This window comes from Psychrobacillus antarcticus, assembly GCF_029533155.1.
GTDB lineage: Bacteria > Bacillota > Bacilli > Bacillales_A > Planococcaceae > Psychrobacillus > Psychrobacillus antarcticus.
Map to the genome: position 1 here is coordinate 57,672 of NZ_JAIZDB010000016.1, position 46,105 is coordinate 103,776.

Annotated in this window: 61 protein-coding genes; 7 read left to right on the top strand and 54 right to left on the bottom strand. The window is 35.6% G+C overall.

Annotation, left to right across the window (positions count from 1 at the left end; all coding sequences use genetic code 11):
• Positions 1–84 precede the first annotated feature (84 nt).
• Together LDK52_RS10030 and LDK52_RS10035 are read left to right on the top strand one after the other, a co-directional pair.
• On the top strand, positions 85–297 hold the full coding sequence (locus tag LDK52_RS10030) for a helix-turn-helix domain-containing protein (RefSeq protein ID WP_277585824.1): 213 nt from the start codon (positions 85–87) through the stop codon (positions 295–297).
• A gap of 74 nt (positions 298–371) precedes the next feature.
• Positions 372–818, top strand: coding sequence for a hypothetical protein (locus LDK52_RS10035; RefSeq protein ID WP_277585825.1), 447 nt, complete (start codon positions 372–374; stop codon positions 816–818).
• 246 nt (positions 819–1,064) lie between these two features.
• On the opposite strand, the gene LDK52_RS10040 is transcribed toward LDK52_RS10035, so the two are convergent.
• From LDK52_RS10040 to LDK52_RS10260, 45 genes are all read right to left on the bottom strand, one after another.
• Positions 1,065–1,433 (bottom strand): YolD-like family protein, encoded by a 369-nt coding sequence (locus tag LDK52_RS10040; protein ID WP_277585826.1) that lies wholly within the window; start codon positions 1,431–1,433, stop codon positions 1,065–1,067.
• A complete protein-coding gene (locus LDK52_RS10045; RefSeq protein ID WP_277585827.1) occupies positions 1,430–1,651 on the bottom strand; it encodes a transcriptional regulator in 222 nt (73 codons plus the stop codon). Before LDK52_RS10045 ends, LDK52_RS10040 begins: the two co-directional genes overlap by 4 nt.
• 148 nt (positions 1,652–1,799) lie before the next feature.
• Positions 1,800–2,039, bottom strand: a complete 240-nt coding sequence (locus tag LDK52_RS10050) for a hypothetical protein (protein ID WP_277585828.1) — start codon at positions 2,037–2,039, stop codon at positions 1,800–1,802.
• Between the two features lie 449 nt (positions 2,040–2,488).
• Positions 2,489–3,229: an N-acetylmuramoyl-L-alanine amidase gene (locus LDK52_RS10055; RefSeq protein ID WP_277585829.1), complete on the bottom strand. Its 741-nt coding sequence runs from the start codon at positions 3,227–3,229 to the stop codon at positions 2,489–2,491.
• A 4-nt stretch (positions 3,230–3,233) separates the two neighbouring features.
• Complete coding sequence (locus LDK52_RS10060) at positions 3,234–3,692, bottom strand: phage holin family protein (RefSeq protein WP_277585830.1); 459 nt, start codon at positions 3,690–3,692, stop codon at positions 3,234–3,236.
• A gap of 56 nt (positions 3,693–3,748) precedes the next feature.
• A complete protein-coding gene (locus LDK52_RS10065; RefSeq protein ID WP_277585831.1) occupies positions 3,749–4,105 on the bottom strand; it encodes a hypothetical protein in 357 nt (118 codons plus the stop codon).
• Positions 4,106–4,117: 12 nt separating this feature from the next.
• Complete coding sequence (locus tag LDK52_RS10070; protein WP_277585832.1) at positions 4,118–5,827, bottom strand: phage tail protein; 1,710 nt, start codon at positions 5,825–5,827, stop codon at positions 4,118–4,120.
• 40 nt (positions 5,828–5,867) lie between these two features.
• The gene (locus LDK52_RS10075; RefSeq protein ID WP_277585833.1) at positions 5,868–6,689 is read right to left on the bottom strand and encodes a S1 family peptidase; all 822 of its coding nucleotides are present in this window, start codon (positions 6,687–6,689) and stop codon (positions 5,868–5,870) included.
• Between the two features lie 110 nt (positions 6,690–6,799).
• Positions 6,800–6,952: a hypothetical protein gene (locus LDK52_RS10080; protein WP_277585834.1), complete on the bottom strand. Its 153-nt coding sequence runs from the start codon at positions 6,950–6,952 to the stop codon at positions 6,800–6,802.
• A 47-nt stretch (positions 6,953–6,999) separates the two neighbouring features.
• Positions 7,000–7,158, bottom strand: coding sequence for a hypothetical protein (locus tag LDK52_RS10085; RefSeq protein ID WP_277585835.1), 159 nt, complete (start codon positions 7,156–7,158; stop codon positions 7,000–7,002).
• Positions 7,158–10,025 (bottom strand): hypothetical protein, encoded by a 2,868-nt coding sequence (locus tag LDK52_RS10090; RefSeq protein ID WP_277585836.1) that lies wholly within the window; start codon positions 10,023–10,025, stop codon positions 7,158–7,160. The genes LDK52_RS10085 and LDK52_RS10090 overlap by 1 nt, the downstream gene beginning before the upstream one ends.
• 15 nt (positions 10,026–10,040) lie before the next feature.
• The gene (locus LDK52_RS10095) at positions 10,041–10,856 is read right to left on the bottom strand and encodes a phage tail domain-containing protein (protein WP_277585837.1); all 816 of its coding nucleotides are present in this window, start codon (positions 10,854–10,856) and stop codon (positions 10,041–10,043) included.
• The gene (locus LDK52_RS10100; protein WP_277585838.1) at positions 10,853–15,502 is read right to left on the bottom strand and encodes a phage tail tape measure protein; all 4,650 of its coding nucleotides are present in this window, start codon (positions 15,500–15,502) and stop codon (positions 10,853–10,855) included. The genes LDK52_RS10095 and LDK52_RS10100 overlap by 4 nt, the downstream gene beginning before the upstream one ends.
• A gap of 207 nt (positions 15,503–15,709) precedes the next feature.
• On the bottom strand, positions 15,710–16,036 hold the full coding sequence (gpG, locus tag LDK52_RS10105; protein ID WP_277585839.1) for a phage tail assembly chaperone G: 327 nt from the start codon (positions 16,034–16,036) through the stop codon (positions 15,710–15,712).
• Positions 16,037–16,097: 61 nt separating this feature from the next.
• Positions 16,098–16,667 carry a major tail protein gene (locus LDK52_RS10110; protein WP_277585840.1) on the bottom strand — a complete coding sequence of 190 codons (570 nt, stop codon included), beginning with the start codon at positions 16,665–16,667 and terminating at the stop codon, positions 16,098–16,100.
• A 24-nt stretch (positions 16,668–16,691) separates the two neighbouring features.
• On the bottom strand, positions 16,692–17,039 hold the full coding sequence (locus tag LDK52_RS10115; RefSeq protein ID WP_277585841.1) for a hypothetical protein: 348 nt from the start codon (positions 17,037–17,039) through the stop codon (positions 16,692–16,694).
• Positions 17,036–17,440: an HK97-gp10 family putative phage morphogenesis protein gene (locus tag LDK52_RS10120; RefSeq protein WP_277585842.1), complete on the bottom strand. Its 405-nt coding sequence runs from the start codon at positions 17,438–17,440 to the stop codon at positions 17,036–17,038. The genes LDK52_RS10115 and LDK52_RS10120 overlap by 4 nt, the downstream gene beginning before the upstream one ends.
• A complete protein-coding gene (locus LDK52_RS10125) occupies positions 17,441–17,782 on the bottom strand; it encodes a phage head closure protein (protein ID WP_277585843.1) in 342 nt (113 codons plus the stop codon). It lies immediately after the preceding gene.
• Positions 17,769–18,086 carry a hypothetical protein gene (locus LDK52_RS10130; RefSeq protein WP_277585844.1) on the bottom strand — a complete coding sequence of 106 codons (318 nt, stop codon included), beginning with the start codon at positions 18,084–18,086 and terminating at the stop codon, positions 17,769–17,771. The genes LDK52_RS10125 and LDK52_RS10130 overlap by 14 nt, the downstream gene beginning before the upstream one ends.
• 5 nt (positions 18,087–18,091) lie before the next feature.
• On the bottom strand, positions 18,092–18,430 hold the full coding sequence (locus LDK52_RS10135) for a Rho termination protein (RefSeq protein ID WP_277585845.1): 339 nt from the start codon (positions 18,428–18,430) through the stop codon (positions 18,092–18,094).
• A gap of 21 nt (positions 18,431–18,451) precedes the next feature.
• On the bottom strand, positions 18,452–19,609 hold the full coding sequence (locus tag LDK52_RS10140; protein ID WP_277585846.1) for a phage major capsid protein: 1,158 nt from the start codon (positions 19,607–19,609) through the stop codon (positions 18,452–18,454).
• A gap of 26 nt (positions 19,610–19,635) precedes the next feature.
• Positions 19,636–20,373 carry a head maturation protease, ClpP-related gene (locus tag LDK52_RS10145; RefSeq protein ID WP_277585883.1) on the bottom strand — a complete coding sequence of 246 codons (738 nt, stop codon included), beginning with the start codon at positions 20,371–20,373 and terminating at the stop codon, positions 19,636–19,638.
• On the bottom strand, positions 20,354–21,460 hold the full coding sequence (locus LDK52_RS10150; RefSeq protein ID WP_277585884.1) for a phage portal protein: 1,107 nt from the start codon (positions 21,458–21,460) through the stop codon (positions 20,354–20,356). The genes LDK52_RS10145 and LDK52_RS10150 overlap by 20 nt, the downstream gene beginning before the upstream one ends.
• A gap of 63 nt (positions 21,461–21,523) precedes the next feature.
• The gene (locus tag LDK52_RS10155; RefSeq protein WP_277585847.1) at positions 21,524–23,203 is read right to left on the bottom strand and encodes a terminase TerL endonuclease subunit; all 1,680 of its coding nucleotides are present in this window, start codon (positions 23,201–23,203) and stop codon (positions 21,524–21,526) included.
• Positions 23,196–23,531, bottom strand: a complete 336-nt coding sequence (locus LDK52_RS10160; protein ID WP_277585848.1) for a P27 family phage terminase small subunit — start codon at positions 23,529–23,531, stop codon at positions 23,196–23,198. Before LDK52_RS10160 ends, LDK52_RS10155 begins: the two co-directional genes overlap by 8 nt.
• A gap of 150 nt (positions 23,532–23,681) precedes the next feature.
• Entirely contained in the window at positions 23,682–24,017 is a 336-nt protein-coding gene (locus tag LDK52_RS10165) for an HNH endonuclease (RefSeq protein WP_277585849.1), read from the bottom strand.
• 2 nt (positions 24,018–24,019) lie between these two features.
• Positions 24,020–24,166: a hypothetical protein gene (locus LDK52_RS10170; protein ID WP_277585850.1), complete on the bottom strand. Its 147-nt coding sequence runs from the start codon at positions 24,164–24,166 to the stop codon at positions 24,020–24,022.
• Positions 24,167–24,224: 58 nt separating this feature from the next.
• On the bottom strand, positions 24,225–24,374 hold the full coding sequence (locus LDK52_RS10175) for a hypothetical protein (protein ID WP_277585851.1): 150 nt from the start codon (positions 24,372–24,374) through the stop codon (positions 24,225–24,227).
• A 119-nt stretch (positions 24,375–24,493) separates the two neighbouring features.
• The gene (locus LDK52_RS10180) at positions 24,494–25,243 is read right to left on the bottom strand and encodes a hypothetical protein (RefSeq protein WP_277585852.1); all 750 of its coding nucleotides are present in this window, start codon (positions 25,241–25,243) and stop codon (positions 24,494–24,496) included.
• 42 nt (positions 25,244–25,285) lie between these two features.
• A complete protein-coding gene (locus LDK52_RS10185; protein ID WP_277585853.1) occupies positions 25,286–25,534 on the bottom strand; it encodes a hypothetical protein in 249 nt (82 codons plus the stop codon).
• Positions 25,535–26,027: 493 nt separating this feature from the next.
• The gene (locus LDK52_RS10190) at positions 26,028–26,429 is read right to left on the bottom strand and encodes a hypothetical protein (protein ID WP_277585854.1); all 402 of its coding nucleotides are present in this window, start codon (positions 26,427–26,429) and stop codon (positions 26,028–26,030) included.
• 54 nt (positions 26,430–26,483) lie between these two features.
• A complete protein-coding gene (locus LDK52_RS10195; RefSeq protein ID WP_320415360.1) occupies positions 26,484–27,023 on the bottom strand; it encodes a hypothetical protein in 540 nt (179 codons plus the stop codon).
• A gap of 24 nt (positions 27,024–27,047) precedes the next feature.
• Complete coding sequence (locus LDK52_RS10200; RefSeq protein ID WP_277585855.1) at positions 27,048–27,581, bottom strand: RuvC family protein; 534 nt, start codon at positions 27,579–27,581, stop codon at positions 27,048–27,050.
• A 178-nt stretch (positions 27,582–27,759) separates the two neighbouring features.
• Positions 27,760–28,131 carry a hypothetical protein gene (locus LDK52_RS10205; RefSeq protein WP_277585856.1) on the bottom strand — a complete coding sequence of 124 codons (372 nt, stop codon included), beginning with the start codon at positions 28,129–28,131 and terminating at the stop codon, positions 27,760–27,762.
• A 331-nt stretch (positions 28,132–28,462) separates the two neighbouring features.
• Positions 28,463–29,746, bottom strand: coding sequence for a replicative DNA helicase (locus LDK52_RS10210; protein WP_277585857.1), 1,284 nt, complete (start codon positions 29,744–29,746; stop codon positions 28,463–28,465).
• On the bottom strand, positions 29,724–30,500 hold the full coding sequence (locus LDK52_RS10215) for a replication protein (RefSeq protein WP_277585858.1): 777 nt from the start codon (positions 30,498–30,500) through the stop codon (positions 29,724–29,726). Before LDK52_RS10215 ends, LDK52_RS10210 begins: the two co-directional genes overlap by 23 nt.
• Positions 30,501–30,516: 16 nt before the next feature.
• On the bottom strand, positions 30,517–30,756 hold the full coding sequence (locus tag LDK52_RS10220; RefSeq protein WP_277585859.1) for a hypothetical protein: 240 nt from the start codon (positions 30,754–30,756) through the stop codon (positions 30,517–30,519).
• Positions 30,757–31,509 carry an MBL fold metallo-hydrolase gene (locus tag LDK52_RS10225; protein WP_277585860.1) on the bottom strand — a complete coding sequence of 251 codons (753 nt, stop codon included), beginning with the start codon at positions 31,507–31,509 and terminating at the stop codon, positions 30,757–30,759. It abuts the gene before it with no gap.
• On the bottom strand, positions 31,506–31,895 hold the full coding sequence (locus LDK52_RS10230; protein WP_277585861.1) for a YopX family protein: 390 nt from the start codon (positions 31,893–31,895) through the stop codon (positions 31,506–31,508). The genes LDK52_RS10225 and LDK52_RS10230 overlap by 4 nt, the downstream gene beginning before the upstream one ends.
• Entirely contained in the window at positions 31,896–32,084 is a 189-nt protein-coding gene (locus LDK52_RS10235) for a DUF6877 family protein (RefSeq protein ID WP_277585862.1), read from the bottom strand.
• A gap of 32 nt (positions 32,085–32,116) precedes the next feature.
• Positions 32,117–33,004: a RecT family recombinase gene (locus LDK52_RS10240; protein ID WP_277585863.1), complete on the bottom strand. Its 888-nt coding sequence runs from the start codon at positions 33,002–33,004 to the stop codon at positions 32,117–32,119.
• Entirely contained in the window at positions 33,005–34,519 is a 1,515-nt protein-coding gene (locus LDK52_RS10245; protein WP_277585864.1) for an ATPase, read from the bottom strand. It lies immediately after the preceding gene.
• Positions 34,520–34,560: 41 nt separating this feature from the next.
• A complete protein-coding gene (locus LDK52_RS10250) occupies positions 34,561–34,845 on the bottom strand; it encodes a hypothetical protein (protein WP_277585865.1) in 285 nt (94 codons plus the stop codon).
• Between the two features lie 31 nt (positions 34,846–34,876).
• Complete coding sequence (locus tag LDK52_RS10255; RefSeq protein ID WP_277585866.1) at positions 34,877–35,059, bottom strand: hypothetical protein; 183 nt, start codon at positions 35,057–35,059, stop codon at positions 34,877–34,879.
• 301 nt (positions 35,060–35,360) lie between these two features.
• A complete protein-coding gene (locus LDK52_RS10260; RefSeq protein WP_277585867.1) occupies positions 35,361–36,047 on the bottom strand; it encodes a Rha family transcriptional regulator in 687 nt (228 codons plus the stop codon).
• A 60-nt stretch (positions 36,048–36,107) separates the two neighbouring features.
• On the opposite strand from LDK52_RS10260, the gene LDK52_RS10265 reads away from it, so the two are divergent.
• Complete coding sequence (locus tag LDK52_RS10265) at positions 36,108–36,356, top strand: hypothetical protein (RefSeq protein ID WP_277585868.1); 249 nt, start codon at positions 36,108–36,110, stop codon at positions 36,354–36,356.
• On the opposite strand, the gene LDK52_RS10270 is transcribed toward LDK52_RS10265, so the two are convergent.
• From LDK52_RS10270 to LDK52_RS10285, 4 genes are all read right to left on the bottom strand, one after another.
• Complete coding sequence (locus tag LDK52_RS10270; RefSeq protein WP_277585869.1) at positions 36,337–36,537, bottom strand: hypothetical protein; 201 nt, start codon at positions 36,535–36,537, stop codon at positions 36,337–36,339. The two genes, LDK52_RS10265 and LDK52_RS10270, sit on opposite strands and share 20 nt — an antisense overlap.
• A gap of 35 nt (positions 36,538–36,572) precedes the next feature.
• Entirely contained in the window at positions 36,573–36,845 is a 273-nt protein-coding gene (locus LDK52_RS10275) for a hypothetical protein (protein WP_277585870.1), read from the bottom strand.
• A 97-nt stretch (positions 36,846–36,942) separates the two neighbouring features.
• The gene (locus LDK52_RS10280; protein WP_277585871.1) at positions 36,943–37,119 is read right to left on the bottom strand and encodes a helix-turn-helix domain-containing protein; all 177 of its coding nucleotides are present in this window, start codon (positions 37,117–37,119) and stop codon (positions 36,943–36,945) included.
• Between the two features lie 18 nt (positions 37,120–37,137).
• Positions 37,138–37,320 (bottom strand): helix-turn-helix domain-containing protein, encoded by a 183-nt coding sequence (locus LDK52_RS10285; RefSeq protein WP_277585872.1) that lies wholly within the window; start codon positions 37,318–37,320, stop codon positions 37,138–37,140.
• Positions 37,321–37,653: 333 nt separating this feature from the next.
• On the opposite strand from LDK52_RS10285, the gene LDK52_RS10290 reads away from it, so the two are divergent.
• From LDK52_RS10290 to LDK52_RS10300, 3 genes are all read left to right on the top strand, one after another.
• Entirely contained in the window at positions 37,654–38,082 is a 429-nt protein-coding gene (locus LDK52_RS10290; RefSeq protein WP_277585873.1) for a helix-turn-helix domain-containing protein, read from the top strand.
• A gap of 15 nt (positions 38,083–38,097) precedes the next feature.
• Positions 38,098–38,547, top strand: coding sequence for an ImmA/IrrE family metallo-endopeptidase (locus tag LDK52_RS10295; protein WP_277585874.1), 450 nt, complete (start codon positions 38,098–38,100; stop codon positions 38,545–38,547).
• Between the two features lie 99 nt (positions 38,548–38,646).
• On the top strand, positions 38,647–39,828 hold the full coding sequence (locus LDK52_RS10300; RefSeq protein ID WP_277585875.1) for a site-specific integrase: 1,182 nt from the start codon (positions 38,647–38,649) through the stop codon (positions 39,826–39,828).
• Between the two features lie 221 nt (positions 39,829–40,049).
• On the opposite strand, the gene LDK52_RS10305 is transcribed toward LDK52_RS10300, so the two are convergent.
• Both LDK52_RS10305 and pdxR read right to left on the bottom strand, forming a co-directional pair.
• A complete protein-coding gene (locus LDK52_RS10305; protein WP_277585876.1) occupies positions 40,050–40,766 on the bottom strand; it encodes a site-specific integrase in 717 nt (238 codons plus the stop codon).
• 51 nt (positions 40,767–40,817) lie between these two features.
• Positions 40,818–42,248, bottom strand: coding sequence for a MocR-like pyridoxine biosynthesis transcription factor PdxR (gene pdxR / locus LDK52_RS10310; protein WP_277585877.1), 1,431 nt, complete (start codon positions 42,246–42,248; stop codon positions 40,818–40,820).
• A 675-nt stretch (positions 42,249–42,923) separates the two neighbouring features.
• On the opposite strand from pdxR, the gene LDK52_RS10315 reads away from it, so the two are divergent.
• Positions 42,924–43,373, top strand: a complete 450-nt coding sequence (locus LDK52_RS10315) for a YfmQ family protein (RefSeq protein WP_277585878.1) — start codon at positions 42,924–42,926, stop codon at positions 43,371–43,373.
• A 604-nt stretch (positions 43,374–43,977) separates the two neighbouring features.
• Here LDK52_RS10315 and LDK52_RS10320 read toward each other — a convergent pair.
• The 3 genes from LDK52_RS10320 to istA form a co-directional block, all read right to left on the bottom strand.
• Positions 43,978–44,127, bottom strand: coding sequence for a hypothetical protein (locus LDK52_RS10320; RefSeq protein WP_277585879.1), 150 nt, complete (start codon positions 44,125–44,127; stop codon positions 43,978–43,980).
• An 80-nt stretch (positions 44,128–44,207) separates the two neighbouring features.
• Positions 44,208–44,933, bottom strand: coding sequence for an IS21-like element helper ATPase IstB (istB, locus tag LDK52_RS10325; protein WP_277585880.1), 726 nt, complete (start codon positions 44,931–44,933; stop codon positions 44,208–44,210).
• On the bottom strand, positions 44,933–46,105 hold a 1,173-nt coding region (istA, locus tag LDK52_RS10330), incomplete at its 5' end, for an IS21 family transposase (protein ID WP_277585881.1). The genes istA and istB, both read right to left, overlap by 1 nt.

Consider the following 46,105-nt stretch of genomic DNA (forward strand, 5'->3'; position numbering starts at 1 on the left):
ATAACTTTTTAGTTATTTTTATATCCACTTGCGGTTTAATCATGTATAATATGGTTATTAATATAACTTAAAGGAGGTATGAAGATGAATCAAATGGGGGAAAAGATACGGATTGCCTTGATTAAGAAGGGCATTACTCTTACACAACTAGCTGAGCTAATGAACGTTTCACAACCGAATTTGTCAAAGAAATTGAAGCGGAATAATTTTAATGAAGAAGAACTACATAAAATCGCTGAATTGTTGGATATGAAATACGAAGCTTATTTTGTGATAAAAGATGGTACGAGAATTTAATTGGCTGCTTTCATATATACAACCCTCTTATTTATGTTTATCATTATGGTAAATATATGCAAGGGGGTTTTTGTTTGAAGAAATTAATATTGCTATTGGTTTTATTTTTATCTGCATGCTCTGGAAGTGATGATATAGAAGTTGTGAAAGTGGAAAATGAAGTCGATTATACAAGAGATATCTATCTAATAGAAACAGCGAATGACGTAAGTGAAATACGGTCCCTACACGATAAATTATTAGTTCACCTTGCAGAAGAAGAGGAACCTGTTAACGTTGCTATTAAATTAATGGATATGAGTATTGCAGCTTCTGATAATTCATATAAAATAATTGGTACTGGATCAATCGAATTTGATTTAATTAAAGCAGATTTAAAAGCAATACAATCATATGTGGATGAAAAGTATAAATTGTTTTCAGAACAAAAGGAATTAGATAGATTGGCTTTGAATGAAACAATTACAAAACTTTCAAGTCTGATTGATAAGCTTGAAACAAATTTTGAATCGGTTAAATAAAAATAAACCACCTTCCATTTTACTGGTTGGTGGTTTTCCTATTCTCGGTATGAGTAAAGTAACTTATCGTATTAGGTAATAACGATATTTCTCCAACTCTTACAGTCTGATTAATCACTACAGGTTTATGATCACTATCAAATTTTGCTTTTCGACCATCGGAAAAACTTATAGTTACGATGTATTTTTTCATGTACTCACCCCTTTAAGATATCTATTCGAGAGAGGCAAGGAAAGTCCTTCTTATTAATCCATAATTGTCACATCTACTATTTCGTCTAACTTTAACTGGAGTAAAGTAAATGGATCTTCTAGTTCAATCACTCTTCTTCTTAGGTCCACGCTTTCTACAATACCTCTATTATAGATAAACGCTCCATCCCTCCACAACTTTACTTTAGTGTCAGCTTTGCTTTTAATGGCCATATCAAGAGTGTTGTTTATTTCATCGTAATCCCATTCATCTAGATCTGGTCTCGGTTCTCTTTTAATTTCTTTGCCGTATTCTCTTAGCATAGAAACATGTTCAGTAAGCATCATAGCAACCCATTTCTTATTTCCTCGGTCTTGTAATTTGGATAAATCAAAAACTGGTTCGTAAAATTCGTCGTTCATACAACTTCACGCTCCCTATGTATAATGGGAACAAATGCGAGTACATTTTCAATAATGAAAGTACGTTTAGCATTCCGCTTAAAGCAAAACACACGAAAAGTATCACCTTGAATATTTAAGACTTCCACTCGTCTTTGGCTTATATTACCCTCGGAATCCATATACATTAACTCAACTAGTTGATTACGTTCCATACATTTCATTAAATTTATACGCACACTTGTTCCCTCCTTCTTTTGTTTAGTATACGAACAATCGTTCTATTTTACAACTAGAAATTTTTGGACAATAAAAAAACGACCTCTTAATTAAGAGTAGATCGCTAATTGGATATCTAAGTTTAAAATAATATTCCTCTTCTTCGCCTTATGTCAATGCTTGTTCTTGTCCCTGTTTTTCCTTCTCTATTTTAACTAGGGTTGAACCTTGTTCATACAGTTCTTCTAATGGTATTCCTCTCGTTTTAGCGGCACCTTCAATTAGTTTAATTTCAGAATGCATAGCATCTGATAAAATACCTTTATCTATATTTAAATTTATATAATAATAAAAACCTGCCAACATTTCCGATGGCAATTCATCGTAAAGAGATCCTTTTAACTCCAACTTTAGCACCCCTTTTTAATTTCAATTACTTTGCTTTATTTCGACATTATTGTTGAATATCCTTTAAAGTAAAAAAGCCCCACTCGAATTAATGAGCAGGACTGTAGTATTATTTACTATTAATTTTAGCGAGCATTGCTTTAGATGGTGTTTCATACTTAACGAATCCATCCATCTTGGTAATCCACATGCCACCACCAACATAATATTGACCACCTTGATCTTCACGGTTCTTGCCAAAGGTAAAGATTACTAATATTAGCTTTTAATTTTTGGACAAATAAAAAAAAGCCCCACTTCTTCAACAGTGGGGCTACAATCTATTTAAAATAAGATTGTATGAGAAATTACAAAGGGAGATCTTTGGTTTCTCGTAAAAACTATATTACCACACATAAATTTAAATTAAGTTAGTAATATTATCCATATTAATAATTTTATAATTGATACTATTTTAATTTATTCTTTAATTCTTCTATCTCTTTAGCTAGAGGCAATAAAGCATTCCAAACATAGTATTGATTTACTTCACGAAATGGATTCTTACCATCTGTAATCCCTAATTTCATTGCTTCTTGACGTACTTTTTCTTGTGCAGCATTTAATGTTGGTTCATTCGTCACTCCTGCCACCTCTTTCTTTTTCAATCCGAAATGATTTGCCAAGCCTAATACAATACCTTCTGCTTGTGCTCTTAATCGGCTCTCATCTCTCAGGGCTACGATATCTATTCGACTGTCCATGAAAGCACCTTCAGTTAAGATCGCTGGCATATTTGTATTCTTCAGCACATAGAAGTCCGCCTCTTTAATGCCTCTGTCTTTTAATTTAAAGCTACGTATCAAGTTTGGATGAACAGATTCTGCTAATTTCTTTGACTGTAAGCTGCCAGGGAAATGGTATGTCTCTGTTCCACCATGAGTGCCCCATTTGCCATCACTTGCATTTTGGTGAACCGATACATAAGCACCTGCTTTCCAATTGTTCGCTTGGTTGACTCGGGCAGCTAGTGGCGTATCTGTTCTACCTGTATAATCATCCACACGAATAGTTTCAGCGTCTACATAGTCCCTTAATAAAGTAATGATATATCGAACCACCATATCATTAAACGACCACTCTCGCTCATCATCAGGTGTACGTTTGCCGGGTGTATTGATGCCATGCCCTGCATCTAATGCGATTTTCACCACATCACTCACCATCTTTCAACTGTTTATCTACTTTAGAGCCTATCAATTCTTCATTTATTTCCTTCACAATACTAGCTTGAGTGGATTTATTTGTTTCAATAACCTTTAACTTTTCAGCTAAATTTGTGGGAACCAATACACCTAGTTCCGCCATATTTTCAAATATCGATAAACCTTCATTTGCGATATAGAAGAGTACCGTCGCAAAGGTCAATGTACCGCCTAAATTTAATACCTGGTCAATGATATTTGCAGTAATAATAACAATCAATACAAGTAGTTTGCGAGCATATCCAAACAAACTTTTACGACTCCAAAGGTTACCTTTATCAATTGCCTTAACAATTCCTGTGATGATATCCAAAGCCATTAAAATTAATAATAAATGTAAAAACTTAACCCCACCAAATAAATACATATGTGCTACTTCCAATGATTCCAAATTAATAAATCCTCCCATTTTTTCATCTCCTTAGTTTTTGATAAAACAAAAAGAACGCTCCTATTGGAACGCTCTTACGTTGTTGATTTCTCTATTGCCATCATATAATCAAACTTATTAATAATCACATCTCCAAGTAATGCAAATAGATTTTGTTGGTTGTTTATTTTCGCTGAGTATTCAGCTGCATTAAATGCTCCATCATATGATTCAACTTTTGAACCGTTCATTAAATAGATGGTGACATTCGGTGTTACCTCTTCTGGATGAGAAGTAGCGATATAAGATATTGCAGCTTTATTAATAGGTATATTTCCTATTGTAATGGCGTTAATAGCTTGATTATTTATTTGGGTAACAAACTCTTCTAAGTTTCCTATTGAACCATCTGCAGTTATGTTTTCTCCATTTTTTAAGTTTATAGTTAACAAATAATTTCCTCCTTATTTAGCGACAAACTTACCATTTGCCCATGCTTTAATATCATTTTCTAGCTGTGCGATTCTAGTTCCTACATAGTTTTCTGTAGCTATTGATGCATTATTGATGTAAGCAGGCACTTGGATATCGACAACTCCACCAGTCACACGAAATCCTGCTTGTGCAACTAAGTTGGAATTAGGAACATAAACGCCCATAGCACCACTAGCTGATAATCCCATCGAACCGTTAGATCCTATTCGAAGTCCGGCAGCATCGATGGACTGAATTAAATGAGAACCTGCAACGGCAGTCATAGTAAGTGTTGAACCTGTCCCACGACCTACTACAAATGCAGAACTATAAACGTTACTGCCATCTACAATTGTTGCACCTGGTGTTTTTAAATTTGTTACTGTAACCAATCCTTGAAAAGCTAAATTCTGAGCCATCAAGGAAATTGCATAAGGATCTTGTGTAATTAATGATGATATAGTTTGACCGTTAAAGTCATATACACTTACCTTTTGCTGAATCTGTCCTGCTTGAATATTTATAGAGGATTCAGTACCGCTCACACGTGTTCCTAGATTGCTAACCGATAAATTTATATTGTCGGCTTTTACATTAATAGCTGCCATTTCTTGAGTGATTCTATTATTGACCGATATACTAACGTTGTCTGCTTTTAATTCTAACGTGGCAATTGAAGCATTTACTTCTTCCACAGATAAATGAATAAGCTCATTAGTTTGTGTGAATTTACTTCGATATTCTTTTCTATTCTCATCGATTTCAACTTTTTGAGAAACTAATAAATCAGCATTTTTACGAGGTAATGTTGTTCCTAATATGACAGATGAAGTTACTAGTTTATTTCCTCTTATAATTGTTTTTTTGGATAACACTCTAGTTTGATATTCAATCCCCATTACTTCATCAATTAACCATACTCGTTCACCTAACTCTTTATTAGTAAGCTCTACTGCATCCAATTCAAAATAGGCTTCTGGATAATCGACAAGTTCACTTTTCAATCTCTCTAGCATTGTGGAGGACTCGGTAATTTCATCATCAGTAATTGGGTCAGCTACAATTACTCCATATTTTCCAGCATGGGGAGAAGTATAAGTAACAACTAACCCATTCGCACCATGACCAGTAATTTGTGTACGCATTTTACTCCAGTCAACACTCTCTGCTAACGATTTAATATTATGCCCTCTTCTATATTGAGCATCGTTATCAGGTCCAATCTTTGGAGCAAAATGAACATGTTTATTCGGCATGATTTTCATTTCACATTCAAATGCAGAACATAGAGCATCTTTCAATACAATTACGTTATTTTCTCCGAAGTTTGGGATTAGGCGACTACCTGGTACTTCATTAGTAAATGTCCATCCAGTACCTTGGAAAATGAATGAAGCAAATTCATTAAGCGTATGAGTACCACCGTATATTGCTTCTTGTCGTGTTCCTACTAAATCGTAGAAAGTTGAAGCAGCAGTAACATCTTTTCGATTGTTATTTTTCTTTAACTGAGCTAATCGAAAATCATAGCCATCCACAGTAAAGATAGGTCTTTCATCAATAAGAATATGACCTGGATTATTTAGTACAGAAAAAGAAGCAAACTTCACCACTAGGGTTCCGTTCACTTCTTCGTCCATTTCAAAGCCTTGTATTTGATTAAGCATTTCTGTTTGGTTATTTTGTGTGACCGTTAACACATAACATCACCTACTTTCATTCCATAAGAAAAAGCACAACTCAGATGAGTGTGCTTTTCTGTACTTTGTTTAAATAAGAGTCTATAGTCTCTAATACTGTCGAAGATTTATATACTACACCTAAATCAAGCATCTGTTTTACTTCTGTGTATAGTGACGAATGGTTTGTAGGAATATCTTTTAATAGAATCTGTCCATGTTCAGTTCTATGATAAACGCGCGCTACTATACCTAAGAATAATACTTTTTGCCCAGTATAATTTTGACCGGTTCTGCCTGTATACGAACCGTTAGCATATGAGAAAACAGGACTTCCACTAGATCCAGGGAAAACTGAAGCATCAATTAAAAATACTTTATCACCCATAAAATCAACATGAAAGGGAGTTGCTGTAATACCTTTACGAACAATAGGAAGGTTGTTCACGGAATCCCATAAACCACTTGGGTAACCAATAAATATAATATCTTCTATAGCATCTATATGTTCTGTTATTTGCTCTGTATTCGGAATCATAGTTTCCAATATAAGACGTGAGTAGTTTGGCTCTAAACCAGATTCGCTTATTTTATTAAAATGACCTGATACATTTGATATTGCCACATCAATGTTAGGGTTTGGATGACCAAAAAAGTCCTTTTCAGAAAAATTAATTTGAATGTCCTTTTTAGAAATATCAGTATCATTTGAGTTTTTGTTCTTTACTAAAACAAAGCCGTCTACAATTCCATTTATTACATGCTTATTAGTGACGAGAAATAATTTAGAAGAAGTTTCTTTCTCATGTATAACGAAAAACCCAGTTCCAACTGTTGTTTCTCCATTAGATAACTTACCTTCTATTCGTACTGTACAGTCCAATAGATTTTCAGTAATTGACAGAATATTAATCCCTCTCTCTACAATAATTGTAATTAGTAATTACTCAATATTCGACATAAGAAAAAGAAATCCTTCTAATCTATTAATTATTATTCAGCAGTCGGAGGAACATAATCTCCAGCTAGAAATCCTACTCCACTATCCCTCAAGTGCTCATATACACCAGGTTTCAAACTATTTGGTACCTCATTAAATTCTGTTTTCCCTAAAATAACACGTTGCGCTAATAATAAAGCCATCATATCTTCATCTCCTATTAGTTTAATTAGTATTTTTGTGAATAATTTTCTCATGGCATAACTGTCATAATAATTTCAGTGAGCACTTCTTCTTGGAAATCTGCTCTATCTGAATTAGCTTGGGCTTGGGCTTTTAGTAGAATATTTTCTTTTTCCAATTCAACAATACGCTTTTCATCTTTGGTTGGAATTGATAGTTTTCTTTCCATCAAGCTCTACCTCCCAAAATTCTAGTGACTGCATCAGATTCTCCACCATTTATAGTTGCACGACTTAACTCTAGTCTTAATTTAGTAGGGCTAACTTCTGTAGTTTGCTTAGTGAATTCATACTCATTATCAAGCAATTCCGAATCCATTGCCGCACCGTTTAACTTAGCTTGTACCGCTAGTGCGCCTTCTTTTTGTACATATGCACCCACATAATCAGTCGGGGGTAAATCGTATACTGCGGTTGCTGTTAGTGACGGTTCTCCGGTTACGTTTGTCCATGTTCCGTAGAAACCTACCTTTGTGTACGAATAAAAGATAAATAACGGAATTGTGAATGCCACTGTTAAATCGAAAAGTGCTGAAGGATAATACGCTCCGTCCATACTCGAAACAGTTTGAATGCTCCCCCATGCATTATTCGTATTTTTTGACATACTGATACCGTTATTAGAAGCTCCCTGTCCTCCAAATAAAATGTATATGTTATTATCCTTATCTGCGGTTATAGAAGGAAATGCCCTACTGTAAGTGTTACCACTCGTTAATTTTTGCATTGCAGACCAAGTTACCCCACCGTCATCTGAGTAGGACACTCGAATGTTAGTTTTAGCGACATCTACACTATCCTTACCTTCCCAAGCCACCCAAATACGACCATTCGCCAATCCGTTTACGCTTTTCGGTACGAATATTGCTGATGGTGAGGATTGTGTGTAGGATGTGCCGTTATAAACATCTTTCACAGTCAATCCAATTGAACCAATCCATGTGTTACTAGCGTCTTTATAAGACACCACTATTCTAAAGTTTGCACTATTGTAGAATTCCGATATTATAACAGGCTTGTTACTGCTATTTACCACTATTGAAGGGTTTACTAAGTTAGTACCCGTAGTATTCAAAGTAGTAATCTGTTCCGCCGCACCCCACGTAACACTACCATCTGCGCTAATCGTTCCTTTTGCGTAACGAATATTGAAACTGTTCGGATAGGTTGCGTTTTTACTCGCCCATGAAGCGTGTAGTTCTGTTCCTTGTTCGTTGATTGCTAGGGATACGTTGCCTAATGCGGTTTGATTGTTGTCAATGGTAGTGTCTGTCTTAGCTCCACTATTTACATTAATTGTAGTAACCTTAACTGCCCAATACCCACTCTGTTTAGATGCATTTAATAACGCCACATGAGTGGGATTAATTGGAATTATAGTTGCGTTAGAGGTGTTTGGTATCTCTAACACGCTTGCGATATTCGTCCAACTACTGCCGTTGTTGATACTTTTGTATAAGAGGTGGTCATCGTTAGCAGATTTATTAGTAACGACAGTTACCAAAGTACCATCGGTCATTCTAACTAATCTACGCCCACTGTTTCCACTCGTATCATACGCACTTGCTACAACGGTAGCATCCGTCACCGTTACAGGAGTACTAACTTCATTTATCATCAACATCTTGCCATCACGAATTTTAATGTTTGTACTCTCCATTTGATTAAACGTCATACCGAAGCGATTACCATTCATATCGTCAGCGAAAGTTACTCCACCTTCTATACGGTCAGAAGCTTCTTGTTGAAGTTTGAGATATGCAACGTCACGATACAATCCGTTTACGTTTGTAGCAATCCCAGCTGTATTGTTCCTAATATCGTCTAACGTAGTTTGTAAATCTACTACTTGCGAAATAGGGTGGGCATGTGGTGAAGGAGTAAATTCCTCCGGTACATCTGTTAGACCTAAATAAGACGTTGTACCTGTGTCACCTTTAGCACCTTGAATTAAAGACCAAGCATAATCAGAAGCTACATTACTTTTGGTTGGAGTTGCTTTGTTATAGGCGATACCGATGTATTTCTTACCTGTTGGAGCATCAGACATTCCCGTACCAGTATCAGTGTCGGCGTATTTAATCCATGTATAAAAGGTTGCTCCGTCTTTCCCAGCAACTCCTGGTTCACCTGGTTCACCTGGTTCCCCTTTACCAAAAGCGATTCCTTCAGACCATCCACTTGCTCCTTGACGGAAATACAATTCTCCGACATCTGTAGCTAAATAAGCGAATCCCTCTATTTCTGAATCGTAGTTAGCACGCTCTGAAAATAACCCTTGAGCATTAACGGTAAAGCTCTCGCCACGATCTCCTTTAACACCTTTTTGTACAAGTAACCTCCACCATGCATTTTCTTTTGATGGAAGAACAGGAAGGGGATTATTTTGTGTGTTCTGTAAAGCCATAAATGAAGAACCATTGTCCTCCACAATATTGTTCTTCTTATATGCATTAGATAAGACAAATGCTCCTACAGAACGCATATTTTCAGCATTAGTTGTTGCTACAATCGATGCAGTAGTTGCTTGCTCTGAATTCTCAGTAGCTGTTATAGCTTTTTGTGTTTCAGTAACTGCATTCTGTGTAGCTTGCACAACTTCTATTTTCATCTGACCTAGATTAGATGATTCTTGTTGAGCAAGAGCTGCGGCTTCATTTGCTAATACTGCTTTTTCGTTGGCATAATCGCCCTTCTCATTAGCATAAGTTCCTTGTGCATTAGCGTAATCACCTTGCTCTTTTGCATAGTCACCTTCTCCTTCTGCATATTCTGCTTTAGAAGTTGCCAATGTTGCAGCAGTATTTGTATTAATAACCGCTTGTTCCATCTGACTAATGAGCGCCAATATTTCTTCTACTTTTAACGCATTAATTTGTGATTGTAAGTCTGCGATTTTCAATAAAAACTCTTGTCGCATTTCATCAGTTAAATTGGATGCGCTAGTGACTAGGCTTTCTAATTTACTAAAGTTGAAGTTCAAATCGTTTCGATGACCACGATCTAAATTAATACCTATCGTTCGCATTTGTACCATGAGTTTGCTCCTTTCTTATAGATAATAAAATCTAAAATCAAATGTAATTAAAAAGGAACCACTCGCACCTGTTATAGTGAAGTCGTTCCAATCTGGTAATAGCGATATTAATTTTTTATTTGTTTGGCCAAAGATTGAAGCACCATTTTTAAGAGACCTCACACCATCTAATGTAATTGTGTCATTTACTGTGGAGGAACCGTTATATTGCCAAACATCACCAGTTGTATTGTTCGTTATTTTGAGATTAGTGGACGGTCCTTTAAATATTATTTTTAAGTCCCTTTTACGTGGATCTACTGGAACATCACCTGCGTTAAATATTTTAAAGGAAGAAGTTTGATGAACATACTTTGGTTCTTCCGTTTCTAAACCTTGTCCAGTCTGCCATTTTTCAATGTCGAAAGTAAGTTCATCTAATGTAGTACCGACTGATTCAGATAATCCACTAGAACAAAATAAGGGGATATCGACTTTAGATACTCTTCGACTTACTCTTTCTGGTTCCCAATCCTCAAAGTGAACTCTCCATCGTTTACCGGATAAGAACGATTCTCCAACATACATTTCCTCGCCAGTACCTAATAATCGAAATAAATCATCTCTTAATAGTAAAGAGTCTTTGTAATCTTTTCCTTTACTCATAAATTCAGCAACTAATTGACGTGGATTTAACTGCTTATCTAAAATGATTGTTCGACCATCATCTAGTGATTCTTTTATTGTGGTATATGACGGACCTGGTATATGGAGTTTGAGACCAAACAAGCCGATTGACTCCATATTGATTTTATTGCCATTTGCATCATATAGATTTAATCGACTTATCATCCTAGTCTCACCCCTCTCAACATAGCTGAAATGTTTGAATCATTGTATTGCATACCATTGATATATCCGACTTGATTTCGAGCGACTTCTTGACCGTCCAAATGGCTAATTACGTTGATAACTATTGGTCTATCATTCTTTGGAAGGACACCGGATCTATTATTTCTATTAACAGAAGCACCGTAACTTTGGTCGTCCACAGATGGAGTAGCAAACTGCGCTAATTTAGATGCAGTATTCTCAACCATTGCATTCATTTGTTCCATACCGATAATTAATCCTTCTCCGATATGTTTACCAATTCCCATTGTGACACGTGAAGGAGATTTAACTTGTAACGCTGATTTCATTGCAGCTTGAATGCTATTCGCAATGGATCTAGATTTTGCAATTAGTGCAGGTTCCATTGATGCAAGTCCTTCAAGTAGTCCTTTACCTGCATTCACACCAATTTGTTTAAGCGATAGCAATTCATCGTTAGAAGCTTTCGTAATAGACTTGATTTTATTAACCCACTCAACACGTAGCTTTTCTAATTCTGTATTAGCTGTGTTGCGAAGTTCAGTAATTCTTTCTTCTGTATCCTTTTTCATCCCAGACAATTCTTTCTCAGCTTGCGTTCGAGCAAGAGCAGTCTTATCTTTGTATAGATTAGAATAAATAGTTAGATGTTCATCTGTTAAAGAATTAAGCGCTAAGAGTTCTGGTAATGCTCTAGGACCCATTTCACGAAGTTCTTCAATTAATCCTGAGTCAACTCTTTTACCTGCAAACTTGTCCATTTCTGTTTGCCATGTTCTAAATCCTTCAACTTGGCTATTTAAATTCATTAGTAAATCGGAGCCTGACTTTTCAACTACATACGTAAACTCTTCAAATAATCCAGAAAATGAACGTAACGAATTTGCTCTGCTATCCACCATGGAGTTGTATTTATCTAGCAAATCTTGAACGGAGTTATTGTAATCATCATTAATTGATTTCATTTTGTCTGTATATTCTTTGTTTGTAGAAAGAATTTCGTTATCAATAGCCTTTAATGCTTTCTGATAAGACTTCTGTACTTCTACTTTTTCTTTGGTACCTTTTTTAAACGAGGAGATAGATGATTCCCAAATCTTCACTTCATCAATTAATGAAAGTTGCTCTGTTTGTTTCTTTTCTTCCACAAATAATTTAAGCGCATCTAGTCTTTCTTTACCTGTTTTCGAATTAATTTTAGTAACATCAGATGCCGCCCTTTCATTAATCTTTTTAACTTTTGTTGATGAATCTTGTTCTAAGCGTTGTATTTTTAAAATTTCTGCAGAAGTGAGTTTACGTTTTTTCTCCTTAGCAGTTTTATTTATTTGTTGTATATCTTCATTCACGCGTTTTTCAATTTTCTTCGCTTCTTCGTTTGCTTTTTTATTGATTGCCGTAACTTCGGTATTTGTTGTCTTAGTACCCTGTACAAGAATTTTGGTTACCTCTGACATTAATCCTTTAGAAACATTTTTTGATGCAGAAATTACACCGTTCAATTCACTAACAATTTTAAGTTCAATCGGTCTATTCAAAGAATTAATAACATTATCAGCCGCACCAATAGATCTTGCACCAGTAGCGTAACCAGGAGTACCATTTAATGAACCTATTATCTTTTTAGATTCATTGTGTGTGAATACTTCAAATCCTGCTGGTCTGTTATACATACCAAGATTAAGCATCTCCCATTTGTTGCCCATTCGACCAAGCTCGAAGCCTTCTTCACCTGCAATAAATCTACCACCTGGATGGAAGGTAGTCCCTTTTGCATAACCTGGTTCTTGAGGACCGTTCGTTCCGTTATAACGAATGTTTACGTTTTTAGTAATTGGTCTTCTTAGATTTTCGTCGAGCGTAGCCCAAAAGTTTTTAGGATTTTCAGAAATTACAACATCTTTATAAACCGTTTTTCCAGCTACATCATTTATTAATTGTAATTCACTCTTTGCATTTTTTAGTTTGCCGATTTGGGTATCAATAGTAGCGTTTTGTTCTTGATATTCGGCAGTCCCAATGACCTTTGCATCTAATAACTCTTTTAACTTACTTTTTTGCAATTCAAGTTTTGTCAACTCATCGCTAAGTTGAGCTCCTGATCTACCTCTTTCAGCAGTAATACCTACTTGCGCAAGAATTATTTCTTCATACTTAAATTTTGCTTCCTCAGTTGCCGCTATTTCTTTACGATTAATCTCAAGCAATTTATCACGTTCACCTAATTGTTTACCGTAGGTGATAATCATTTCTTCTGCACGTGACTTTTGCATGTTCTTTTCTTCTAATATTTCTTTTTCTCTTCTTATCTTGTTATCAAGATTTATTATTTCTTCAGCAGATGCACCATTCTTTTGTTCTTCGAGTTTCAGAATTTCTGATTCTTGTTTCCAAATTTCTGCTGAAAGTGTGCCGATTTGTTTTTTGGTTTCTTGTTGTAATACATTTTTTTCGTTTACTTCTGAAACCAATTGTTTCTGTTCTTTCAGTAGCGAATTTTCTTTTTCGATTGCTATAGTCAAAGTTTCGTAAGCGTCGCCTTGTAGTTCTTTAGCTTTCTCTGCGTTTAATTCTTTGAGTGCTATAGTGTTATTTGCATAGGCTTCACCCTGCAAGCTAATAGACTTAACAGTTTCCGGTGCACCATCAATAACTTTTTGATTAAGTCCTAAAAACTCGTCCATTTCCTCATTAGTAAGACTACTTTGCGCTAATAGTTTAGCTTGTTCATCTTTTAATGCAGCGACTTTATCAGGCGCATTAGTCATTTCTAATTCAGCGTTAATGTCCAAGAATCGAAGCATTTGTTCATTTGATAATTGATTTTTATATTGTAAAGCATCAAAGCTTTCAATTAATTCGTCATTCGCATCAATTTCTTTTTGCTTAGCTACTAACACTTCTACGTTAGTATCGTTAGATTCTTTATAAGCTAATGTTGCAGCTCCAATACCTGTTGCTAATAAAGCAATACCTGCTACAGTCCAACCAATAGGTCCTGCTAAAACAGTAAATGCACTACCTGCTACACCAATCGCTGTGGACATTGTGCCGACTGCCGTTATAATCGTACCAACGGAACTAATTAGTGTGCCGCCAATTACAAGCACTGGGCCAATAGCAGCCGCTACTCCTGCCATTACAAGAATATTTTTTTGCGCTTCAGGGGAAAGAGCGTTGAACTTATCTACCATTCCTTGAATATATTCTGCGCCTTTTCTTAGAGATGGTATTAATTTATTCCCAATCGTTATAGCAGCAGTTTCAATAGTTCCGCCTAATTCTTCAAGTGCTCCATTTAAGTTGTCCTTCATTTTAGCGGCAGTTTCAGCAGAAGCTCCACCACTATTTTTAAGCGCTAGTGTCATTTTATCAATCTCTGTTGGTCCTGCTTTAACAAGTGCGAGGAATCCACTAACTGCCTCTGTACCAACTAATTTTGCTAGAGTCGCTACCTTGTCTGCATCTGTCATATGTGCGGTAGATTTTGCTAAATCCCCAATCATTCCGGAAAGACTTTTTGCATTTCCTTCCGTATCGATAATAGAGAATCCGAGTTCTTTCATTATTTTTCTTTGTGCTTTTGCTGGGTTATTTAACGATAACAAGGAAGCACGTAATGCAGTACCTGCGTTTGAACCATCTAAGCCTGCATCTGTCATAATTCCAACTGCAGCTGCTACTTCTTCAAGTTGTATACCTAATGCCGCTGCTGGTGCTCCTGCGTATTTAAACGCTAATTGCATATCATCAATACCGGCTGCAGACATGTTCGCTGCCATCGCCAATACATCTGCTACTCTACTTGCTTCAGATGCTTCAAGACCCCATACATTTAAAGCGGCCGCTACTGTTTGTGCAGCTAAAGCTAAAGATTCACCAGATGCTTCAGATGCTGAAATTACACCAGGCATAGCGCCAATAATCTCCACTGCATTGAATCCCATAGCCGCCATATCTTCCATCGCAACGGCTACTTCACTTGCAGATTTAGAAGTATCAGCACCTAATTTTAATGCTGAAGAATTAAGTGCATCCATTTCTCCTGCAGTGGCTCCGGCTATTGCTCCAACTCTATCCATTTGTGCTTCAAAATCAGCTGCCATTTTAACAGATGCAGTACCTGCCGCAACGATTGGAGCCGTAATTGCCATGGACATTTTTTTACCAACACTAGTCATGCCGTCGCCAACAGCTTTCATTTTACCGCCGACTGCTTCCATACGTTCTCCTGCTTGAGTCCATGCGGATGATTGAATTCGCAATTCTTCTGTAACTTCATTCAATTCTGTGGTTAAGCGATTATATTGTGTTTGTGCTTCGTTTACACGTCTAGCTTGGCGTTCCAATGTTGCTTCATTCGCTGTTCCACTCGCTACCAGTTCATCATATTTACGACGTTCCTCGGTTAATTTAACTGATGAGGTAGCAACTGTTCGTGTTAATATTTCTTTTTTAGATGTTAAACCATCGATTGACTTCCCATAATCAGCACCTAATGCCTTTGCAGCTCTTAATTCAGAACCCATTGAACTAAGATGTCTATTCATCTGATTAATGGATCCATTGAAATTTGATGCATCCATGGAAAGGGAAACTGCTAAACTTCCAATTTCTGTTGTCATATTCTCACCGTCTTTCAGTCACTGTCCTATTTTTGAACACAAAAAATCACAGCCAAGATAATTCATCCGCTGTGATGTACTCTGTTTCGATCATGTGTAATTCGAGGCAAAATTTAATATCCATTTGATCTATTTCGTGGAGTTTATATCCGTCACGCATTCGTTCACGATACCAACCTTTTATCCATTCATAAGAGTCAAAATCAGTTACTTCCCCGTTTCGTTTCCCTCTTCGCCTTCATCAGCTTGATGTGTAGCTAAACCACCTAGACTTAACACTTCAGTGAAAATACGAGTAGGTTCAGTTTGAATTTGTGCGACACTTAATCCATTCCATGCGTCTTCAGAAGTAAACTGATTTCCAAAAGCAAATACAATAAAATCAATATACTCATCATAAGTTTCTACTTCTCCTATTTTTCCTGATTCGCGAATTTTCTTGTTTAATTCAAGCGCCTTCCGAAATACAATTCCTTCCACAAAGTCTTTCTTATATGTTTTTTCTTGGCCATCCACACGCAATACTATTTTCATGTATGATTCCTCATTTCGTTTATTGATAAATAAAAAAGAGAGGTACTAGACCCCTCTCGATTTATGGTGTTGGCGTAACTGTTGGTTTTTTAACAGTTGCAAAGAATGTAGTTGCAGTTTCTGTAACTCCTGGATCGTCAGTTCGTACAGTGTATTTCAAAGTTCCATCCTCAAGAGGGATAGCCTCTCCTGTAAAGCCTGATTGCTTGAATGCTGTTTCACCTTTTTTCTTCGTAGCATTCGATTCTTCCGATGGCTTGAATTTTGCTTTGTATAACCATACGAGTTTAGAACCGCTTTCAAATCCCACTGCTAAATAGTTTGGTTCATCATTCGAATTCATGATTAAACCTTTGTCGTCAGATAATTGGTGACCGTACCAATCAGATTGTACTTCTGTTGGTAGGTCGGCAACTTGTCCAGCGATAGTGATTGTATCCAGTTGAACCTCATTAGCAACTACTCGGTCACCTGCGTCGAATGTGCCTTCTGAAAAGTTAGGTGTTAATGTTAATTCAATTGGCATCGTGAGTGTTTTTACTTCACCATGTTCTTCAGTTGTTTCACTTGTCATAACTGCATAATGCAACGTTTTTAAACTTACCTTTTGTACTTTTTCTTGAATCGCCATATTTGTAATTCCTCCTAGTGATTTTTAATATTCATCAAAAAAAGCGAATCGCAACACTTTATTAAAGTGCGAATCGCCGTCTGTATATGGTGCATCGAATTCTGAAGTCCTTTGAAATCCAACTTGTTCTAATTTCTTGCGTATGTCCTCCACAAGCTGATGATAGTTGCCCTTTGACCACACATTTACTTGTATTAGTCTCTCGGTTTCTATTTCCTTGTCAGCCGCTTCTAATGCAGGATTTGACGTATACTCTAAAAAAGTTACATATTCAGAAGGTAAACCATTTGGTCCTGGTGGATATGATTGAAATGCAGATTTAACACCAATGCTTGTAAGTGTGGAAGAAACCAAATCAACTATATCTCTCATAGACCTAATGCTCCTTGAATTTCTTCAATTATTGCATTCATAGATTCTGATTTACTTTGTTCGTATCCTCTAGAGAAAAATGGATTAGGATTAATTTTCCCCCAAGTGACTTTCTTGCCACCCTTGGTTATTGTGGAACCTCCACTTCGTCCAAATTCAAGTATATGAGAGTGATAGGCTTTTCCTGTGTGGATGACAACCTCGCCATCTTTAGGACGTTTTAGCTTGATATTCTCCTTGATTACTCCATCAGAGCGACCACCAAAGTTTGCTTCAGCAATAATTGCAACTTGTGTAATTTTACCGGCTTTGTTTAATGCTTTGTTTTCTAGTTGCTCCGATATATTTAAGCTACTTAAGTTTTGAAGAGTCTCTTGTAATCCTGTTAATTGTAATTCCAATCAAAGCACCTCCCGAACAAGAATGGTGAAATACTCATCTCTTTCATCGTCATTGGTCATAGAGTCAATGTTATAATCTTGTCCTTTATGACGGATCCGCATGGTGTCATTTAAATCTTCTCTATAACGACATCCGAAAGTTTTCATATCTTGCATTTGAACAGCTGCAGCTTCAAATAATCGAGCGCCTTTTAATGTTTTAATTTCAGCCCACACAGTCACATGCTCTGACCATTCTTTGGATGGCCACCCATTTACTATTTCGCCTGGTGGTTTTAGAAAGGTTATCCGATGCCGTAAGTTCCCTGTATTAACTTTAGGTTTGTATTTAAATTTCTGCATTTACATCACCTTCTAATGCAATTTCATCCAAAGCTTTTGCGATTCCTAAACTATTAATCATGCTTAGAAAGTTATCATTGAAATATTCCAATGAGTCATTATAGGCATAACGAGAACGTTCAAAAACAAGCTCTTTAAACGTTTCGTCAGTTAGAATATCATAATCCCCACAAACTTTAATCAATGCTTGTAGGGACGATAAAAGGATACGTTTTAGGTTGTTATCTTCCTCATCCCCTAAACGCATCCTTTCTTTAAATTCTATTAAGATTTCGGATGTAATACTTTCCTTTGTGATGTTCATCTACATCACTCCTTGTTATTTGAATCTTTTACCTGTTTCTTAGCTGCAGGCTTGTTTACTTCTTCTATTTCCTTTGAATCTGCTTTGGCTTTTGCTTTTGCCTCTGCCTCTTCCTTAGCTTTTTGTTCGGCGATTGCGGTTTCTTCTGCCTCTCGCTTCGCTATTTCTTCATCTGTTTCCACTTTTTCAATGAAAACACGTTTATAAGACGAATGTTCTTTAGATAATTCGTCAATACGTTTTTCAGTAGGCTTATAATCACCTTTTGGATAGTCGTCACCTGCGTTATAAAGTGTATTGTTATCGAATTTATCTTTAAATTTATTTTTTACTTTGTATCCCATTTTCATCTACTCCTCTCAAATTTAAACCGTTGGTATTTCTGGTGTAAAGTCAATTTCTAGATCATAGACTAGTGCTGCCTTATTATCCTTTGGTTTACCATTTGCAAATTGTTTGATTGTGTAAAGCGTTGCATCTTCGATAGCCAATGTTTGATCAAATTTCTTCAACTTGTAACCACCTGCAATAGCAGCTAAGTAACGACCTTTTACAAAGAATACTGCTTTTCCTACTGGAATTTCTTCGGATTCAACAACTTGAATATTGTACGGAAGAGCCATAATCCATTGACCATTAGCAGTTTGAATAGTATTACGTGCTTGAACTCCGATTGCATCAATTGGATTTACTACCATAACAACTTTGTTTAATACTTTAAGAGATTTGCCATCAGCATCAGTTGATAAAGCTTTAACAACGCCGTAAAGTTCTCCAGCTACAATTGTTCCTTTGTCTGAAGGTTCGAAAGTTAATGTGCCAGACGATACTTTGTCAGTGACAGCACTCGTATCAGGATCAACATTTTTTAGTAATCCTACTGGTTCGTTTACCCCAGGACCTCTCCCGTTTACATAACCAAATTCCAATCCTACAGAATAGGATTCAACTAGAAGTGTACGTACAAAACGTTCAATCCAAACTGGACCAAGTTCTAACATATCGTTTGGAATAACTGCAAATGCAGTAAGTTTGAATTGGCTGATCGTTTCTTCACCAAATGCTGCATTAACTTGTCCTTTTATGTCACCGAATAATTTACCCCAAGCAAAAGTCTTAGTAGCATCCGAAGTAATAAAACGTGTAACTGCTCCTAGATCTTGTAGTCCGAGCGCTGCAAGTAAGGGATGTTCTGTAGTTAAATCCTCAAATACACGTTCTTGAGTAGTTACAGGAAGGATTGATTCATCAGTAAATCCACCTTCTAAAACTGCAGCATTAAAGAATTTTGTTTCTTCGGAAGTCAATACATTCTGACCACGTTGTTGAAGAATTGAACGGTCAAGCATCTCGTTATTTACTTCTTTAGTAATTGCTGAAGCTACCTCTGTTTGGAGTGCATCGAAATAATTTTCGTATGCTTCAGTTGTTTCTTTTTCTGTTACATTTTCCTTTGATAGCACCGCTGTTAATGCAATTTTTGCATTTTGAAATTTTTCTGATTTGTTGAATTTAATTGTCATTGTTTAATTCCTCCATTTTTGTGTAATTAAAAAAGCCTTACTGCTCTGTTTTGTTTAACAGGAGTTGGCTTTTCGGGTTCTTTATTTTTAATTTGATCTAGTTCATTTTGAATCGCTTGCATTTGTGATTTTAAATTAGTAATTTCTTCATTGTCTTCCACAGTTGATGATGTGGAAGTGGCAAATCCGATTTCTAAAGCATCGTTCGCACTAAACCAAGTTTCAGCATTGACCATATCGCGAATTTCTTCACGGGTAATATTTGCCTTTGTCATGTAAATATCAATAATGCCGTCTTCCAGTTTTTCTAGCAATTCAGCTTCTTTTCTAAAGTCGCCTTTATTACCCCAGACAATAGTAGATGCTTCGTGAATCATTAACATGGCACCTGCTCCCATAATTAATTCGTCCGCTGCCATAGCAATGACGGATGCCGCTGAACACGCCCAACCATCGACATGAATAGTAACTTTGCCTTTATGGTCGTTTAACCGATTGTAAATGGCAATACCATCAAAAGCCGAACCACCGGGACTGTTAAGACGAACGATTAAATCATTGTCACCTGCATTTTTTAGAGCATTGTCTACATCTACTGCAGAAGTAGAATCCCACCACCACGAATCACCTATATCACCGTATATTGTCAGTTCTGAAACTCCATTTTCAACATCGTGATTTACTGCAAAGTTATGCGGAATGCTTGATAAATCTTTATTATGTTGTTGATTTTTGAAGCCGAATTTACGTTTCACTGTCACTATTTTCACCCCCTTTAAGTGCTTCTGAACTTTCTTGATAGTTCTTCGTTATTACATATTTATCTAACAATGGATCGTCAACCCTTTCAAAACCTAATTCACTTCTTAATTCATTACCAGTGAACATCCCGGATGCGCGAAGCTTATCGACTGCAGTGGCCAAGTCAAAAATATTTTGATAGGAAGCTTTTCTAATCTCGATACATTTCCCTGAAAGGTATTCTTTTTGATCAAAAAACTTCACATTAGCTTCGTCTTTTATTTTTTTTAACAAAGGAGCAATAGTGAAAAACATATAGTTCTTCGTCTGTTTTTCTACATCTGCCATATCACCACGCAAAAGACTGACAGGAATACCGAGGGCAAATGCAATTTGATCTAAAAATCCGTTTGACACTTTATTAATTTCATCAACGCTTTGTCCAGATAATCCATTAGCTGATACTTCTTCGTATTTAATCCCTTTTTGTTGAGGAACGATAGCGACATCTTTTGTATCGATAGCTTTGTACATATTATTGATAAACTCTTGTAGTTTCGCTTGTTGCTCTGTTGTTTTCGCTGAAATCATATCCATATCAACAGTTCCACGAATTTGATTCTTTCGTTTTTGAGATGCTAATACTCTTCCAAAAAGTTCTCCATAATCCACGAACAAACTATCAATCAATGGTCCTAACTTTTCATTGCTATAACGTAAATGAATTACATCCTCTTGTTTAAATGTTCTTTTGAACTCGAAACCTTTCACAACCACATTTGAAAATATATCATCATATACCGCATATTCGGTATGTGTGAAATCATCAGCAATTAGCAAGTCGCCCTCATCCGATTGAATAATTAAACATTCGTTTTCATAAATGAGCTTTTGAATAAACGTTTGCCAAAATGTACTTGCAGTCTGATTTTTATTTGGCCTTATGTTTAAGCGGTAATACAATTCATCTTTAACGAACGTATCACCATTTTTCACTCTAAACTCTGATTGACTAATAGTGCGTCCAATAAAAGAAACACATGTATCTATCGCAAGTTTTTTCATATGAACTCGATTAGAAGTTTGTTGAAATAACTCTGCATCAAACATAAAGCCTAACTCACTGTTACGTTTAAAAATTACATCTAAGAATCCCAAATTTTATCACCCCCTTTAGAAATCAATATCACCGATGAAGAAACTGCTGACTTCCACAATCTCGTCTGCTCTGTATAGTCCATGTACAAAAGCTTGGAAGCCATCTGTTTTACGGCGTATCGGTTCTTTTTTCAAATACTCCTTGTTGCCATCTTTTTTAATTGATACAAGGACATTGTTTGTGTACCAATTCATTAAGGGATTATCTCCCCATATAATTTTTCTGTTTGCAAATGCCATCTCAATACGTGGAGCTAATAAACTGTGGATGGCTTTTGGATTCCTCACCACTTCTACTTCAAATCCTTCAGCTTCAAAGAGAGGTCTCAATGATTCCATTCGGAAATTATCAGCAATGATTTTTTTGATATTATATAATTCACGCATCTGCACAAACCATTGCACAATTGCATTCGGGTCTATTGTTTCCGCATCAATAACAGTAAGAAGACCATCTTCTTCCCATTTACCGATAGGTGCAAATTTTTTCTTCCCAGCCATTTCAGAATCATGCTTTTTCGAATAACTATAGAACTTATCAACAAATTCTTTACGGGCGTATGAATGCGTTTTGAAAATATAATCACCATTATCCCTAAATAACAATCCGCATGCTGCAAAGTCACGAATAGATGCATAATCTAGACAGCCGATACATTCACGACCAATTAAATCATCTTCTGGTATAGGTCGATTAGTAGCGATAATTTCTTCCCATTTAGCTACTGATTTTTCTAAATCAGTTATCGGCAAATTCATACGTTTAGTCATAAACTCTTCACGATTGGAAGGGTCGTCCTCTAAGTCATCGTATTCCTCTTGAATGGTATCGAATAAACCTTGAGCATAGCCACTAAGAGGTTCGCATAACATAGGGTTCGATTTTTCCCAATTCGATGCATCGTCAATTTCTGATTCATCATCTAATTTACATATGAAGGGGAATAAAGCATTTGTTCTCGCTTCTCCACGTAAAACCTTTATTGCCTTTTCTTTCATCTTGTCTAAGAATCCATCACGTACATATCCGTCTGTACCTATATAAAATTCTCGTGGATTTGGCTTTTTACCTAAACCAGAAATATGTACTCGCACATCTTTATTACTTTCGAATTGATGAGTCTCATCGAAGACAACGCAACCATCACGCAAACCATCTTTCGTTTCACCATTCGATGTACGGAATTTTAAAACGGATTCTGTTTTCTTATTTGTAATTTTTTCTTTCGTTCGTGCGAACATCGCTTTTAAGGTGCTATTTCGACCGATTACGCCGTATGTTTCATCAAATGAGGTCTTTGCCTGCTCTTCACTATTCGCAACGATAGAGACGTTATATTCACGTATTCCATGAAGAGGACTAATTAGGAAATGAGTAATCACGGAAATCAAACCGTTCTTACCAGCTCCACGACCAATCATCCAGAAATGTTTTCTATAAAACACACGATCGTTCTTAGTGAAAAATAAAAAGACGAATGCTATCAAGAACTTTTGGAAAGGCTGCAGTGGAAAATACCACTTTTCACCAAACTTAATACAGTTCTCAATCATTTCGTCATTGAAATACAAATCATTCCGATTCAATACATGGTCTTGCAAATATTCAATCAGCTGGATCCGCTCTTTATTTAGTTTTATCTTTCCAGATTTATAAAGCTGAATATATTCATCTACATACTTATTACTAATCAACTAAATCAGCATCCGTAAATTCTTCTTTTTCTTCCACAGTTGACGCAGTAGGGGAAGGGGCATCTCCTTCACTTGTAAAGTTGAACGTTTTTTCCAATGCAATCAACTGTGTATTAATTTTCATTTTTTCGGTCATGGCCGGATGCGTTTTAATAAACCGCTGGGTGCCGTTTTCTATAGTAATAGTTGCTCCGTCTTTTTTTATTGCAGCATCACAAGCTATGTCCAATTTAATTAACTGGATATACCGTTTAATCTTTTTCACTTCAATCAAATCATCTTGATCTATTCGACTCATTAATTGGAGTTCTAATTTTCTAATTGTCAAATTACCCCTCCCCCCTCTCGCGTGAATCGTGTTTTACTCTAAAAATCTGGACAGAACAGACTCCAACCGGTGTAGGGCCAAAAGTTTTTCTTCAAAATAATTTGAGGGGGGGTAATAAATTTATTTTTTTAATTTTTATTTTCATAATCCTTACCACCTCTCGTCAGATTCCCATTTGTTTATCTTCTTTTCGAATGAACGATCATGTTCTTTGTTATGACAATCAACGCAAACTGTTTCAAGATTGTCAGTGTCGAGTGCAAGCTTTGGATGATGCTCGAGTTCTTTAATGTGATGGACCACGAGTTTGATTTTCTTTCGCTTTGCTTTCTCGCTGTATTCATTGGTATCAACGGAAACTTTACCGTTACGCTTACACTCCTGGCATTCGTTGTTGTCACGTTGTTTAATGTGTTTGGATAACTTTCTCCATGCATAACTGTTATAGAACTTTGCTTTTTGTTCTATTGATTTGTATTCAGACAATGTTAATCACTATCCTTGGATTGCTTTGGCAGTTCATGATTAATACTTTGACAATCTTCATTATGTTCTTTGGCTAAGTAGTTCCTTCCGCAATATTTACAGAACAAATGTCCAGACGTTTCGTCATATACATATAACTCTTCTGTCATTCTTCATCCCTCCACACAATCCTATTTACTATTCAAGTGATAGCTCACAGATAATGGATCACTTCCTTTCTTGATTAGACATAATAAACATCAATGCTTGAGATGGAGAAGAACCACAATAGTTATTACACTCTGCTTTGATACAACCTTCTGCACCACCTAATGACATTTCTAATAAAGAAAAGAACCTGTGAATGGATTTGAACATAGACCTCACCACCTTTTATGCATAATAAAAAGCCACACCCGATTGGATGTGACCTCTATCTATTAAAAATAGTAAAGATATCTTCTTTCATTTATACAAAATGAAATTGTGTTCCAGGATTAGTATAAATCATCAATTGATTCTACATTAATAATATATTTTTCATAGAACTTTTTAATCATTTTGTTATGCCCATGTAATTGTATTAATTCACTTGAACGCAAACTAGTATACTCGTGGGTACTAATTGAAATTAAATATTCTGCAACGTCATAAGTGTTGTTTATAATTTCGATAAGTTTCTTTACGTAATCTTGCAAGTTAGGGTATTGATCTGGCATGTGCTCTAGGTGAGTTTTTCTTAGAGTCTCTTGTTTGGGCATATCATCTAATTTCCCATGAGCATATTTATTACGCCAATCCATAACATCTTTTAACTTTTGGTGAATATGTGTACCTTTAAAGTTTTCTTGATTTAATACTGCCAATGCAATTTCTAATTTCTGAACAGAACTCATTCTATCAATGGCATTTACAATAGATTCATTTATGTTGAATACTAAAAATTGATTCACCTGGTCTTCTAAATGAATGGCGCACATCAACATTATTAAATCACAAGTATTTTTTGATCTAGATGAATATGAAGGTGCCGGAATCTTTAATAGATAGTTATTTAATTCTTCATTTTCCTGAATGTCTATATTCCACGTTTCAATCTTTTGCTCCCGAGTCAGCTTACCTTCTTTATTTAATACCCATTTACTCATATAATGGAATAACTCATCCACTAACTGATTTGATGCAAGAATAGAACCATTACTTCTCCAAAATGGACCTTCATAAGAAACACTATTCATCTCTTTCATCTCCCTCCACTTTAATCATAATGTGATTGGAAATGTTTGTCACTAACCGAATCTCTTCTCGAAATAATTTGTTCTATCTATCATATCGATAATAATCTCTATAAGCATTTTGGCTTCATCTGTAAAATAATATTTATGGACATATCCGTCATCATCTGTCGGTATAGCAATTATTTCTTTATAATGTTCCTCGGGTATATCATGTATAGAAGTATTAGGATCTACAAGATACGTTATTACACTCTTCATAGCTTCTGTAAGTTGATACTTATCCATATCGTTTACTTTCATTATCCATCACTATCCCTTCGAATTAGATAATGAATATCATAACATAAAATAGAACATTCGTTTCTTTTTAATAATGCTATTTCATAATTTAGGGATAATGACTAATTTCTATTTACTATTAATTAATCAACATCCTCCCTAGCAAAGTTCATTTGCTAGTAAGTTTTCTTTAATGTTTTCTTTAATGTTTTCTTTAGGATGAACGCTCTAATGAAGGAACTCAGTTCACTGTACGCTAATTAGCGACATCACTGTACTCTAATTAGCGACACTACTGTATGCTAATTAGCGACAAAGAAGGTGTACTCTAATTAGCGACAACCTACTAGATCTTAGTAAATAAAATAAACAAAAAAAGAATCGACCAAGGTTTCCCCTCGTCGATTTTGTGATATAAATTATAATTTTTGTCGGTTCTTTATACTCTTACTATAAACGGTTTATACAATAGAATCATTCAGTTCATTTTGATTTAATGAAGATGAAATTAAATTCAATCAATAGTAGATGTCAGTTCGTCTAAATAACCTACAAGCTTCATCAACATGGCATGTTTGTTATATATGGTCCCTTTGCTATACCCAACTTCATCCGCTATTTCATCAAATGTTTTCCCTTCGATATATCTACCGTATAAAATCTTTGTATCTACTAAATTAAATTTCTGAACCATCCGCTTAATGTCAATTAAGTCATTCATTTTGTGAGCAAGATTAAATTCTAAAGAAAAAATTATTTCTTCCAATTGCGCTCCATTACTTTCAGCGGATAACTTGACTCCCATTAAGTCGCCACCTGTCCACCGCCCTAACTCACGTTTTGAACGGGCTATCGAATTTTCTAACTCGATAATATCTATTTCAATTCTTCGATAGTCTTTCAGCCATTCATACATATACCGCACCTACCTTTTCAAAAAAATACCCTGGAATCAACCAGGGCAACAATATTAATCTAGTAGATCGTCTCCATGATCTTCTTCTTTATCTGCAAAGAGAGACTCTTCCTTTTCTTCTCCGTTGTCTTCCTCTTCATCTGCAAAATGGATCTCTTCTTTTTCATCCACTTCATTTATTTCTTCCATATTGATTTGGCCATCCGGCACTTCGACAGTCCCATCGTTGTTAATGTTGTATTCAATGCCTTCACCTTGTTCTTCAAATTCTTCAAGGGATATTTGAGATGCTTCGAGAAACAACGTCACATTTCTTCCGGCAAACGGATAAAGTTTAATCACCTTTTTATCACTATCTCCACGAACATTAAATTTCAATGTAGTTTTTTTGCTATCGCGTTGGATTGACTTGAATTCTACTGGTAGTTTACCAGCTTCACTGGATTTCACTTCTAGTATTGCAATACTTCCTGCAAGTTGCACAAGATCATCTGAATAATCTAGTTCATCACCTTGCACGTGAAACTCCAGTACTTCTTTTTTATCATCCTTTTGGATTTTCTTGAATAATACGGTTAATTCGATTTTTGACATGTTTATTCGCTCCCTTTAATGTTTTTATTTTGCCTTCTTTTTCTTCACAGGTGGATTATTGATAGCTGCCAATACTTCTGATTGGTAGTTTGTAAATTCGTTTGTTAAAATATTTGCATCAAAAGTTTTTAACCCTTTTGCGATTTGTGCCAATATATACGCATCTCGTACATTATCGCTAGAATGCTCGAATCTCCAGTGTCTGAACAATGGTAGAATCATATCTTCTTTTTTGGTGTTTCCTTTGCCTGTAGCGAACTTCTTTACTTGGCTAGGTGATACTTCAATATATTTAAAGCCACGTCTTGCAAGCATCATTCTTATGCCCCAACCGATACCACCTAGCTGAATGCCTTGTTGAGTAGCAAATCCGAATCCTTCAATGACAATAATGTCTTCTTTTTGAATATGTGCTGCTATATCGTCAATCATCGTAATCATGCGAACAGGATCCTTTGAACCAACGCCTGTTAATTCTTTTGCTTTTAAAACTTGGCCATCTTCATCAAGAGCAACAAACCCCGTTTTGGTTGATGGATCTAATCCTATGAATCTCACATTATCCCTCCTTCAGGAACTGTATGGCCGAACGGTGCAATATCAATTTGGATGATTACAACTTGCACATACTTTTTCATCATTAACTAATTCTGCTTGTTCGCACACTTTGCAAATATCTAATGTTGCCATGCTCATTCTCCTTTAATCTCATAGTTTGGTCGAAATGTTCAGCGTATTATTTCGGAAAAACATCAATTTCTACTGGAATATCATATTTCCATACATCGTTAACACTACTGCCTTTAATAGCCTCGTTAAGAAGTTTTTGAATTTGCTGGATTACTTCGGTTGAAATGTGTTTTAAAGCTTGTTCTCCCCAATCTTCGTACATATCGTCCTCTTGATCTTCAACGTACTGAGTGACCATCGACAAAGCACAAGGTTCCCATTTTATTCTATTCACTGTGTACCATTCACCAGCTAAATGATGCTCCTCATTCAATTCTAAGATTTCACGTTTTACTTGCTCTACCGTCATTACAGAGTGTGATTCTTCCAATGAAATTTCTACGTCATCATTTAATTGGGATAACTTCAAATTCTCCATATTCATTCTCCTTTTTAATTAATTTGTAGTACTATTTATATAGTGAATATTATTAGGTGGTGAGTGTATTGAATTTATTTGAAAATGTTGATATAAACGCAACCCAATATATAGGGCCAATCATTGTATTGATAATTACTATGTCAATAATAGCGTTTCTTTGTAGAGTAATATCAAAGTCATGGTCCAAAGAATTTGCAAACTATCTTTTCGGTTTTGGAATTATAGCTAGTTTCTTAATTTGGGCGTTTCCTATGAATATGGGTTTCTACGAATTTTTCAAATAATGTTAAGGGAGTTTTAAATGACTCCTTTAATTCGTTTTATGTGTCTACTGTTTTTCAAGCTCAATAAACTTTTGCTTCCAACCCATAAACAATAATTTGAATTCATTCATGCCTATGTCACGACCTTTTGCTATAAACTGTTGAATGACTTTACCTTTTTGAACATAGTCAGCTGGATCGTGCCATAAAAACTCAACGACATCTGCATCTTGTTCAATTGAAGATGATTCCTTTAGATGAGATAACTGTGGCTTTTTAAAATTGTCACTATCTCTTGTCATTTGACTAAGCATCATAAAGCAACAGTTCATATCACGAGCAATATTCTTGGCGGTTGATGTTACTTTTCCGATTGCTTGGGCCCTTGTGCCATTTCTCGTTTCGGGTATATTCATGATTTGTAAGTAATCAACCGCAATCATTGCCAACTGTCCATGGCGCCGCTTGAATCGTCTTGCCGTCGCCCTTACCTCTTCAATTGTGACCCCGCTAGAATCTTGAACATAGATTGGAAGTTTTTCCAAATCCTTAAATGCAAGTTCAACCATTCCCAATTCTTCTGCATTTAATTCTTTGTTTTTTATACGGCCGTAAGCTATTCCTGTTCTACTTGAGATCATCCGATCAAATAACTGGTTCTTGTCCATTTCCTGTGAGAAAACAAGTACGGGTCCACTTTCCGCTACACCCATCACTCTCTGTAAGAGCATTGCGGTTTTACCAACACTTGGACGTCCAGCACTAACGAATAACCAACCTCGCCACAATCCATGAGCCCATTCATCATATTTTTTAAATCCAGTGGGCACGAATTCCGCCCCCTTTAATAGATGATCGAAATAGCTCTGGCGTGATTCTGTCAAACTCTGCATTTTCCCATCGTCTTGGGGTCTAACCTCTGAAATAAGTTTTTCAATTTCCGAAAAATATTCTTCGTCAGATTCAAAGTCTTCATGCAACATATCAGCTATTTTATGACCCACATCAGCCCCACGTCTGCGAATCGCTTTAGAGCGCACAATTTGAGCATATGAAACCACTCGTGTAGTTGAAGGTACGGAATTAGCTATTTCACTTAAATAAGAGATGCTTACTTCATCCATTCGATTATGCTGTATATAGAGTTCTGCGACAGTTACAATATCAACAGGCTTATTACGATCACTCAACCACTTCATGACTTTATAAATTTGTTGGTGCCGGGCACTTAGGAAGTCTCTTGTTTCCAAAAAAGAGATATCGTCTAAAACGTTAGAATCTAAGAAAACAGCTCCTAATACAGATTGCTCAGCTTCAATCTCATAATCATTTGCTCCAATCGAATTCATCCGGATCATTCCCTTCAGAAATCCACTTTTGTAACGCTATTTCTTTATCACGAGGATCATGATATGGTTTCTGTTTTGGTGGTCCAGGTTTCTTTTCAGCATTCATTTTAATTGCTAGTTCCATAAATTTTTCACGCAATTTCTTTGCAGATAATACATTAGTTCTCCAGAAAGAATCTTCTGTAACCCAATCCATGACCTCTTTTACTAAATGCTTGTCTAACTCATCTACTTCAATAAGTTTTCGCATATCGTCAGCCCAGGTCTGCATATTTGATTTTTTAATTAGATGGGATATACCAGCATCATTTGCAACCTTTTCAACTCTTCCGAAGAAGTAAACGGCCATTTTGTAGTAAGTGTTTTCTTCGTCATATTTGAGCTTTTTAATCTTGTTAGTTGGCACCGGAATTTCTGGGACAACCTCTTTTGTTGGCGCTTGCTCATCCCACTCTTTGTGATTTTTATTAAATCCCATTACTCTCGCTCCTTTTGAACCAATCCCAATGACCGTAATTATGTTCCTATCAATCAATGCACTTAGTTCTCTATTTATTTGAGTTCTATTAGCATCAATTACTTTAGCTAAAAAGCTAGTAGACATTTCGTTAGCTTTTCGTTGAAAGCCGTAAGTATATCTCCAGATAGCCATCACCAAACGGAACTGAGTGCCATTGAGATTGGTCTTCATCATTTGTTCAAAGATTTCATTGGCAATCCGTGTGTGACCATTATTTAGTTGTGGATTTGCCATTTGGCATCATTCCTGTTCAATTTTTCATTTCGTTGTGTATGAACGTTGTGATTTCTTTTGAAAATTTCTCTATGTCTTCCTGTTCGCTTGAACAATGATATTCTTGGTTAAGCCATTTATCGATATGAACTGCAACAGCTGAAGAAACTTTTTGGATTTTGTTAGTTTCTATCTGTCTTTTCAGTTCCGTATTTTCAATAAGCAATTTCACGGCTATATTTGCTAAATTCGCTACATGTTCATTGTTTGATAGCATTTAAACTACCTCCAATTCATAGTGTTCACCTTCGACATAACCTGTCTTCAGTAGCTCTCTTTTTGTAGTCATTTTCGCAAGAGCTGCCATGTTGTTGTGACTACTTAAATGCACCAGGTATATTTTCTCGCCATTACCACGAACTAGCTTTGTAAGAGCTTCAGCTGTTTGCTGGTTACTTAGATGGCCAATGTGTGAAACTATTCGAGCCTTAACACTGTTTGGATAATTTGAAGCTTCTACCATTCGTGGTTCGTGATTGCTTTCGATGATATAAACATCCGAATTCTTCATTGTATTAAGCATTGTCGAATCTACATGGCCCGTATCTAAACAGATAGAAACTTGACTTGCCTTTAATTCATCATTTGTTCTTATTACATATCCTTTTGGACTATGTGAATCGTGGTGAACGTCAAATGGAATGATTATAAACCCGGGGCAACCAAAGATGCCTCCGATACCAATTTCACGAACTAGTTCATCCTCCACGCCTATAATGGATTTCCATTCTCCTTCACCGGCATAAACAGGAATATTATATTTATTGGCAAGTGTCAGACCTTTAATATGATCCCCATGCGCATGTGTGATAAAAATAGCTTCAATGTTGTTAGGCATTATGCCGACTTCCAAAAGTCGCTTTTCTATCTTCGTTTTTGCTATCCCTGCATCTATTAAAATTGTTTTCTCACCACTAGTAATTGCTATACAGTTACCACTGGACCCACTGGCCAAGATGTCCACTTTCATAACGATTCCTCTATCAGTTCTGGATGCTCGTATACGTTACCTATATCAGTTCCGAATAAATTTACTGATGAAAGTAATTGTTCTGCCAACAAATCATCACACTTAGCATAAAAAGCACCCTGCTTGTTAATCACTTCCCATAAGAAATTTTCATCATCTTTGATTAAATCAGCGTTGTATATTTGATTTCCCTTTATGTCTATGAGACCTGTGTATTGCCCAATAGATTCCTGGTCTACCTGGTGATAAACAAGTGATGATATTCCGTCTCCACCTATTGTATTGACCATCATTACAATGAAAGATGAAAAGTTACTGTTAAGTAATTTTCCATAAACCCATTCGCCAGTCATTAAATCTAAACCACGAAACTTAACCTCTCTCACTTAGCATTCACTCCTTTTCTTCACTAACCCAGCACTCACCAAGTTATCTAAATAACGCAATTGTTGAGCGTGGTAGTGAACACATTGGCTATCACTTAATCGACTTTTAACGTCCTGAAGAACCGATATTGGAAAGTCATGATTACTAACAAGTATATTAATATGTTCTGCAACTTCATCATGAGACATCTAAGCATCCTCCTATTAGAAGTTTCATAGTTTTAGTCAAGCGAATCATCATTAGTTTGTTCTTGATGGATTTGCAACATCTCAATATTCATATCAAGCAACTCAATTAGGCCTACCATTTCAGCTTCAGTTGCTGTTTTCGGGTTTACATCCGGAGCATTAACAAGCAGCCATTCTGAAGCATCTTTGTTGCTTTTAATTCCTAACTGCTTAAATTTTGTGTTTATTTCATCACGCAAAAGATCTGCTTGGGATTTTTCTTCTTGTTTCGGCTCTTCGATTACTTCTTGTTTTGGAGTTATATCTTTTCGTTCACGGTATTCTGGAATCTTTGGGTCTTCATTATGAGAGATCGTTTCATCATCAAATGAAAGTCCGTATTGTTTTTTTAATGCTCTTTGCTGCACGTGTTTTCCGAACATGTCGCTTGTCCACTTATTCCAGTTGTCTTTGTTTTGTCCTGTGAACATATGAGCAACTTCGTCGATATCTGCGATTACGGTTACTGGAGGATAACCTTCACGACGAGCAATGGAGTATGCTCCGATAATTCTTCCTCTTGGAAATCCAATTTCATGCAAAGTTACTTCCATGGTTCCAGTTTCTTTATTCATAGCAATTTTAAATTCATCATTTTCATGAACCATTTGAGTATCAGGAGCTTGAAAGCCTTCTTGCTCACGTGCTTTCGACAAATATGCTTCAGCAGCAAACTGAATACGTGCTGTACTTCCGTACTTGATAAAGAAAATTTCATTTTTGAATGGATCCAACCCGTATGATGCAGCCTTATGCGCAAAGAGTAAAAACTCCTGATCGTTAGCTGTTGGCGCGACTGAATTACGCATAACCTCGATTACTGCAGGTGCAAATGCTTCTGTGATTTCTGGTGTTAATGATGGTAGTTGACTCTTTGTCATTTATTTTTCCTCGCTTTCGATTGTTAGTTCTTGTCCCGCTACAACACGACTTAAAATTAATTGGCCGTTTGGTTCTTTAAACTTCGTAATAGATTCAGCATTATCTACAAAACAAGGAGCAATGATCTCACTTTGTTGAGAAAGTACGTCTCTTAATTCAAGTCCTGCTCTGATAGATTCTGAAAGTGATAATTTACGATAATCCTTGCCATCCATCTGAATTTCAAATGTCGGCTTCATTTCCCCAGTTGTTTTCACAGTTTCAAAGAGTTTAATCGACAGATTCTCGAATAAGCCCTGTACTTTTTCAGCCTGCAATTCAGCTTCTTTAGCGTGGAAATCTTTAATAGCATCAATAATGAAAATGGAATTGTTAAGTGAATTAAGTGTTTCTTTTTCACTTGTCTCTGCAGAATTAACCTGTTCTTCCAAAGTTTTGATCTGTTTGTACTTAGAAATTTCGTATTCGATAGGATTAATCTTTTCTTGAAGCGCTCTTGCTTTTTCAAGTTGCTCCGACACATCCACAGATTCAAGTTTATTAAGTTCTTCTTCCAGTGCTTTACGTTTGTTCACGACATCTTGGAACTTTTCTTTGACTTGTCCTACACGTTGTTCTTTTTCAGTTTTTACAGCCTCAATTGACTCATCTTTAAGTGGTTGTTTACAGACACGACATGTGTCCTGTAGTTCTTCTGCCTTTAATGATTCATATTGCTTTTTGATATATTCACGATCTTGCATCATCGCATTAATTTGGGTCTGCAACATATTAATTCTGTGATTAGTGGTTTGCGCCTTATCTGTTACTTCTTCAATAGCATTTCGTTCTTTTACAAATTGACTTAATTCCGCTTGTAAGGACTCTAATGGCACAGTTGGAGATTGTTGTTCCAGTTGTTCCTTTAATGTCTTAGTACGGCTTTGTGCTGCTATATACTGCTTATCTAGCTTGGTCTTGTTTGCGCGGTGAATCTTTTCCAAATCATCTAAAGAATGCTTTTTAACCAATACAGATAATTTGTCTGCTTGTAGTTTCGGCAACCCTTTAAACACTTCTTTATTAACTGGTGCTGTTATATACTGCAAAACCATGCTGCGTTGTTTTTCCCAATGTAAAGTAAAAAAGTAAGTGGGAATGAACAGCGATAAAAACAAATCTTTGTCGAATAACTGATCTAATATTTCATTGAATTCTGTTGCTTTAGAAGGAACTTCGTTGATGTAGTACTTTGCTTTACCTTTTTTCAATTCACGGCCAAGAAGTAAGTCTTTGTCATCCACATTAAGTAATAGTGAAACCAATGTTTCATCTGCTTCGTAGGTAACTGGTGTCGGATCTAATTTGCTACCAAGGGTATCTGTGCCGTATAATAGCCATGAAATAGATTCACCAAGGGATGATTTTCCTTGAGCATTGTCACCAAGGATATCCGTTCTCTCGCCAAAGTTAACTTTGATATCCTGGTGACTTTTGAAATTCTTTATTACCAACTCTTTAAATTTAATTTGCAATTTCAATTCAATCCTTTCTTTAGGCCACTTTGCAGAGTGGTCTATTTTTTATCCTCTGTGCCCCATGAGATTGTGATTCGGTTACCAATAAAATAATCCGTTTTATACCCTGCTAGATTAAGCATGTCAAGAAGTACTTCACGTGTTTCACTACTCTCTATCTCAACTAATTGAAAAGCGTAGTGGTTTTTACCGGATATTGCAGCTTCTTCAATCCCACGTACCATACTTTTAAATACTGGACCTTCCAATACTTCTTTAATAAATACTTGACGATTAGCATGAGCTACATCTGCAATCTTTTCAGCTGGTGGTAATGTGACCATGATTCTCCTCCTTATAAATTAATGGTTTACGTTATTTCCGAATAATCATCACAGTTTCAGGTAATATCGAACCTATAGCCTTTCCGAATTCTTTCAAATTTCCTTTTCTATTTGTGAAAGACGGAAATTCTGCATGCAACTTCCGCAAACAATCAGCTTTTGTGCCTTTTGCATAAACTGTATTAGTGGATTGTCCAACAGCGTAATGTGTCATTTACTAAAACCTCCTTTAATCGCATTACTAATCAACACAAGTCTTAGTTCTAATGGAATGGATAACCATTTATTTTGTTTGGATTTCAATTACTTCATCTCCTTCTCAATTACTTAAAGTAAGAATTAGAACCAAAATAGATACTATTAAAACAAATAGTGATAATTTAAAATCAGATTCTCTTATTTTGGTTTTAAGATTATTTGGCTTCCTACAGTACGAACAGTAGTTATCGCTTTTAAGAACATTCGAACCGCAACGACTACAATTTTTCCCTATAGTTTCCAAGTTCTCACCTCCTTTAAAGTGTCATTTGACTATTACAACTATCAATTTCCATCTGCAAAGTTGTGGAAGGTCTCCATAATCGAATGAAACGAATTGCTTCTTCCTGTTTTACTTTCGGAATATCTCCGTATCTAGGAACCTTGAAATACTGTTTAAATTCATTCCAGAATGCAGAGAATGCCTTTTTGCTGATTTCTATATACGCATTAGAATCTTTCCCACCAAGAGCATGTACAATTGATTTTTTAGCTTCTTGTTGTATCTCTTGTTGTTGTAAAGAATCAATCCGCATACTTCCTTTTAGATAGTCCACATCTGATTTAATGCCTTTAATTTCTTGCTCATGCTTTAGTGCTGCTTGTAATGCTAGTTCCAAACTGTTAATTGGTTTATTTAATTCCTGTTCCATTTTGTTGAACTGTTCGATATATTTCATTGCGAATCGTGTACCTTTTTCTCCTGTCATTCTAGTTGCATATAGTTCGCAACCTTTTTTACTTAATAGGTAACAAGGCAACTCTTTGTTTTGCGAATTCATGTAAGTTGATTCGATGAAATACGACTCGCCAATTTTGGTGTCACCTAAATGTTCTGTTATATTGCGGATATCACGAATTACTTTATCATGAGTTCTTCCTACCATTTCAGCTACGTCCCGACTATCCGTTACTAACTGACCGTTAATATTAATAATGTCCAATGTGTTTCCTCCTTTGATTTTCAATCTGTTAAACTATTTACAGAAAGGATGGTGATAAATTTGGATAAAATAGTTTATACATTAGAATTTGATGATGATGCAGCAAATTCTCGTGCTAATGATCTTTTACAAAAAGGCTGGACCCTTTTACATGTTGGTACTAAAATGATCGATACTTTAAATAATGGACAAGCGTACTACAATACCACTTATGTTGTAGGAGCCAATCAGGAACAATATGAATTGTTTGAAATAGAATCCTCAAAAGAAAGTTCCTTAGAAAGTCTTATCAAAAAGCTTGAGGATTAGTAATTACTTTTTCGTAAAGTCCTTTATCTGCTAGATAGAGGGCTTTATTTATTTCTGTATAATTCAAACCGCTTTGTTGACTAATAGAAATAATATCCTCGGTCAATTTTCTTACAGGTACGCTTTGGATTGCTTTTTTTATATCAACTGGAAGTCCATCTGTTAATTGTATTTTCTTCATTTGCTTTACCTCCCCTATAGTTATTTGCAAATCGACTAAAGCAATTCAGAAATTATAATTTCATTCAAAACTATTTTTTGACACTTCCATTCTTCAAAAACTTTGGCACCTTGTCTTGTAAGCATATTTTTTAAGTACGACTTGCCGGTCGGTCCTTGCTTACCTGATATCAAAATGGGAGTGTCTTTTTTTATTGCAGTTATTATCGCTTTCTTATCCCTTTCACTTAGCCAAAGAGGTAATTTAATTTCGCTTTCTTGCGACTCGTATTTTTTGCGAACTTTTACAACTAGGTAACTTTCTTCCACACTTATAACCTCCCTTAGAGTGATTTCCAAATCTTCCTCATGCTCCAATATGCTAATAAACCAAGTGAACCGAAGATTATTAAGTTTGCTATTGGTGTCATTGAGCTACCTCTTCATTGGTAAACCATTTTTCAATAGTTTCTTTATGAAACAAAACTCGTCCACGTATTTTTTTATGAGGGATTTCATGGAGCCTTGCCATTGTATAAATAGTTGTAATTGAAACTCCTAACAACTCCGCAACTTCGTTTACCGTTAAAGTGATTCTTACCAAGATCAACCTCTCCTTCTCTTAGATAGATAAAATCTTTCGTATATGCTTAATATGTTCTTGTGCTTTCGGACCATCTTTACGTCCGCGGATAATATCCGATAGATATGCATTTGAAATTCCTACTAAATCTGCAAGTTCGTTCTGTTTCATTTTTCGCTTAAAAAGTTCACTTCTTACTTGTACTCCCAAGTCTTCTGGCATTACCTAACCTCCTCATTTCGTTTAATTCATACCGTCATTGGCTCGGTAACACAGCGCTAAAGAAAAAATAAGCTAAATTATTAACTAATTATATTGACTTAAATAATTCTATAGAGTAATATTTAGACATAGCTAAATAAGACTTCAAAAGCCTGTAAGAATCACATTTTTAACCGTTCCCCAACGTTTAAATGTTTTGATAGGTTGTCTTTTTTTGTTGACTTTTAGCGAATAACTTAGCTTATGGGATAATAATAACTCTATAGAGTAATAAAGTCAACCGTTTTTACTCTATTTAATTATTTTTCTCGTAATAAAGGAGAAACCGTTGATATGACGATATTTGAAAGAATAAAATTGTTGTCTAATGAAAGAGGATTAAATATAAAAGACGTTGCTATTAAACTAGGATATGGCGAAAATTACTTCTACTCATTAAATAGTGGAAAGAAACCATCATCAGATAAATTAGAAGCTATTGCTGATTACTTTGATGTTAGTACTGATTATATTTTAGGTCGCACAGACAAGAAACGTTATTACGATTTAACCGAAAAAGATGAACAAGATATACAAAAAGAGCTCAAAAAGATAATTGATGGAGACGATGTGGATAGCGCTTTTGCAGCTTTTGACGGAAGAATCTTAGATGAATTAGATGAGGAAGATAGACAATTGTTGATAAATTCATGGGGGAATACACTAAAATTGACGAAGAAAATGGCAAAACAGAAATTCACACCTAAAAAATACAGAGATTAAGGTGCGGTGATTTTGGTGGAAATTCATGAAATTGTAAAGAGATTAATTAAAAAGTATGGAACGAGGAACCCTTTTAAGCTGACCGATCTACTAGGGGTACTCGTTGTATTCGAACCCTTAGGATCAGCATATGGCTACTATAGTAGAACTCACCGAACTAAGGTTATACATATTAATGAAAACTTACCATACATACAACAATATTTTACTTGTGCGCATGAACTTGGACATGCTGTGCAACACCCTAATACAAGCACTATTTTTCTAAAAAAGAACACTCTATTCTCTACAGACCGATTAGAAATAGAGGCTAATACATTTGCAGTTGAGCTCTTATTGCCTGATGAATTTTTTTCAAATTTAAGCTATTCAGATTATAACATCCATGATGTTATCAAAGAAAAAGGGATTCCAGAGGAGCTCTTATATTTAAAATACTTAGATGAAAAAAAATTTAATCTATAAAAGAACACTTGTGCTTATTAAAGGAGGCGTCGTCTATTACAGAAATTAAAATACTAATAAATTAGTTGTCCTAACGATGTATTAGAAAGGAGAAATAACGTGGCTAACATTGAAAAAAGAGGAGAAAGTTCGTATCGTTTCACTGTTTACTTACCTAAAAACGCTGAAGGTAAATATCCGAAAGAGCGGAAGTCTATAACTATTATAGAAAAATATACTCCTAAACAGTTAAAAGAGTATTTGGATCGTGAATATCTGAAATTTAAAGAGGAAGTCTTATCTGGTAATTATGTTTTACCAGAAAAAATGTTATTTTCAGCATTCGCAAATGAATGGTTAGTAAAATTTGCAATGAAAGAGCTCTCTAGTACTACTTTTGCAAATTATGAATCTAAGTTGGTAAATAGCATTTTACCTGTTATTGGTCATGTGCGAATGGACGAAATCAACACTATGATGTTGCAGTCACTTATGGATGGCTTGAAAAGGAAAGATGGAAGCAGTGTAGAACTATCTTTCTACACGAAATTTGATGTTTATAGAACATTACGAAGTATTTTTAAATATGCCGTTCAATGGAAGGTACTTATTAAGAATCCTCTAGATGGTGTAACTAAACCTAAGAATAGAAATAAAAAAGTAGTGAGTGCATATGAAGAGGAAGAAGTTGCCGTCATATTTAATGCTCTGAATGGGGAACCTTTCAAGTGGCGCGTGTTTGCCATACTTGCGATTATCGCAGGGATTAGACGTGGAGAAAACTTAGCTCTTGAATGGTCCGATATTGATTTCGAAAATAGTCGAATCGACATACATGAAAGTATTGTATCAGCTGACGGAAAAACAGAAATCAAAGATACTAAAACTGACTCTTCTAATCGTCTTGTTTCGCTCCCAGCATCTGTTATGGACGAGTTAAGAAAGTATCGTATTCATTGGGTGCAAGAAAAATTAAAGGCGAAGAATTGGACGGAAACCGAACGTGAATGGTTATTCCATCAACGTAATGGAACTTATGCACATCCATCTTCTGCAACTCACTGGTGGAATAAATTCGCTAAAAGATTAGATCTACAATACATTCGATTGCATGATCTACGTCACACATCTGCAAGTCTATTAATTGCTCAGGGTGTACACCCGAAAATAATTTCAGAACGATTAGGGCATGCGAATATTAAAATCACGATGGATACTTATGGCCATGCATTACGTTCTGCTGATCAAGCTGCAGCCGATACATTTGAAAGTCTGTTTCAACCAAAATCCCTCAATAAATGATTGGGGTTAAATTGGGGTTAAAAACGGGGTTAAATAATGATTATTAGTTTTAATGGCGATAATAAAAACAACTACAAAAGCCTCTACAACAACATTCCTTCGATTTTAATTCACCTCGACAAGGTGGGGGTCGCTGGTTCGAGACCAGTCGGGACCATCCTTTTCATAAGCCTATAAACGTTGATTTATCAATGTTTATAGGCTTTTCCTTTTAACCAAAATCACTTATTTCCTCCCTTAGTAGTATGGTTTGTCCGCAATTTGTCCGCAGTATTTTCTTCATTACTTTGGACAGCATTGTGAAAAGTGTCAGCGATATCATTATCTATGCTTTGTAATAAGTGCGCATAAAATTCTAATGTAGTTCTAGGACTTGAATGACCTAAACGATTCGAGATTCTAACTATATCTATACCAGCTGCAATAAGAAAAGATGCGTGGGTGTGCCGAATATCATGGAATCTAATATCTGTAATCCCTATACTTTTTATTATGCGCTTCATAACATGAACAACATTTCTCGAATCTTGAAAGGTCCCATTATTGGTACAAATAATTAAATCATGATCCTCATACATTTCACCAACTAATTCTTTCCACTCATCTTGTTGCCTTTTATGATATCTTAATTCATTTATTACAAACTCAGGAACATTAATTCTTCTAATTGAACTCGTAGTTTTAGGCGTTGTGAAAATATATCCCTCTTTTGGAATAGTAGCTAATGAACGATTAACTTGGATAATTTGACTATTGAAATCAATATCACTCCATTTTAACCCTACGATTTCTCCTCTCCTCATTCCAGTGTATATGGCAATTAGGAAAGTAAAGTAATGCCTTTCCCCCTTGCAATTTGTTGAAAATTGTTGAATCTCTTCCTGTGACCAAATATTCATTTTCTGATATCGTACTGAAGGCGGATCAGAATCTTTCACTGGCTCCCCACCTGAAATAGCTGAAAGAATTAAAACTGGTATTAATATTAACTAAATAACTTGCAGTGCACTTGCAAACCTTCTAATCCCTTCATGAATGTTTTCCTCATTTGCGCTAGCAAATGTAAACCGTACACAATTCTTTTTTGAACCCATTGTGGAACCAGGAACATAAATAACACCCCTCTTTATTGATTCTTCCAAAAGTTGTACTTCATTAAAATCCTTCTTAATTTCACACCAGATATGAATACCGCCTTCAGGAATAAGAAAATTAACTTGGTCCCCCAAAAACTCAGATAGACTGGAAACAATTTGATCTCTTCGTTTTCTTAATTGCACAACTAAGTTTTTAATATGATGTTTAAATTCATTTGATTCTAAAAAATCATTTGCAATCCATTGGTTGAAACTAGCATGTCCAAAATCAATCTGTTGTTTCGCATCTGATAATCTTTCAATAACGGGTTTAGGACCGATTATCCAGCCAATTCTTAAACCTGAAGCCACAATTTTAGACAATGAACTAATATATAAAACGTTGCCATTAACATCCATTGATTTTAAAGATGATATTTGTTCTCCTGAAAAAGAAGTTAAACTGTATGGATCATCCTCGACGACAGGTATTCCATGTTCAGAAGAAATCTCCAAAATACTCTTTCTTCTTTTTTCATTGAGTAATGTGCCAGAAGGGTTTTGAAAAATCGGATTGAGAAATATCATTCTTATCCGATGCTTTTTATATAGCGAAATGAGGTCCTCTGGGTTAATTCCATCATTGTCTACAGGCAAATAAAATATTCTAAGTCCAGCTGACTTAAAGATAGGAAGACTGTAATGATAAGATGGTTCTTCAATCGCAACTGCATCTCCTGGCTTTAGCAGGCATTGTACTACTAAATGTATAGCCTGTTGAGCGCCAGAAGTGATAAGTATGGAGCCTGGGCTACTCTCTATTCTTCTTGAATCTCTAACATGTTTTAAAATTGTTTCTCTTAATATTCTGTTCCCTTGAGGGTGGTCGTACCCAATACTTCCTGCATATGATCTGGTTGAAGTAATATTCCGTAAGTCCTTTATGGGAAAAAGATCCTCTGACAACTCTCCACTCGCCATATTAATAAGATTCTGTTCTTCTATTTCTTTACGTATTTTTTGTGTAACGGGCAAATTCGGTAAAAAGGAACCTGCTTCCACATATCTATTCCAACTGGGGATTCTTTTTTTGGTAATTCCCCAAATATCTTTACTAATAGTTGTACCACTTCCTCGGTTCCTCTTAATTAGCCCATTAGACTCTATCTCATCATATGCTGCAATAACTGTACTTCTATTTAGATTTAACTCCTTCGCTAATGATCTTTCGGAAGGCAAAGGCTTGTCAGGTGGAAATGTACCATCAGCTATTCCATTTTCAATATACTCCGCAAGTTGTTTATAGATAGCCTTTTTTGCTTTTCTATCAGGTTTCCAGTCCATATCTAACCATTCCTTACAATAAAGTATTTAGTACACACACTAATAATGTAGTATACCCATAAATGAACAAAAATAATTACCAGAATGATAAGATAAGCTATTCCGTAATAATCTCATTATTTATCTCTTATGCTATGACTGCTTTTTTGGGTTAATGTGGTTTGGTTAATCTACTCTTCAATTATAAATGAGTCTTAGTATTTTTAATCACTTATACCACTTACCCCTCCATTTACACCTTGACCATATAAAAGAGAATCATGAATGAAATCATGATTCTCTTTTCTTATCTTGTTGTGTTTAATGCATCTGCAAATCTTTTTAATCCTTCATATATTATCTTTATAAAGAAATGTTTATCTTTCTAACCTAATTACTCATAATACAATAAATATTAATGCTTGTACCCACCCACATTTGAATAAGTTTAGCCATCCAATTTATCGCATTCTACCATTACCCAAACATTATAAAGCATATTAAAAGCACTTTTATTAAGATATTTTGAGACTATTATATTGCTAAATATCACTTTAAAAATGTTTTCTTAAATGAACATTTAGTGAAACATCCCACATTTAATTGCTATATTAAATTATTGTCATTAATATAAATCACAAGTACCTACAGGGAAATTAGGTAACCAGATATTATTAATTAAGGAGGTGATATATAGTGACATGGACGACTATTCTAATTATAGTACTTGGAGCAATTTTAAAATTTTTAATGACTCCCCCAAGTGCACTTGTCGCATGGGTTTTAAGTAAGTTTGCACTTCATCCAAAACTTGATTCAAAAGATATTAATGTAACCTTTAACGGAACGCAGTTAACAGAGGGAGAAAAGATTAAATTTAATGACTATTTTAATGAAGCTCTTTTTTTAGAAAGCCAACACATATTTCCTGGGAATGAAAAGTCTTTTCTAAATCCAGAGACTAATATTATTCCATTTGTTATTAAAGTAAAAAGTAGAAAAAAAGAAATGAATTTCTTTGTATATTGTAATGATGACAACATTGATGTAGTCAAGCAGTGGAAGAAAAAAGTTGCTTGCTATAGTCTTAGTTCTGAGCATCTACAAAAGTTTACTATTTCAAATAGTATAAGTGAAAAGGCTTGATATACATCCTTAAGCAAACCCCGATAAATAATGTAAAAAGTAATAGATAAAAACCTTTGACTCTAACCCAACTTCAACTAGTCGATTAGAAATGAACCTCTCTACCTTAGGGTAGATTGTGTTCTTCCCCCCTCATAGAACCGTGTTTGCGTTATTTACGCACACGGCTCCTCCTAGTCATTATTCACAAATATATAGCTAATCTCTTTTCTTAAGTCGTTTATATCCAACTTAATCTTGATGAAGGTAACGGATATTTATGCAGAAAAAAATTGAATTTATCCCAAGTAAAGGATTTTCTTTGACCTCTTCTGTTGAGCCATTTAAACATCTGTAATCTCAGCTTCATAATTGAAAGAAAGCTTCGCTCTTATATTGGAAGCAACCAACAAGGCAAGTAGACCACTGGAACCTCCCCAGTAGCCCCTCTCAGAACCGGACGTGAACCTCTCAGCTCATCCGGCTCCAATTATTCAGCCTTAGGCTTTATTCCTAGTTCCCAATGTTTGAAGAGATTAGGATTCTGAATAGCAATCCTGCCCATAACCCTTTGGAATTAGATATTAAGCTAGTAATATTATCCAAACTAATAAAATAATAAGTTTTAATACTTCGATTTTTTATTTAATTCTTCAATTTGACGTGCTAGTGGTAACAAAGCATTCCAGACATAATATTGTTTAACTTCACGAAACGGATTCTTACCATCAGTAATACCTAATTTCATCGCTTCTTGACGTACTTTTTCTGGCATCCCCTCACCCCTGTATTTTGCAAGAAAAAAGTACAAAGTATTGCAATGTTTTTTACAGAGTGTTGCCACCAAAGATATCTTCAATTTGAACGGGAGAGCGCATTAGCTAGGCGATAACTTTCACCAACATATGTAATAATATGAGCGTGATGTATTAATCTATCAACTAACGCTGCTGTTAGCCTGCTATCAGTGAAAATTCTATTCCACTGGCTAAACTCCAGGTTTGAAGTAACGATTAAACTCTTCTTCTCATAAAACTCTGTAATTAATTGAAATAAAAACTCCGCACCTTCCTTACTAAATGGTACATATCCCATCTCATCTAAAATTAACAGTTGGATACTATCGAATCTTTTTCGAAATGCACTTAATTTGCCATGTCTGTGCGCTGTTTCAAGCTCCTCTACCAAATGAGCTACTCGATAAAATCTCACTTCATAACCCATTTCACACGCTCGTCTTCCTAACGCAGAGGCTAGGTGAGTTTTCCCAGTACCTGGTGCTCCGACGAGCACTAGATTCTGATATTCCTTTATAAAGTCTAGGTGCTCTAATTTGTCCTTATTTAACGTTTGAGGTAAACGAATAGCCGAATTCCAACTATATGTTTCTAACGATTTATTTTCTAAAAACCGAGCCTTTTTAATGTTCCTGTCTATTTTTGTTGACTCACGCATCTCTATTTCTTTCGTGAAAATATCCACCAAAAAATCCTGAGGAGTAGAAAATTCAATGTCTTCAAATGAATCGGCCACATGCGCTAGTCTAAGTTGTTTACAAAGATTCCGAAGATTCTCTGTCATTATTCAGAACCCCCTTGATGCCCTAATTGATCATATTCATTCCAATTAACATCATAAGGATGATCTTGTTCAAGTACGGAATCTGTTTCTACAAGTATGTAGAAATTCTCGCTTATTTCTTCTAATGGATATCTAGAGAGTAAGGCAAGAATTACTTCTAAGCGTTGTTTGCGTACGTGATTAGAAGGAATATCCAAGTAATCTTTAATTCTACCTGGTAGATATCGACGATATCTGGAGTATTCCACTACTCGAGGTTTTAACATCCAAGATTGGAAAATTTGTTTCCATGGAATTAATCTACGCTTATTCATGTAGGGTCTTGGACCTTCTGCTACAATTTCTCCATCTGGTGTGACAACCTTGTATTCATTCCATGTGGAAACCAAAAATAATTGTACATAATTCTTGCCTTTAGGTATGTGTAAAACAGTATTATCCAATTTAATTTCATTGTATGAATTTACTTTAATCAGCTGTTCTTTTCTCACCGGGTAATCCGAATCCGGTAACTTTTTTAGAGAGTTTTTTTCTTCTTCCCATAACTGGTATATTTCTTGTTCTTTACTGTAATGCTTTCTGTATTGGTCTTCAATAGAGAAGGTTAATAATTGCCCCGATAAGTCATCCAAGCCAGTAATGACTGGAGGAACGCTGAAAAAATTATAACGAATATAGCCAACCTTTTTCTCTACATTTCCTTTTTCATTTCCACTTCGTACATTACATACTTGTGTATCAAAGCCATAAAACAGTTGAAAACGCATAAATTCATCCGTTAATTGGGCTTCTTCCGTTTTACTTCGTGTCTTTTTAACTGCTGGAGTAAGATTATCTATTCTTATTTTTCTCGGTACACCACCAGCCTTCTTGAACAGCTCTTTTAAGCCCTCTAAAAAACATTCCTGATTTTCGGATGGCATAGGTTCATAGAATGCACCGTTACTAAATGGAAAGGACATGATAAGTAAACGAATATCACGAGTTTTCCCATCCTCTACTGCCTCCATTACTCCAAAATCTACTTGTGCTTCTCCCGAAGGGTGTTCTAACCTTTCAGATCCTTTATCAGGTACAGTCGGATCATTTTGAACTTCCCATTCTTCAATAAAATTACATACTGTTCTATAAGAACCTTTGAAACCATAGGTTTTTAGCTCATTAAAAATTTG

Excerpts from the sequence above, each read along its gene's own strand:
- LDK52_RS10185 (WP_277585853.1), bottom strand. The coding sequence starts at position 25,534 with ATGAAAGTAAACGATATGGATAAGTATCAACTTACAGAAGCTATGAAG.
- LDK52_RS10115 (WP_277585841.1), bottom strand. The coding sequence starts at position 17,039 with ATGAGAGATATAGTTGATTTGGTTTCTTCCACACTTACAAGCATTGGT.
- LDK52_RS10140 (WP_277585846.1), bottom strand. The coding sequence starts at position 19,609 with ATGACAATTAAATTCAACAAATCAGAAAAATTTCAAAATGCAAAAATT.
- LDK52_RS10210 (WP_277585857.1), bottom strand. The coding sequence starts at position 29,746 with ATGAATTCGATTGGAGCAAATGATTATGAGATTGAAGCTGAGCAATCT.
- LDK52_RS10255 (WP_277585866.1), bottom strand. The coding sequence starts at position 35,059 with ATGACACATTACGCTGTTGGACAATCCACTAATACAGTTTATGCAAAA.
- istB (WP_277585880.1), bottom strand. The coding sequence starts at position 44,933 with ATGACAGAGAATCTTCGGAATCTTTGTAAACAACTTAGACTAGCGCAT.
- LDK52_RS10290 (WP_277585873.1), top strand. The coding sequence starts at position 37,654 with ATGACGATATTTGAAAGAATAAAATTGTTGTCTAATGAAAGAGGATTA.
- LDK52_RS10125 (WP_277585843.1), bottom strand. The coding sequence starts at position 17,782 with ATGCAGAAATTTAAATACAAACCTAAAGTTAATACAGGGAACTTACGG.
- LDK52_RS10190 (WP_277585854.1), bottom strand. The coding sequence starts at position 26,429 with ATGTATGAATGGCTGAAAGACTATCGAAGAATTGAAATAGATATTATC.
- LDK52_RS10270 (WP_277585869.1), bottom strand. The coding sequence starts at position 36,537 with ATGAAGAAAATACAATTAACAGATGGACTTCCAGTTGATATAAAAAAA.
- LDK52_RS10030 (WP_277585824.1), top strand. The coding sequence starts at position 85 with ATGAATCAAATGGGGGAAAAGATACGGATTGCCTTGATTAAGAAGGGC.
- LDK52_RS10320 (WP_277585879.1), bottom strand. The coding sequence starts at position 44,127 with ATGCCAGAAAAAGTACGTCAAGAAGCGATGAAATTAGGTATTACTGAT.
- LDK52_RS10170 (WP_277585850.1), bottom strand. The coding sequence starts at position 24,166 with ATGACAGAAGAGTTATATGTATATGACGAAACGTCTGGACATTTGTTC.
- LDK52_RS10180 (WP_277585852.1), bottom strand. The coding sequence starts at position 25,243 with ATGAAAGAGATGAATAGTGTTTCTTATGAAGGTCCATTTTGGAGAAGT.
- LDK52_RS10150 (WP_277585884.1), bottom strand. The coding sequence starts at position 21,460 with ATGTTTGATGCAGAGTTATTTCAACAAACTTCTAATCGAGTTCATATG.
- LDK52_RS10060 (WP_277585830.1), bottom strand. The coding sequence starts at position 3,692 with ATGGGAGGATTTATTAATTTGGAATCATTGGAAGTAGCACATATGTAT.
- LDK52_RS10215 (WP_277585858.1), bottom strand. The coding sequence starts at position 30,500 with ATGGCAAATCCACAACTAAATAATGGTCACACACGGATTGCCAATGAA.
- LDK52_RS10175 (WP_277585851.1), bottom strand. The coding sequence starts at position 24,374 with ATGTTCAAATCCATTCACAGGTTCTTTTCTTTATTAGAAATGTCATTA.
- LDK52_RS10285 (WP_277585872.1), bottom strand. The coding sequence starts at position 37,320 with ATGCCAGAAGACTTGGGAGTACAAGTAAGAAGTGAACTTTTTAAGCGA.
- LDK52_RS10195 (WP_320415360.1), bottom strand. The coding sequence starts at position 27,023 with ATGTCAAAAATCGAATTAACCGTATTATTCAAGAAAATCCAAAAGGAT.
- LDK52_RS10080 (WP_277585834.1), bottom strand. The coding sequence starts at position 6,952 with ATGATGGCTTTATTATTAGCGCAACGTGTTATTTTAGGGAAAACAGAA.
- LDK52_RS10040 (WP_277585826.1), bottom strand. The coding sequence starts at position 1,433 with ATGAACGACGAATTTTACGAACCAGTTTTTGATTTATCCAAATTACAA.
- LDK52_RS10205 (WP_277585856.1), bottom strand. The coding sequence starts at position 28,131 with ATGGAGAATTTGAAGTTATCCCAATTAAATGATGACGTAGAAATTTCA.
- LDK52_RS10130 (WP_277585844.1), bottom strand. The coding sequence starts at position 18,086 with ATGAACATCACAAAGGAAAGTATTACATCCGAAATCTTAATAGAATTT.
- LDK52_RS10110 (WP_277585840.1), bottom strand. The coding sequence starts at position 16,667 with ATGGCGATTCAAGAAAAAGTACAAAAGGTAAGTTTAAAAACGTTGCAT.
- LDK52_RS10225 (WP_277585860.1), bottom strand. The coding sequence starts at position 31,509 with ATGAAAGTGGACATCTTGGCCAGTGGGTCCAGTGGTAACTGTATAGCA.
- pdxR (WP_277585877.1), bottom strand. The coding sequence starts at position 42,248 with ATGGACTGGAAACCTGATAGAAAAGCAAAAAAGGCTATCTATAAACAA.
- LDK52_RS10240 (WP_277585863.1), bottom strand. The coding sequence starts at position 33,004 with ATGACAAAGAGTCAACTACCATCATTAACACCAGAAATCACAGAAGCA.
- LDK52_RS10235 (WP_277585862.1), bottom strand. The coding sequence starts at position 32,084 with ATGTCTCATGATGAAGTTGCAGAACATATTAATATACTTGTTAGTAAT.
- gpG (WP_277585839.1), bottom strand. The coding sequence starts at position 16,036 with ATGAAAATAGTATTGCGTGTGGATGGCCAAGAAAAAACATATAAGAAA.
- LDK52_RS10220 (WP_277585859.1), bottom strand. The coding sequence starts at position 30,756 with ATGCTATCAAACAATGAACATGTAGCGAATTTAGCAAATATAGCCGTG.
- LDK52_RS10135 (WP_277585845.1), bottom strand. The coding sequence starts at position 18,430 with ATGGGATACAAAGTAAAAAATAAATTTAAAGATAAATTCGATAACAAT.
- LDK52_RS10090 (WP_277585836.1), bottom strand. The coding sequence starts at position 10,025 with ATGGTACAAATGCGAACGATAGGTATTAATTTAGATCGTGGTCATCGA.
- LDK52_RS10095 (WP_277585837.1), bottom strand. The coding sequence starts at position 10,856 with ATGATAAGTCGATTAAATCTATATGATGCAAATGGCAATAAAATCAAT.
- LDK52_RS10100 (WP_277585838.1), bottom strand. The coding sequence starts at position 15,502 with ATGACAACAGAAATTGGAAGTTTAGCAGTTTCCCTTTCCATGGATGCA.
- LDK52_RS10250 (WP_277585865.1), bottom strand. The coding sequence starts at position 34,845 with ATGGTCACATTACCACCAGCTGAAAAGATTGCAGATGTAGCTCATGCT.
- LDK52_RS10085 (WP_277585835.1), bottom strand. The coding sequence starts at position 7,158 with ATGGAAAGAAAACTATCAATTCCAACCAAAGATGAAAAGCGTATTGTT.